This window comes from Neobacillus niacini (assembly GCF_023715785.1).
GTDB lineage: Bacteria > Bacillota > Bacilli > Bacillales > Cytobacillaceae > Neobacillus > Neobacillus niacini_E.
The window spans coordinates 1-57,671 of sequence record NZ_JAMBOX010000004.1 but is presented as its reverse complement, the minus strand read 5'-3'; the positions used below and the strand labels follow the sequence as shown (position 1 = coordinate 57,671).

62 protein-coding genes are annotated in these 57,671 nt (G+C 43.2%); 53 read left to right on the top strand and 9 right to left on the bottom strand.

Features of this window, described 5'->3' with window-relative positions; genetic code table 11:
* Positions 1 to 171: 171 nt before the first annotated feature.
* On the bottom strand, positions 172 to 333 hold the full coding sequence (locus M3234_RS09835; RefSeq protein ID WP_262304563.1) for a hypothetical protein: 162 nt from the start codon (positions 331 to 333) through the stop codon (positions 172 to 174).
* Between the two features lie 401 nt (positions 334 to 734).
* Between M3234_RS09835 and copZ the strand changes: the two genes are divergently transcribed.
* The 3 genes from copZ (at position 735) to M3234_RS09820 (ending at position 3,910) form a co-directional block, all read left to right on the top strand.
* Entirely contained in the window at positions 735 to 941 is a 207-nt protein-coding gene (gene copZ / locus M3234_RS09830) for a copper chaperone CopZ (protein ID WP_262304562.1), read from the top strand.
* Between the two features lie 63 nt (positions 942 to 1,004).
* Positions 1,005 to 3,419, top strand: a complete 2,415-nt coding sequence (locus M3234_RS09825) for a heavy metal translocating P-type ATPase (protein ID WP_262304561.1) — start codon at positions 1,005 to 1,007, stop codon at positions 3,417 to 3,419.
* 299 nt (positions 3,420 to 3,718) lie between these two features.
* On the top strand, positions 3,719 to 3,910 hold the full coding sequence (locus M3234_RS09820; protein WP_262304560.1) for a hypothetical protein: 192 nt from the start codon (positions 3,719 to 3,721) through the stop codon (positions 3,908 to 3,910).
* 129 nt (positions 3,911 to 4,039) lie between these two features.
* Here the strand turns inward: M3234_RS09820 and efp are convergent, their stop codons facing one another.
* The 3 genes from efp to M3234_RS09805 form a co-directional block, all read right to left on the bottom strand.
* A complete protein-coding gene (efp, locus tag M3234_RS09815) occupies positions 4,040 to 4,597 on the bottom strand; it encodes an elongation factor P (protein WP_066312342.1) in 558 nt (185 codons plus the stop codon).
* 22 nt (positions 4,598 to 4,619) lie between these two features.
* Positions 4,620 to 5,681 (bottom strand): M24 family metallopeptidase, encoded by a 1,062-nt coding sequence (locus tag M3234_RS09810; RefSeq protein WP_262304559.1) that lies wholly within the window; start codon positions 5,679 to 5,681, stop codon positions 4,620 to 4,622.
* Positions 5,682 to 5,759: 78 nt separating this feature from the next.
* Positions 5,760 to 6,257 carry a YqhR family membrane protein gene (locus tag M3234_RS09805; RefSeq protein WP_262304558.1) on the bottom strand — a complete coding sequence of 166 codons (498 nt, stop codon included), beginning with the start codon at positions 6,255 to 6,257 and terminating at the stop codon, positions 5,760 to 5,762.
* A 242-nt stretch (positions 6,258 to 6,499) separates the two neighbouring features.
* On the opposite strand from M3234_RS09805, the gene M3234_RS09800 reads away from it, so the two are divergent.
* A complete protein-coding gene (locus M3234_RS09800) occupies positions 6,500 to 7,444 on the top strand; it encodes a DUF1385 domain-containing protein (protein WP_262304557.1) in 945 nt (314 codons plus the stop codon).
* Positions 7,445 to 7,501: 57 nt separating this feature from the next.
* Positions 7,502 to 7,891 (top strand): SA1362 family protein, encoded by a 390-nt coding sequence (locus M3234_RS09795; RefSeq protein ID WP_311315637.1) that lies wholly within the window; start codon positions 7,502 to 7,504, stop codon positions 7,889 to 7,891.
* Between the two features lie 24 nt (positions 7,892 to 7,915).
* On the opposite strand, the gene M3234_RS09790 is transcribed toward M3234_RS09795, so the two are convergent.
* Complete coding sequence (locus M3234_RS09790; protein WP_262304555.1) at positions 7,916 to 8,800, bottom strand: patatin-like phospholipase family protein; 885 nt, start codon at positions 8,798 to 8,800, stop codon at positions 7,916 to 7,918.
* Positions 8,801 to 9,061: 261 nt separating this feature from the next.
* Between M3234_RS09790 and M3234_RS09785 the strand changes: the two genes are divergently transcribed.
* The 36 genes from M3234_RS09785 to spo0A all read left to right on the top strand — a co-directional run bounded on the left by M3234_RS09785 (position 9,062) and on the right by spo0A (position 38,695).
* Positions 9,062 to 9,331 carry a heavy-metal-associated domain-containing protein gene (locus tag M3234_RS09785; protein ID WP_262304554.1) on the top strand — a complete coding sequence of 90 codons (270 nt, stop codon included), beginning with the start codon at positions 9,062 to 9,064 and terminating at the stop codon, positions 9,329 to 9,331.
* A gap of 106 nt (positions 9,332 to 9,437) precedes the next feature.
* Positions 9,438 to 9,893 (top strand): PCYCGC motif-containing (lipo)protein, encoded by a 456-nt coding sequence (locus tag M3234_RS29245; protein WP_285858368.1) that lies wholly within the window; start codon positions 9,438 to 9,440, stop codon positions 9,891 to 9,893.
* Positions 9,894 to 9,896: 3 nt separating this feature from the next.
* Positions 9,897 to 10,580: a c-type cytochrome gene (locus M3234_RS09775; protein WP_262304553.1), complete on the top strand. Its 684-nt coding sequence runs from the start codon at positions 9,897 to 9,899 to the stop codon at positions 10,578 to 10,580.
* A 244-nt stretch (positions 10,581 to 10,824) separates the two neighbouring features.
* Entirely contained in the window at positions 10,825 to 11,886 is a 1,062-nt protein-coding gene (locus M3234_RS09770) for a hypothetical protein (RefSeq protein ID WP_262304552.1), read from the top strand.
* 13 nt (positions 11,887 to 11,899) lie between these two features.
* Positions 11,900 to 12,352, top strand: a complete 453-nt coding sequence (locus M3234_RS09765) for a cytochrome c maturation protein CcmE (RefSeq protein ID WP_066312375.1) — start codon at positions 11,900 to 11,902, stop codon at positions 12,350 to 12,352.
* A 25-nt stretch (positions 12,353 to 12,377) separates the two neighbouring features.
* Entirely contained in the window at positions 12,378 to 14,360 is a 1,983-nt protein-coding gene (locus M3234_RS09760) for a heme lyase CcmF/NrfE family subunit (protein WP_262304551.1), read from the top strand.
* Position 14,361: 1 nt separating this feature from the next.
* On the top strand, positions 14,362 to 14,865 hold the full coding sequence (locus M3234_RS09755) for a cytochrome c-type biogenesis protein CcmH (RefSeq protein ID WP_262304550.1): 504 nt from the start codon (positions 14,362 to 14,364) through the stop codon (positions 14,863 to 14,865).
* Positions 14,866 to 14,877: 12 nt separating this feature from the next.
* Positions 14,878 to 15,252: a hypothetical protein gene (locus tag M3234_RS09750; protein WP_262304549.1), complete on the top strand. Its 375-nt coding sequence runs from the start codon at positions 14,878 to 14,880 to the stop codon at positions 15,250 to 15,252.
* A complete protein-coding gene (locus tag M3234_RS09745) occupies positions 15,249 to 16,247 on the top strand; it encodes a hypothetical protein (protein WP_262304548.1) in 999 nt (332 codons plus the stop codon). Before M3234_RS09750 ends, M3234_RS09745 begins: the two co-directional genes overlap by 4 nt.
* 23 nt (positions 16,248 to 16,270) lie before the next feature.
* On the top strand, positions 16,271 to 16,975 hold the full coding sequence (gene ccmA / locus M3234_RS09740; RefSeq protein WP_262304547.1) for a heme ABC exporter ATP-binding protein CcmA: 705 nt from the start codon (positions 16,271 to 16,273) through the stop codon (positions 16,973 to 16,975).
* The gene (locus tag M3234_RS09735) at positions 16,972 to 17,652 is read left to right on the top strand and encodes a heme exporter protein CcmB (RefSeq protein ID WP_262304546.1); all 681 of its coding nucleotides are present in this window, start codon (positions 16,972 to 16,974) and stop codon (positions 17,650 to 17,652) included. The genes ccmA and M3234_RS09735 overlap by 4 nt, the downstream gene beginning before the upstream one ends.
* A gap of 3 nt (positions 17,653 to 17,655) precedes the next feature.
* A complete protein-coding gene (locus tag M3234_RS09730) occupies positions 17,656 to 18,417 on the top strand; it encodes a cytochrome c biogenesis protein (RefSeq protein WP_262304545.1) in 762 nt (253 codons plus the stop codon).
* A gap of 15 nt (positions 18,418 to 18,432) precedes the next feature.
* Positions 18,433 to 18,564 carry a CcmD family protein gene (locus M3234_RS09725; protein ID WP_082692951.1) on the top strand — a complete coding sequence of 44 codons (132 nt, stop codon included), beginning with the start codon at positions 18,433 to 18,435 and terminating at the stop codon, positions 18,562 to 18,564.
* Positions 18,565 to 18,582: 18 nt separating this feature from the next.
* Entirely contained in the window at positions 18,583 to 19,092 is a 510-nt protein-coding gene (locus M3234_RS09720; protein WP_262304544.1) for a TlpA family protein disulfide reductase, read from the top strand.
* 175 nt (positions 19,093 to 19,267) lie between these two features.
* Positions 19,268 to 20,185: a stage III sporulation protein AA gene (spoIIIAA, locus tag M3234_RS09715; RefSeq protein ID WP_262304543.1), complete on the top strand. Its 918-nt coding sequence runs from the start codon at positions 19,268 to 19,270 to the stop codon at positions 20,183 to 20,185.
* A complete protein-coding gene (spoIIIAB, locus tag M3234_RS09710; protein WP_262304542.1) occupies positions 20,186 to 20,701 on the top strand; it encodes a stage III sporulation protein SpoIIIAB in 516 nt (171 codons plus the stop codon).
* Between the two features lie 11 nt (positions 20,702 to 20,712).
* Positions 20,713 to 20,916 carry a stage III sporulation protein AC gene (gene spoIIIAC, locus M3234_RS09705; protein ID WP_007084610.1) on the top strand — a complete coding sequence of 68 codons (204 nt, stop codon included), beginning with the start codon at positions 20,713 to 20,715 and terminating at the stop codon, positions 20,914 to 20,916.
* A gap of 16 nt (positions 20,917 to 20,932) precedes the next feature.
* On the top strand, positions 20,933 to 21,322 hold the full coding sequence (gene spoIIIAD / locus M3234_RS09700; protein WP_301337170.1) for a stage III sporulation protein AD: 390 nt from the start codon (positions 20,933 to 20,935) through the stop codon (positions 21,320 to 21,322).
* Between the two features lie 38 nt (positions 21,323 to 21,360).
* Positions 21,361 to 22,560, top strand: a complete 1,200-nt coding sequence (spoIIIAE, locus tag M3234_RS09695) for a stage III sporulation protein AE (protein WP_262304541.1) — start codon at positions 21,361 to 21,363, stop codon at positions 22,558 to 22,560.
* An 18-nt stretch (positions 22,561 to 22,578) separates the two neighbouring features.
* Positions 22,579 to 23,208, top strand: coding sequence for a stage III sporulation protein AF (gene spoIIIAF, locus M3234_RS09690; protein WP_262304767.1), 630 nt, complete (start codon positions 22,579 to 22,581; stop codon positions 23,206 to 23,208).
* Positions 23,201 to 23,851 (top strand): stage III sporulation protein AG, encoded by a 651-nt coding sequence (gene spoIIIAG, locus M3234_RS09685; protein ID WP_262304540.1) that lies wholly within the window; start codon positions 23,201 to 23,203, stop codon positions 23,849 to 23,851. The genes spoIIIAF and spoIIIAG overlap by 8 nt, the downstream gene beginning before the upstream one ends.
* Before the next feature lie 17 nt (positions 23,852 to 23,868).
* The gene (locus M3234_RS09680) at positions 23,869 to 24,414 is read left to right on the top strand and encodes a SpoIIIAH-like family protein (protein WP_262304539.1); all 546 of its coding nucleotides are present in this window, start codon (positions 23,869 to 23,871) and stop codon (positions 24,412 to 24,414) included.
* Positions 24,415 to 24,631: 217 nt separating this feature from the next.
* On the top strand, positions 24,632 to 25,144 hold the full coding sequence (gene accB, locus M3234_RS09675) for an acetyl-CoA carboxylase biotin carboxyl carrier protein (RefSeq protein ID WP_262304538.1): 513 nt from the start codon (positions 24,632 to 24,634) through the stop codon (positions 25,142 to 25,144).
* Positions 25,145 to 25,156: 12 nt separating this feature from the next.
* Entirely contained in the window at positions 25,157 to 26,512 is a 1,356-nt protein-coding gene (accC, locus tag M3234_RS09670; RefSeq protein WP_262304537.1) for an acetyl-CoA carboxylase biotin carboxylase subunit, read from the top strand.
* A 26-nt stretch (positions 26,513 to 26,538) separates the two neighbouring features.
* Positions 26,539 to 26,946, top strand: coding sequence for an Asp23/Gls24 family envelope stress response protein (locus M3234_RS09665; RefSeq protein WP_262304536.1), 408 nt, complete (start codon positions 26,539 to 26,541; stop codon positions 26,944 to 26,946).
* Positions 26,947 to 27,107: 161 nt separating this feature from the next.
* A complete protein-coding gene (gene nusB / locus M3234_RS09660; protein ID WP_262304535.1) occupies positions 27,108 to 27,506 on the top strand; it encodes a transcription antitermination factor NusB in 399 nt (132 codons plus the stop codon).
* Between the two features lie 36 nt (positions 27,507 to 27,542).
* The gene (gene folD / locus M3234_RS09655; protein ID WP_262304534.1) at positions 27,543 to 28,397 is read left to right on the top strand and encodes a bifunctional methylenetetrahydrofolate dehydrogenase/methenyltetrahydrofolate cyclohydrolase FolD; all 855 of its coding nucleotides are present in this window, start codon (positions 27,543 to 27,545) and stop codon (positions 28,395 to 28,397) included.
* Between the two features lie 134 nt (positions 28,398 to 28,531).
* The gene (gene xseA / locus M3234_RS09650; protein WP_262304533.1) at positions 28,532 to 29,890 is read left to right on the top strand and encodes an exodeoxyribonuclease VII large subunit; all 1,359 of its coding nucleotides are present in this window, start codon (positions 28,532 to 28,534) and stop codon (positions 29,888 to 29,890) included.
* Entirely contained in the window at positions 29,880 to 30,113 is a 234-nt protein-coding gene (locus M3234_RS09645) for an exodeoxyribonuclease VII small subunit (protein WP_262304532.1), read from the top strand. The genes xseA and M3234_RS09645 overlap by 11 nt, the downstream gene beginning before the upstream one ends.
* Entirely contained in the window at positions 30,113 to 31,009 is an 897-nt protein-coding gene (locus M3234_RS09640; RefSeq protein ID WP_262304531.1) for a polyprenyl synthetase family protein, read from the top strand. The genes M3234_RS09645 and M3234_RS09640 overlap by 1 nt, the downstream gene beginning before the upstream one ends.
* Positions 31,010 to 31,195: 186 nt before the next feature.
* Positions 31,196 to 33,091, top strand: coding sequence for a 1-deoxy-D-xylulose-5-phosphate synthase (gene dxs / locus M3234_RS09635; protein WP_262304530.1), 1,896 nt, complete (start codon positions 31,196 to 31,198; stop codon positions 33,089 to 33,091).
* A 3-nt stretch (positions 33,092 to 33,094) separates the two neighbouring features.
* Complete coding sequence (locus tag M3234_RS09630) at positions 33,095 to 33,925, top strand: TlyA family RNA methyltransferase (RefSeq protein ID WP_262304529.1); 831 nt, start codon at positions 33,095 to 33,097, stop codon at positions 33,923 to 33,925.
* 140 nt (positions 33,926 to 34,065) lie between these two features.
* Positions 34,066 to 34,515: a transcriptional regulator AhrC/ArgR gene (ahrC, locus tag M3234_RS09625; RefSeq protein WP_066312460.1), complete on the top strand. Its 450-nt coding sequence runs from the start codon at positions 34,066 to 34,068 to the stop codon at positions 34,513 to 34,515.
* Positions 34,516 to 34,531: 16 nt separating this feature from the next.
* Positions 34,532 to 36,220, top strand: coding sequence for a DNA repair protein RecN (gene recN / locus M3234_RS09620; RefSeq protein WP_262304528.1), 1,689 nt, complete (start codon positions 34,532 to 34,534; stop codon positions 36,218 to 36,220).
* Between the two features lie 122 nt (positions 36,221 to 36,342).
* Complete coding sequence (gene spoIVB / locus M3234_RS09615; protein WP_262304527.1) at positions 36,343 to 37,629, top strand: SpoIVB peptidase; 1,287 nt, start codon at positions 36,343 to 36,345, stop codon at positions 37,627 to 37,629.
* Between the two features lie 271 nt (positions 37,630 to 37,900).
* On the top strand, positions 37,901 to 38,695 hold the full coding sequence (gene spo0A / locus M3234_RS09610; protein WP_262304526.1) for a sporulation transcription factor Spo0A: 795 nt from the start codon (positions 37,901 to 37,903) through the stop codon (positions 38,693 to 38,695).
* A 39-nt stretch (positions 38,696 to 38,734) separates the two neighbouring features.
* Here the strand turns inward: spo0A and M3234_RS09605 are convergent, their stop codons facing one another.
* A complete protein-coding gene (locus M3234_RS09605) occupies positions 38,735 to 38,875 on the bottom strand; it encodes a YycC family protein (RefSeq protein WP_262304525.1) in 141 nt (46 codons plus the stop codon).
* A 37-nt stretch (positions 38,876 to 38,912) separates the two neighbouring features.
* Here M3234_RS09605 and M3234_RS09600 point away from each other — a divergent pair, with 37 nt between their 5' ends.
* Positions 38,913 to 39,641: a glycerophosphodiester phosphodiesterase gene (locus M3234_RS09600; protein ID WP_262304524.1), complete on the top strand. Its 729-nt coding sequence runs from the start codon at positions 38,913 to 38,915 to the stop codon at positions 39,639 to 39,641.
* A 31-nt stretch (positions 39,642 to 39,672) separates the two neighbouring features.
* On the opposite strand, the gene M3234_RS09595 is transcribed toward M3234_RS09600, so the two are convergent.
* On the bottom strand, positions 39,673 to 39,906 hold the full coding sequence (locus tag M3234_RS09595; protein ID WP_262304523.1) for a DUF2627 domain-containing protein: 234 nt from the start codon (positions 39,904 to 39,906) through the stop codon (positions 39,673 to 39,675).
* A gap of 189 nt (positions 39,907 to 40,095) precedes the next feature.
* On the opposite strand from M3234_RS09595, the gene M3234_RS09590 reads away from it, so the two are divergent.
* The 8 genes from M3234_RS09590 (at position 40,096) to M3234_RS09555 (ending at position 50,470) form a co-directional block, all read left to right on the top strand.
* Entirely contained in the window at positions 40,096 to 42,171 is a 2,076-nt protein-coding gene (locus M3234_RS09590) for a sigma 54-interacting transcriptional regulator (RefSeq protein ID WP_262304766.1), read from the top strand.
* A 132-nt stretch (positions 42,172 to 42,303) separates the two neighbouring features.
* Positions 42,304 to 43,209, top strand: a complete 906-nt coding sequence (yqiS, locus tag M3234_RS09585; RefSeq protein ID WP_262304765.1) for a phosphate butyryltransferase — start codon at positions 42,304 to 42,306, stop codon at positions 43,207 to 43,209.
* Positions 43,210 to 43,239: 30 nt separating this feature from the next.
* A complete protein-coding gene (bcd, locus tag M3234_RS09580) occupies positions 43,240 to 44,343 on the top strand; it encodes a branched-chain amino acid dehydrogenase (protein WP_262304522.1) in 1,104 nt (367 codons plus the stop codon).
* A 141-nt stretch (positions 44,344 to 44,484) separates the two neighbouring features.
* The gene (gene buk, locus M3234_RS09575) at positions 44,485 to 45,588 is read left to right on the top strand and encodes a butyrate kinase (RefSeq protein ID WP_262304521.1); all 1,104 of its coding nucleotides are present in this window, start codon (positions 44,485 to 44,487) and stop codon (positions 45,586 to 45,588) included.
* Between the two features lie 22 nt (positions 45,589 to 45,610).
* Positions 45,611 to 47,032: a dihydrolipoyl dehydrogenase gene (gene lpdA / locus M3234_RS09570; protein ID WP_262304520.1), complete on the top strand. Its 1,422-nt coding sequence runs from the start codon at positions 45,611 to 45,613 to the stop codon at positions 47,030 to 47,032.
* A gap of 133 nt (positions 47,033 to 47,165) precedes the next feature.
* Positions 47,166 to 48,161, top strand: coding sequence for a thiamine pyrophosphate-dependent dehydrogenase E1 component subunit alpha (locus tag M3234_RS09565; RefSeq protein WP_262304519.1), 996 nt, complete (start codon positions 47,166 to 47,168; stop codon positions 48,159 to 48,161).
* Between the two features lie 12 nt (positions 48,162 to 48,173).
* Positions 48,174 to 49,157, top strand: coding sequence for an alpha-ketoacid dehydrogenase subunit beta (locus M3234_RS09560; protein ID WP_262304518.1), 984 nt, complete (start codon positions 48,174 to 48,176; stop codon positions 49,155 to 49,157).
* A gap of 11 nt (positions 49,158 to 49,168) precedes the next feature.
* Positions 49,169 to 50,470 carry a dihydrolipoamide acetyltransferase family protein gene (locus tag M3234_RS09555; RefSeq protein WP_262304517.1) on the top strand — a complete coding sequence of 434 codons (1,302 nt, stop codon included), beginning with the start codon at positions 49,169 to 49,171 and terminating at the stop codon, positions 50,468 to 50,470.
* Between the two features lie 517 nt (positions 50,471 to 50,987).
* Here M3234_RS09555 and M3234_RS09550 read toward each other — a convergent pair.
* Positions 50,988 to 51,656 (bottom strand): DUF1129 domain-containing protein, encoded by a 669-nt coding sequence (locus M3234_RS09550; protein ID WP_262304516.1) that lies wholly within the window; start codon positions 51,654 to 51,656, stop codon positions 50,988 to 50,990.
* Positions 51,653 to 51,985, bottom strand: coding sequence for a PadR family transcriptional regulator (locus M3234_RS09545; protein WP_262304515.1), 333 nt, complete (start codon positions 51,983 to 51,985; stop codon positions 51,653 to 51,655). The genes M3234_RS09550 and M3234_RS09545 overlap by 4 nt, the downstream gene beginning before the upstream one ends.
* A gap of 232 nt (positions 51,986 to 52,217) precedes the next feature.
* Here M3234_RS09545 and M3234_RS09540 point away from each other — a divergent pair, with 232 nt between their 5' ends.
* Genes M3234_RS09540 through meaB form a run of 3 tightly spaced genes read left to right on the top strand, consistent with a single transcriptional unit; the run spans position 52,218 to position 57,339 of the window.
* Positions 52,218 to 54,035: a methylmalonyl-CoA mutase subunit beta gene (locus tag M3234_RS09540; protein WP_262304514.1), complete on the top strand. Its 1,818-nt coding sequence runs from the start codon at positions 52,218 to 52,220 to the stop codon at positions 54,033 to 54,035.
* Positions 54,025 to 56,214, top strand: a complete 2,190-nt coding sequence (gene scpA, locus M3234_RS09535; RefSeq protein WP_262304513.1) for a methylmalonyl-CoA mutase — start codon at positions 54,025 to 54,027, stop codon at positions 56,212 to 56,214. Before M3234_RS09540 ends, scpA begins: the two co-directional genes overlap by 11 nt.
* Positions 56,215 to 57,339 carry a methylmalonyl Co-A mutase-associated GTPase MeaB gene (gene meaB, locus M3234_RS09530; RefSeq protein WP_262304512.1) on the top strand — a complete coding sequence of 375 codons (1,125 nt, stop codon included), beginning with the start codon at positions 56,215 to 56,217 and terminating at the stop codon, positions 57,337 to 57,339.
* Positions 57,340 to 57,671 lie beyond the last annotated feature (332 nt).

Here is a 57,671-nt window from a genome sequence, read left to right as displayed (position 1 = left end):
ACGAATGTTGTCTAATAGAACGGCTTTAAAAGACACTTTGCCTCTATTCAAGGTGTTTTTGTCTAATAGACTTTATCAAACGTGCATTTAGGCAGGGATCACTGCAGAATTGTAAAAGCCAAGAGCAATCGGTCTCCCGTTGTTCTTGGCTTTTTAACTTTGTTACCTTAATCAAAAACTATTCATCTTACTTTCACCTTCAACATTCACAGCGTTCGTTTCGCTCATCATCCCGCCTTCGCCATGGCAAGCCTTGTACATTTCATTTAATTCACTATTTGAGAAATCAGGATGCATTTTTTGCATAAATGGCAACATTTCCTCAAAGCTCAACCCATTCCCATTTTCCGCTGTTTCCTGCGGCAAAAACAGCTGTTCCCGCTCCCAGTATCATGGCGGCACTAAACAAACCAACTGCCAGCTTTTTCATATGTCATGACTTCTTTCTTTAAGATCTGATTTCAGCATACCGCTAAAATATGAAGACCATATGAAAATATTATTTTGTGTAAAAGAACTATCATAGAATTTGTCTAAAATATGAAAAGTCGGCAATCTTCAAACCGTCTTCATTTCGTTATGCTACGCTTCAAACAAACATACCCCTAAACATGTGAATATTTTTTGAAATAATGAAAAGCGGGAATTATTCCCTTTACATAGGATAGGGGGGTATAGTAGGATAAGAGTGTAACCAATATAAAACAAACTTCTACACGAAAGGAAAGATTGGAATGGAAAAGGTAACCTTAAACGTAAAAGGAATGTCTTGCGGCCATTGTGTGAAAGCGGTGGAGGGCAGTGTCGGCGTCCTTGAGGGAGTCAGTACTGTAAAAGTAAACCTGGATGCAGCAACAGTTGACGTGGAGTTTAACCCGCAGCAGGTCAGTCTCGATCGAATCAAAGAAACCATCGATGACCAAGGCTACGATGTTGTATAAATTCCGTTAAACTGCTGATTCCTTGGAAAAATAATATAACCAATCTATGAGGAGTTGGCTTGTATGAGTCAAACTTTGAAAGAAACGAGTTTGCAAATTTCTGGCATGACCTGTGCCGCTTGTGCCGCCCGGATTGAAAAAGGGCTAAACAAATTGTCTGGTGTTGAGTCGGCGACTGTCAATCTGGCCTTGGAGAAATCGGCCATTAAATATGACCCGGCCCAAATCAAAGTCGAAGATATTGAAAAAAAAATCAAGGACCTGGGCTATTATGTAGTAACTGAGAAAGCTGAGTTTGATATTACCGGGATGACTTGTGCGGCTTGTTCAGCCAGAATTGAAAAGGGGCTTAATAAACTCGATGGCGTGGTCAAGGCCAATGTCAACCTGGCATTGGAAAAAGCAACAGTTGAGTTTAACAGTTCTGCACTTTCAGCCGGTGATATTATCAAAAAAGTGGAAAACCTCGGTTATGGGGCACACCTTAAAGAAGAATCTAAGGATACGGCAGACCATCGCCAAAAAGAAATTGAAAAACAAACGAAAAAGTTTATTTTTGCCGCAATTCTTTCGTTCCCGTTGTTGTGGGCAATGGTCGGACACTTCTCACTTACTCAATTTATTTGGGTGCCGGATGCGTTCAAGAATCCATGGGTCCAGTTGGCTCTGGCAACCCCTGTTCAGTTCATCATCGGTGGACAATTTTATATCGGGGCCTTTAAAACATTGAAAAACAAAAGCGCCAATATGGACGTCCTTGTGGCCCTAGGCACTTCGGCAGCTTATTTTTACAGCTTATATTTATCAGTGATGTCGCTTGGCAAGAGTGCTCATATGGTCGAGCTATATTATGAGACAAGCGCCGTTTTGATTACATTGATTCTGTTAGGCAAACTGTTCGAAGCCAGAGCGAAAGGGCGGTCCTCGGAAGCGATTAAGAAACTCATGGGTTTGCAGGCCAAGACGGCCACCGTCAATCGCAACGGAATAGAAATGGAAGTCCCGATTGAAGAAGTCATTGTTGGCGATATTCTTTATATTAAACCAGGTGAAAAAATCCCTGTGGACGGGATGATCATCGAGGGACAATCCGCAATTGATGAATCGATGCTGACAGGGGAAAGTGTCCCGGTTGATAAAAAGATCGGTGACGAAGTCATTGGTGCAACACTTAATAAGAATGGGTTCCTAAAAGTCGAAGCCACAAAGGTCGGCAGAGATACAGCATTGGCACAAATCATTAAAGTCGTTGAGGAAGCGCAAGGCTCAAAAGCGCCGATTCAGCGTCTGGCTGACAAAATCTCCGGAGTTTTTGTCCCAATCGTTGTCGGCATTGCTGTTCTTACCTTTATTGTTTGGTATGTGTGGACTGAGCCTGGCAACTTCCCGGAAGCATTGGAAAAAATGATTGCCGTGCTTGTCATCGCCTGTCCTTGTGCCCTGGGGCTTGCAACGCCTACTTCAATTATGGCGGGTTCCGGCCGGTCGGCAGAATTCGGCATCTTGTTTAAAGGCGGCGAGCATCTTGAAATGACCCACCGAATTTCTACGGTTGTGTTGGATAAAACCGGTACCGTTACAAATGGAACACCGGTATTAACGGATGTGCTGACAAGCGAATCATTGACTGAGGAAGAATTCTTGACGTTAGTTGGTTCTGCTGAAAAGCAATCCGAGCATCCCCTGGCACAGGCAATTGTACAAGGGATAAAGGAAAAGGGGATATCTCTAAAGAAGCCGACTGAATTCGAAGCGATTCCTGGATTCGGGATTAGAGCCATTATTGATAAACAGGAAGTCCTTGTTGGGACTAGAAAATTAATGAATAAATATAATATTTCAATCGCGAATGCCTTTGGCAAAATGGATGAATTAGAGCGTGCAGGGAAAACCGCGATGCTGGCAGCCGTTAATGGGCAGTATGCCGGAACTGTCGCTGTCGCCGATACCATTAAAGAAACATCAAGAACCGCGATAGACCGCCTTAAAAAAATGGGGCTTGATGTCATCATGATTACCGGTGATAATGGGCAAACGGCCAAAGCAATTGCTGCCCAAGCCGGGATTGACCATGTCATTGTCGAAGTGCTGCCGGAGGGTAAGGCGGACGAAATCAAAAAGCTTCAAGCACAAGGCAAGAAGGTAGCGATGGTTGGGGATGGCATTAATGACGCCCCGGCGCTGGCGGTGGCCGATATCGGCATGGCAATCGGGACAGGGACCGATGTGGCGATGGAAGCGGCGGATATTACGCTAATCCGCGGCGATTTAGAAGCAATCGCCGATGCCATCTATATGAGCAAGAAAACCATCACCAATATTAAACAAAACCTGTTCTGGGCCCTGGGCTACAATTCGCTCGGTATTCCTATTGCATTCTTTGGATTCCTAGCTCCGTGGGTTGCCGGTGCAGCAATGGCCTTTAGCTCAGTTTCCGTTGTCCTCAATGCCCTTAGACTGCAAAAGGTAAAACTATAAAACATGTTTTGAAGGCTGACACATAATTGTCAGCCTTTTTTCGCTTTTACATTATCTTTACCTAGTATACTAATTTATAAATAACCTTGTAAAAGAACTGGGTGAGAGGTTTGAACCACCTTTTATTAATCTAAGATGAACAAAGTGTATCCGGTGTTATTACAGCATATTTGGAAAAGGAAAGCTATCAGGTTCATTGTGCCGGGACCGGTTTAAAGGGGATTCGAACTTTTTAAGAGGAATCCAATTTCCCTTGTAATCCTTGATTTAATGCTGCCTGACATCAGTGGCGAAGAAGTGTGCAAAATCCTTCGCAGGTCGATATTGGCCAATATAATTCTGTACTGCTTACCGAAGAGGACCAAAATTTTAAAACATCGATCAATAAAAGTATTATTGCCAGCGGGGTTTTGACACTTGTTATTATCGGTGCCTTAAGCCTCTACTTTTCAAGACAGTTCTCCATTCCGATTCTTGAAGTAGCCAAATGAAATCAAATAGCAGAAGTAACATTAAGGAACTCGAGGACCTGCGCAATAGCGTTAACATCCTGGCAGGTAAATGATTAATGTGAAAAAAAGCCTTATAACCGAGTTCAGTTATAAGGCTTTTTAAAATTATTACGCTCTGGATACGTAAGAACCTTCGGCCGTATTAATAATGAGTTTGTCCCCCTGGTTGATGAAGAATGGGACTTGAACGACAAGACCTGTCTCAAGAGTGGCTGGCTTGGAACCGCCGGATGCAGTATCCCCTTTTATCCCTGGTTCAGTTTCTGTCACTTCAAGTACAACTGTTGTTGGCAATTCAACACCAAGAGTTTCATGGCCAAACATCATAATATGGACTTCCATATTCTCTTTCAAGAATTTTAGTTCATATTCAATACTGCTTGCCGGAAGTTCAACCTGCTCGTAGGAATCCATATCCATAAAGACGTGTTGGTCGCCACTTGCATAAAGATATTGCATTTTCCGGTTATCAATTTGCGCTTTTTCCACTTTTTCACCGGCACGGAATGTTTTTTCCTGAATTGCTCCATTACGAAGGTTGCGCAGTTTGGAACGGACAAATGCCGCACCTTTACCCGGTTTTACGTGTTGGAAATCCATGACGCGCCAAATGCCGCCGTCGACTTCGATTGTTAACCCTGTACGAAAATCATTAACAGAAATCATGTAACATATCCTCCTAAGTTCTTTACAAAATAATGAGTTCCTTTGTTGAATGAGTCAGTGTTTCGTTATGGTCATTCGTAATCAGCAGATCATCCTCAATTCGAACACCACCAAGGCCCGGTATATAAATTCCCGGTTCACAAGTAACAACCATTCCTGGCTCCAACACCATATCTGATTTAAATGAAAGCGCTGGGCCCTCATGAACCTCTAACCCAATTCCATGCCCGGTTGAATGTCCGAAGAATTCACCGTACCCTTTTTCAGTTATGTAGTTTCTTGTTAGGGCATCGGCTTGCTTTCCTGTAAGGCCAGGTTTGATTCCGGCCACGCCGCGAAGCTGTGCTTCAAGGACAATATCATAAATGTCCTTCAGTTTTGCATCAGGAGTCCCGACGGCAACCGTTCTCGTGATATCGGAAACATATCCTTTATAATAAGCGCCATAATCTAGTGTAACGAAATCTCCTGCCTCAATGACCTTATCGCTTGCCACTCCATGAGGAAGGGCAGAGCGGTATCCGGAAGCAACGATCGTATCAAAGGATGAGGAAACAGCACCCGCTTTTCTCATAAAGAATTCCAGCTCATTGGAAACTTCAAGTTCTGTTTTTCCTGGGCGAATAAAATCCAAGATGTGCTTAAACGCAGCATCGGCAATATCCGCCGCTTCCTTTAATATCTTAATCTCTGCTTCAGTCTTTATCAAGCGTAACTTTTCAATTACTCCAGAAATCGGAACAAGTTCAGCTTCTGTTTCGTTATCATATACTGTAAAAGAAGAGTATGTGAGATGATCCTCTTCAAATCCCAGCTTTTGAATGCCCAGTTGTTTCGATAGTTCTGCTACTTCTTTCGGAATAGAATCGTTAAATTTAATGATTTCAAATCCTTCACACTGCTTTTTTGCTTGTTCAATATAACGGAAATCTGTAATAAACATTGCTTTTTCAGCGCTGATTAAAACAACTCCTGAACTGCCGGTAAAGTTTGATACGTATCGGCGGTTATATGGACTGGTGATTAGCAATCCATCAATTCCATTTTCAGTAAAACTATTACGCAACTTTTCCAACTTCGTCATCGTTTCAACTCTCCTTTTCTCCTCCATGCCTAGACAGAAATATTTTATCACAACCTTCTGCAGCCTACTAATAACAACTTAGGTCGCGGCCTCTTTTTCTTCCATTTTTTTATTTTGATATTCGTAGCTGATCGAGTAGCCAATGAAGATTCCATAGATGCTATAGAGACAAACGGAGGTAATGATGGTATTCCGGCTTAAATCAGCTATTGGTTTTATCCCCGGAAAAAGTGGATTGATTAAAAAGAACACGACCAAGAACAAGAGGATTCCATATCCGAGTCCGAACCACCAGCTGCTATACTTTTTTAATAATGCATAATATACAAACGCAACGGCAATCGACAGAATTCCGAGTATGAGTATCGAAACGAGTGTTCCTTGCCAGCCAAATTTCCACTTTCCAAGCAGCCATGGTTCAAGAAGAACGTTAGGCCGAATTTCAGTAAAATGAAAATAGTATGCCATAAAACCAATTGTACTCCAAAACAGGCCTCCAAATAGTCCTGTCCAGAAGACCATTAATGGCATGGGCATTGGTTTTGGATAGTTTCCCATTTCATGCTCTTTTGTCATAATGATGACCTCCTGCTGAATTTATTCTGTATGATTCCTGATGGTGCTGTTGAATAAATGCCACTCTTAGTATGTCCAAGTATTACCATTGCCTTGCATGTTAAAAAATTTCCTAAAATAAATGGAAATCTTAAGCCATCTTCTAGAGGTTTTTTCATTTTTCTAGTAGAATACAGATAAGTACATTCAGATGAATCATATTCTTTATTGTGCAACTATGTTATAGGTTGGTGTTATCCTACATGTCAAATTTAGAAAAACCGGTTTATGGCGGTCAAGCAGTAGTGGAAGGGGTAATGTTTGGCGGTAAGCATCATTATGTTACTGCGATTCGCAGAAAAGACCATTCTGTCGAATATTTCCATTTGCCGCGAAAAAGCAAGCCCTCGTTAACTATGTTGAAAAAAATCCCGTTTATTCGTGGAATCATCGCCATCATCGAAGCGAGTGCAAACGGATCCAAGCATCTGAACTTCTCCACTGAACGATTTGACCTCGACCCTAAAGAGGATGACACGCTTAAGAAGCAAGAAGTCTCCAAATTAACAATGTACCTTGGAGTCGCCGTAATCGGGGTCATTTCATTTCTTTTTGGGAAATTCGCTTTTACGTTAATACCTGTTTTTCTGGCAGAATTAACAAAACCGATTTTTCCGTCAGACTTTGCGCAGGTAATGGTAGAAAGTACCTTCAAGCTAATCTTGCTGCTTTCCTATATTTATTTTGTGTCATTGACACCTCTAATAAAAAGGGTGTTTCAATATCATGGCGCTGAGCATAAAGTAATTAATACCTATGAATCAGGTGCGGAGTTGACCGTAGCAAATGTGCAAGCCCATTCCCGGCTCCACTATCGATGCGGCAGCAGTTTCATTCTGTTTACTGTCATTGTAGGAATGTTTATCTATTTGCTTGTGCCGACAAGTCCGCTATGGTTACGAATCGTCGATCGGCTTTTGTTAATCCCAGTTGTGCTTGGAATTGCTTTTGAAATTCTGCAATTCACGAACAAATTAAGGGATATACCCATACTAAAATATTTGGGTATTCCAGGGCTTTGGCTTCAGTTGTTAACGACCAAGGAACCAAATGATGAACAGGTGGAGGTGGCGATTCTTTCCTTTAAAGAATTGCTTAGAAGAGAAGAGGAAACGTCTAGAATCATCAAAACAGAAGAAATTGTCTAAATCTTCCCTTTTAAGTGTTTAAAAGAAGAAAAAAATGCTTATGATGCTCTTAGGGAGGTGGCTTTCTTGAAATATCGAACATCCACAATTGTTGTTGCGGGACTGATTATTCTCGCGTTATTAGGCATTTTTACTAAATTTACAACTAATCCTGCTGAGTTTATACAGAATATCTTTGTCTTCGCCGTAATTGGCTTGATTATTTTTTTCGTTGTTCGGAAATTTTCAAATTCGAGCCCTCAAAAAAGAGAGCAGCGGGCATTTCTCAAAGCAGCCAAAAGGTCAAAGAAACGATTGCAGCATAAGGGTGGAGAAACGAATATAAAAGGTTCCGCTCTTGGTACATTGTCTACATTGAAGAAAACCAAAGCCAAAAAGAAGCCTCCTGCTCACCTGACGGTTATCGATGGAAAAAAAGGGAAAAAGAAAAATCGAGCGTCTTTCTAGCCGCTCGATTTTTTATGTTTAAGCTTAATATCCCCAGCGATCCAAAAACTTCTTGGCTTGGTTTCTGCCGAGCTCCAATAATGCCTTCTTCTTTTCCTCAGTCAAATTGAACTCAATCGGCATAATCCCTTCTGCGGGGATAAAAATAATGTTTTGTGCATGTTTTTTCGAAATATACCTTGAATCATGGGCGTCCTTCATTGTTTCGAATAGGGCACCAAAAAGTTCTATGGCATTATCGATTTTATGTTTTTCATGCTCATACTCACTGGAACTTAGCTTAATTCCAAGGATAGGCCTAAGCTTTTTAACGTTTTCCTGGTCAAACAGCCACATCGGGAAGTTGCTTAGTACTCCTCCATCCACCAAAATATTGGTACCATCCTGCGAGCGCATCTTCACAGGTTCAAAAAAATAAGGGATGCTGCAGCTGATTCGGATGGCCTTTGCAATCGAGAATGTTCCTGGCGTTATGCCGTATTTCACCAAATCATCAGGAAAAACCATCATTTGCCCATTAGAGAGGTCCGACCCAATTACACGTAAGGTGTTAGCCGGTAAATCGGAAAAGTTTCGCAGTCCCTTGTCTGCCAATTTGCCTCTTAGCCATTTTTCAAGTTCATTCCCCTTATAAAGGCCCAATCGCCAATACAACAGCAACCATTTTGCAAATTTAAAGGGAATGAAAGTCTTCCTTGAATCTAGCAGATCTTTTAAGTCTACCTCATCCATCATTTGATAAATTTCTTTGCTGGTATATCCGGCGACGATTAGTGCTGCAATGATGGAACCGGCACTCGTTCCAGCTAACCTGACAAACTGAAATCCTCTTTTTTCTATTTCCTCTAAAGCGCCTATGAGAGCAAACCCTTTGATGCCGCCACCCGAAAATACTCCATCTATATTCATACGCAGCCACTCCCAAAGATGTACTTATTGATACATCTTTAAGCGGAAACACACGGAAATAGTACGGGTGACAAGCAGAATTTTTTTCATCGAATAGTTAGGACACAGGAGCCTTAATAGTAAAAAACTCATTCATTTAATTGCAAAATTATGCCCACAAAATGTTCACTTCCTTACAATATTTCTTCATACCGTCAACATATGAAATCCTTATACTTTACTCATCAGAAAGGAACAAAAAGAGTAAAGGGAGGGTTCACTATGAGCATGAGACAGACAAAACTTAAGGTTTTTGATATGACCTGCACCTCCTGCGAAAAACGAATCGAACAAACAGTCAAAAAACTGGATGGGGTCCGTGATGTAAAGGCCGATTTCAGCGGACAATTTACGGAAATCGAGTATGACGATGAAATATGCAACCTGGGAGTAATTAAAGAGGCCATCAATCGGATTGGCTACAGCACAGAAAACTCAAGCCGGCATTGCTTTATAACCTTGGACGTGTGTTGGGCCAAGTATCTTAAATAGCATCACAATCTTAAAAACTTCACCAAATAGTAATAATTAGCACCCGTTACGATTCAATCTATTTGTTAAAATGAATTTGTAATACAGGAGAAAGGGGTGACAACTATTGAAACGAATTACTTCTCTTTTCGTTCTTTGCATTGCAATTGTTCTAATCGCAGCCGGCTGCGGTTCCAAAATTGAAGATCAAAAATGGACGCTTGATAAAAAGCATGCGCCGTTTCCTGATTATGTGTTAAATTCTTCCGATAAAATTCAAGAAACTTATGTAATGGCGGCAACTTACCCAGAGGTAGTGGCACAAGTCCCGTGTTATTGCGGCTGTTTTGCCCAGGATGGCCATGAAAGCAATTTAGACTGCTATATTGACCAGTTCGGGGATGACAAGGCTGTCAAGGAATGGGATTCCATGAGTATATCGTGAGATGTTTGTATAGATATCGCCCGGGAGGCGGTAGAACTGCATCTTAATGGTAAAAGCCCTAAAAAGATTTACGATCTAATTACCACGAAATATGGAAATTACGGGGAGCCAACTCCAACACCTGAACCTAAGGAGTAGCCCATGAAGAAAATATTAATTGGCAGTTATATGCTAATCATTATTGGCATCATTTTTGCAATCGGAAATACTCGGATCTTTGGAAGCGGCAATGCCGAAGCAATTGCTTCCGGAGAAAAGGTATACGAAAAAAATTGTTTCATTTGCCACGGGGAAACTGGAAAAGGTGAAGCTTCCCATGCTGGAACTGCAATAAATAATCAAAACTTTTTGAACTCCGTTTCTGATAAGGATATTTACCATTATGTGAAGTATGGGCGGGAAGGCACCGGGATGCCGGCCTATGGCCCAAGATTGTCTGAAAAAGAAATCAATAATTTGGTTGCTTTTATCAGGGATTGGCAGACAGAAAAAATCGAGTTTGATGTTCCGAAAACGATTTCGGGTGACCCTGAGAATGGAAAAAAACTTTATGGTTTGTATTGCCTTAACTGCCATGGCGAGTCTGGCGCAGGCAAAATAAAAATGGGGACTGTCCTTGCTCATCCGGAGTATTTAAAATATACAACGGACAAGCAGATATGGATTACCACCGCTTATGGCCGTGAAGAAACCAGAATGGGTCCCTCATTAAAAGGGCTTGAGGGGGCTCGCCAGCTTTCAGAGGAGCAAATCTCGGACATTATCAGTTATATACGTTCGATCAAGTATAATAACGTAAAGCCCAGTGATTATCTAAAACCTTGATTCCATCTATTTGGAGTCAAGGTTTTTTATTTTTGAGTATAAAAGATTTCTGACGTGACGCTTCCCTAAATATGAACATTTTGTGATGTTTTTATGTCAAAAACGTAACGATTTTTATCGTTTAACAAAATGTTCATAGGTATATCAACAATACGGAGTAGATAAAGATTATATTTATTTCGAAGAGGACTATAGTAGAAAACTATCAGATGAGAGAGAGCTTTTAAGGTCAAGGAGGATTAATATGCTTAAAAAAAGGTTAGTGGCATTAATAGTGATCGCTTCATTTCTAACAAGCTGGATACTGCCCAAAGCTTATGCGGAAGCAGACTTTCAGCCGGAAAAATTCCCTTATAAGGCGATGCAGATTCAGGTAATGCCAGAGTTTGACTACCCAGAGGATTGGGCTTCAAGAGAAGTTCCTTCGCTATTAGTGGGGATGTACGGGACGATTACAAATAAGACCGGACAGGACTATAACGGAAAAATTGAACTTGCGGTACCCGCAAAGGAAAAAGGTTTTGATGCCTTCCTGGTAGCCGAATTTCCCGAGGAAAACAAGCCTGAGGTTCAACGTCCATATGACGTAGACCTGGAGAAGGGGATCATCAGCTGGAAACCGGGAAAACCGATTAAAAATAATCAAGAATATCAGTTTGTCATTGAGTACTACACCCAATCGATTGATGTAAAAGATCAGAAAAGCTTTACCTATGAATTTACGAATAAAGCAGAAACAGAACAGCTTGATGTCATTTTTTATGCACCGATGAATGCAAAAGAAATCAAGCTTGAGCCAAAGGCGCAAGAAAATTCCAAAAATGAGTATGGCGAGGAGCTTTATTTCTACCAATATAAAAATGTCAAAGCTGGTGAACCGTTGAAGTATTCCTTCTCCTATAAAAAAGATGGGACGGAATCAACAATGGAGGCCATCTCCAAAGCCCAGCCGCCTAATGATAAAAACCATGAGGGTGTCAGCGGCAGTGCGACAGACCAAATTTTGGGAGACAACAGCAAGGATGGAGGCAAGAGTCCAATCATTGGAATCGGCGGGGCATCGATTATCGGGATTGCCATCATCATTGCTGGAGCCTTCGTTTACCTAGGATTAAAGGCCAATTCCCAAAGTCAGGCAAAAATGTCCAAACAAAATAAACAGCCCCAAAAAAGACAAGGGCCAACCACAACTCAAAAGGTGAATAAAGCAGTCAGCAACGAAGCCAAGAAAGAACTGCGCAAAAAACTATTAACCGGAAAAATTGACCAAGAAACGTACGATGAAGAAATGAAAAAATTAATCTAATGAGGTGATTTGGATGAAAAAGAATACACTCGTCATGCTTGGCGGATTTATTATTGCTGGTGCAATTGTTTTCCTCTTAATGGCCGCAACCCCTGGATCGAGTGGTGTTGAATTGACAATGAAAGAGCTGTTGGCAAATCAACAAGACTATAAAGACGATTTTGTTACCGTAGAAGGACTGCTGGTCGAAGATTCTATTAAATGGGACGCAGACAAAATAGAATTGAAATTTGATGTAAAAGATAACGACGGCAACATCATGCACGTGATTCATAATGGAACAAAGCCGGATAACTTCTCAGATGGCGTTATTACCATTCTTCAAGGTGCACCCACTCAAAAGAATACCTTTGTTGCAGAAACCGTCAAAACGCGCTGCCCTTCAAAATATGAAGGTGAAGATATGAAAAACTATGATCCTGAAACACATAAAGAAAAGCTAAATCAGCCACCGAAGGAACAATAATAGGCAAACTTAAGAAGGTGACGAAATGTACTTATTTGCTAATGCAACCATATATATCGGATTGGCAATCGCGATATATTCACTATTAATTATGACACTAGGAATAAGCGTAAAAAATCAAAAAATGGTAAACAGCGGTAAAGGCGGACTTATTGCACTTCTTGTTTGTACATCCCTGGCCATGCTGTCCATGTTCTACTTGCTTGCAACTTCACAATTCCAGTACGAATATGTATCTGATTATACGAGCAGCGAGCTCCCGGTTATCTACAAACTCACAGCCCTTTGGGCAGGCAACGCCGGCTCCCTGTTACTGTGGACATTCTTTCTAACACTATATATCGCAATGATTGCCTTCTCAAGAAAGATGAAAGGCAACCCGATGGTTCCTTACATTTCATCCATCTTGCTGGCAAACGCGGTTTTCTTCTTTTTCATTCTAGGGTTTGTTGCCAAACCATTTGTTTTGCTTGATCAGGTTCCGCTAGAAGGAAAAGGCTTAAACCCAATGCTACAAAATCCGGGAATGATTATTCACCCTGTAACACTTTACCTCGGATATGTAGGGCTTGCCATACCATTCGCGTTTGCAATGGCAGCGTTACTTTTGAAAAACGTTGATGATTTTTGGATTAAAATGACCAGACGCTGGACGATTATCGCCTGGTTATTCCTAAGCCTTGGCAACATTTTTGGCGGCCAGTGGGCCTATGTCGAACTAGGATGGGGCGGATACTGGGCATGGGATCCGGTTGAAAATGCCTCGTTTATGCCATGGTTGACCGCTACAGCCTTCCTGCACTCTGTCATGATTCAGGAACGGAAAAACATGTTGAAGATTTGGAATATCAGTTTAATTATCGTTTCATATGCCTTGACTCTATTTGGTACCTTCCTGGTTCGAAGCGGCGTGCTGACATCTGTCCATGCATTTGCCAATTCTAATCTAGGATTATATTTCCTAATTTTTATGGCAATTGCAACCATCTTGGCATTATACGTGCTGATGAGCCGTTACAACCTTTTAAAACGGAGTGCAGGTGAATTTCAATCATTTGTTTCAAAGGAAAGCAGTTTCCTTGTAAACAACTTGTTGCTTGTTGGTGCGGCATTCGCGGTGTTCTGGGGAACTGTATTCCCGCTCGTTTCCGAGGCTGTACGAGGCACGAAGGTTACAGTGGGACTTCCTTTCTTCAACAAGGTGGAAGCACCAATATTATTATCAATGATGTTCGTAATGGCAGTTTGTCCGCTGCTGGCATGGCAAAGGTCAACCGTTAAAAATCTCAAGAAAAACTTTATGATTCCTGCCATTCTTGCAGTAGTGGCGATGGTACTGATGGTAGTATTAGGCATCACAAAAGCCTGGGCCGTGATTGGTTATGGTGTTATTGCTCTATTGTTAGTTACTCACTTCTTGGAGTTTTATAGAGGTGTCAAAGCAAGAAGAAAGATGACAAAAGAATCACCGCTCGTCGCTTTATACCGATTAATGATCCGCAATCGCCGTCGCTACGGTGGATATATCGTTCACCTTGGCATCGCCTTTATCACTATGGGGATTATCGGTTCACAGAACTATGACGTGGAAACAATGAAAACCGTTCCGCTGGGCGGTTCGATAGAGTTGAAGGATTATAGATTAAACTACGAGCGTTTGGATCAAAAACGTGAAGGTATTAACGATATTGTCTATGCCGATGTAACAGTATTTAGAAATGGTAAAAGAATAGGGACCTTCCAGCCTGAAAAAGTCTTTTACGGCAACTGGGAGCAGCCTTCATCAGAAGTGGCGATTATTTCATCTATTAAAGAGGACCTCTACATTGTGCTAAGCGCCTGGGAAAATGACGGCAAAGCAACCTTTGTTGTCAAAATTAACCCTATGATGAACTGGATGTGGTTCGGTTCATTTATGATCGTCATCGGTGCCCTTTTCGCTGTATGGAACGGCAAATATGGAAACGTCACTCCAAGATACACTGGAGTACGTAAAGAGGTGTCTTAATATGAAGAACAAGTTTTATGTCGGGCTCCTCGTACTAGCGTTTATTTTTCAAGGTTCATTCCTAGGTGTGGAAGCAAAAGAGTTTGACTATAAATCTCCTGAATTTAAAGCAGTCGCTCAGCAGTTTGCCTGCACATGCGGCTGCGGGCAGGACCATTACGAATGCGACCCGAATACATGCAACTTAACCACTGAATTTAAAGCAGACCTGGTTGATATGATGAATAAAGGCTGGGATAAAGATAAAATTCGTGAGTATTATGTCAACATTTACGGCGAAGAAATTCTGACATCCCCCGAAAAAAAGGGTTTTAGTCTTACAGCATGGGTCCTTCCTTTTGCAGCATTAGGCGGGGCTGGAGCAGGCTTGTATTTCGTGATTCGCAAATGGGTAAAACGGAGAGGCCCAGAGGAAACTGACATGATCACCCAGAACCCTGAGGAGGAAGTGGAAAGCGAAATTCTTTCTTCCATCATTGACGAAGAACGCAAAAAGTATCTTTAGGATGTGAACAAAATGCAGGATATTTCCATCATTTCGATGATCTTTACAGCCGCATTGGCACTGACCTGTTTATTTCTAATATTGGCACCGTTATTTAAGTGGGATACGTATTTACATTTCGCCCCCAAAAATCAGGATTTGGCGTCAACAAAGGAAGCATTGTTGACAACATTAAATGAATTGGAATTTGAGTACAAGATGGATAAGATTTCCCACAATGATTACAAGCATTTGAAGAAGCAATACGAAATGGAAATTGCCAAGATTATGAAGGAAGAAGAGGACGTGGCCGTCACAAAAGTCGACCAGGATTTAATGGCTGAAGTCGAGAAAGAGATTGAGGCGCAAATGAAAAGCTATAAAAACAAAAAGGGGGAAGGAAAGTGATCAGAAAAATCACCGTTTTCCTCCTTGGACTGATGCTGTTCATTCCGATTCAAGGATTGGCAGCTTCAGATTCAAAGATTGTTGCGGATATGCAGTATATCGTAGTCGGTCCGGCTGAAGATGGTTCTTCTACGTATTTAAATAATCGAAGCTACTATGTCAACTCCAGTGCCGAGGAATACAAGGGTGACGGTCAAAGTGAGGCCGTCCTGACTGTAACACTTCCAGAAGGAGCGAAGGACTTAAATTTCTTGGATAGCAAAATTGCCGCAAAACAAATCGACAAAGGGTTTATTACAACAACTCCGGTTAGGCCTAATGAGCGGATTGAACTGGCATATAGCTACCGAATGGATAAGGGAAAAGACATAAAGTTAACCATCAATTATCCAACACAATCACTGATGATGCTTGTTGAAGAAGGAAATGGCCGCGTTGAATTTAACGGGGTGACTTCAACAGAACCGGAGCTTTTGAATATGGATGGCAAGAACTTTTGGCTTTATTCACTTGAAGATTTAAAAGCTGACCAGACTTTTACTATGGTATATAAGCAAGATGTTCAGCCTGCGGTTGATTCTTCAAAGCAGGAGCAGACAGCTAGTAACAGCGGGGCAGCGAGCAATGTTACCCATACGGCCCCTGCCTTCCATAACCCGGGCCATTTGCGGATGTGGGCGCAATCCCCATTGCGCAGCTTCGACCCGCATATCTTTTTGATTATTGTCGGAGTGATCGTCATTGCTGGAATCTCCTATTATGTCTACTTCAGACGAAAAGCGAGATTGGAGGAAGAGCGGCTAGGAGCAGATAAGGAAGAGAAAGCATTTAAACTGCTGATGACCAAGCAAAAAGCGATTATGGATAAAATCATTGAACTGGAAGAAACCTTTGGCGATGGAAAGCTTTCCGAGGAGGAGTACCAAGCCAAGCTGGATGCCTATAAACAGCATCTGGTACAGGTAAAATTGAACTTACGCAATTTCGTGGACTAGCAGCCGGAATGGGAGGGACCGCAATGATAGAAATTAAAAAGCTGACGAAGCAGGCTGATAACAAGCTGATCTTACGTGGCGTAGACCTCTCGGTAAAAAAAGGGGAAACAGTAGCCATCCTTGGCCCAAATGGAGCGGGGAAAAGCACGCTGTTAAAAGTTTTGGCCACCTTAATCAAACCCACATCGGGGTCAATTAAAATCAATGGCTTGGATTTAAAAAAGAACCAGATTGCCATAAAAAAAATGCTAGGTTATTTACCCCATTCCAGCTTGCTGTACGATCATTATTCACCATTGGAAAATTTGATTTTCTTTGGTGATTTATATGGAGTTAAGAATTCGGAACAGCGGGCGATTGAATTAGTTAAAGAAGTTGGCTTAGGCTTCTTTTTAAACGAGCCGGTGAAAAATTTTTCACGGGGGATGATTCAACGGATTGCCATTGCTCGTGCGATTATCCATGAGCCGGAAATCCTGCTTTTGGATGAACCACATACAGGGCTCGACCAGGGAGCAATCTCCATTTTGAATAATGTCATTCTTAACATGAAACAAAAAGGCACAACGACATTAATGGTTACACACGATTTCAAACAGGCAGCCGAGATTTGCGACAGAATCATCATTGTGAAAAACGGAAAAATTGTTGATGATTTCACAATCGAGCAGCCATCATTAAGCGTTGTCTCGGAAAAATACGAGCTTCAAGTGGAGGGAGTATCATGAATCTCTTTTCATCGGCCCTCTTACTGGCAAAAAAAGATTTACTTTCGGAATTAAAAACAAAGCAGATATTGGTTACTCAGATTATCTTTGCGGCCTTGGTCATTGTCGTGTTTAGCTTTGCGTTTGATCCGGCCAACAACACGACAAAAGCTGTGATTCCAGGAGTCATATGGGTTATTATTGTGTTTGCCGGAATCTTGGGCCTCAATCGGTCGTTCATATCTGAACAGCGAAATGACACGATGCAAGGTCTTCTAGTGGCACCGATGGAAGCAGCAAGCATCTTCTTGGGCAAGTTTTTTGCCAACTTTACGATGATTTTAATCGTCGAAATTGTTTCCATCCCATTCTTGTTCTTGTTATTTGATTTTAAAATGACCGGCAGCATTGCTTACTTTATACTCGTCATCTTTGTCGGAAGTTTTGGCTTCGTATCGATTGGCACTTTCTTGGCTGCATTGGCCGCCAATTCCAAAAGCAGTGAAATGCTCTTGCCATTATTGCTGTTTCCGATTACAAGCCCAATCTTGATCGGTGTTACCCAGGCAACAAGGATTATTTTATCCGACATGAGCAAATTATCGAGTGCTTTAGCCTGGACGCAGATGGTCACCGCTTATGATGTGATTTTCTTTGTTGTTGCTTTATTACTAATTGATTATGTGCTGGAGGTTTAACAAATGAGTATGAATCTCGAACGGGAAAAAACGTCCCTTCCTGCCGCGCAGCTGCCGAATGCAAAAAGCTCGAGCCTGCCGAAACTATTATTCTACGGAACCGTCATTTCAATGCTGGCCTCCTTGTATTTCATCTTCATTTTTGCAGAAGAAGAAAAAACGATGGGAGCGGCACAAAAAATCTTTTACTTCCATGTCAGCTCGGCATGGGTTGCATTTTTTGCCTTCTTTGTCACCTGTGTACTAAGTATTTTGTTCTTAATCAAACGGAAAAGAATTTTCGATACCTATGCCTACGTTTCCGCTGAAATTGGCGTTGTGTTTACGCTGATTGTCCTGACAACGGGCCCAATTTGGGCAAAATCCGCCTGGAATACATGGTGGGTTTGGGAACCGCGGTTAATTACAACTTTGATTCTGTTCTTCATTTATATTGCATACATTATGATTCGCCATATGGATGGTGTTTGGGATAAAAAAGCTAGACTCGCTGCAGTATTTGGCATTATTGGCTTTGTGGACGTACCGATCGTATTCTTCGCGATTCGCTGGTGGCAAACGAAACTTCACCCGATTGTATTCGGTGAAGGACAGAACCAATCAGGCGGCGGAATTGCCCCAACAATGTTGGTCGCCCTGCTTGTGTCGATTGCGGCCTTTACCGTCCTTTTCGCTTATTTGTTGAATAAGGGTGTTACCGTTGAAAATATGAAACTTAAAGTTGAACAGTACAAAGAAAAAATAAGGGAAAGTTTAGATAAATAATAGGAGGAATCACTGATGAATTACGAATTTATGTATGCTGCCTATTCCGTTGCCTGGGTGATTATTTTTGCGTATATATTTATCATTGATAAAAAACAAAGCAAGATCCAAAAGGAAATCGAATTCTTAAAACAGATTGAGAAATAAACTAGTGGAGGAAGTCCAATGAACCAGCGGATAATTAAGCCACTTGTGTTGATTCTTATCGTAGGCATGTTCGGCTTTTTCGGATACAGTCTGGTAACAAAAGGCGAACATACCGATGTTGGCGATAAGGCCTATAATTTTGAACTGCCCAATCTAGATGGCAGCACGACCAAACTCTCCGATTACAAAGGAAAGGTCGTCATCTTAAATTACTTCGCCAGCTGGTGCGCACCTTGTAAGGAAGAATTTCCGGAGCTTGCCGCCTTCCATAAAGACTATGGCGATAAATATCCATTAATCATGATGAACCGCGGTGAAACAATGGATAAAATAAAAAAGGCCACAAAGAACAATCAAGAGGGAATGATCTATTTATTTGACTATAACGCTAAGATTTCCAAGAGGTACAATGTTACCGGCCAGCCTGAAACGTTTGTCATCGATAAACAAGGCGTAATCAGGGAGCACTACAACGGGCCGGTTACAGAAATGATGTTATACAACTGGGCAAAAAAATACGATAAATGATACTAAAGGGTTGAGCCATAAACGGGGCTTAATCCTTTTTTTTTGCCTAATTCTAGCATTCTAATTAAATAGATTTAGCATCTTTTAAAAGAATTGGTCGATTTGAAAGTCATATTGTGGCTAAGCAGGCATACATTTTAAATAATGAGACAAGCAAATCAAGGAGGAAGCCTTTGTGGAAAGTATTCTTAACTTTTTGCCGAAAAAAATTGCCTGCCTAGTCGATCAAATCCCTCCTAATCAAAAAGAAGAATTGGAAGAAATTCGAATCCGGGTCGACCGCCCGATAGAAATCACTATGAAGGGAGCTCCTCGCTTCTTACCGTATATTATCCAGCCTGATGATGCTTCCCAGTTGATGAATAAAATTAGCCAGTTCTCTATTTATGCATTGGAAGAGGAACTTAAGCGCGGATATATTACCGTTTCGGGAGGACACAGAGTCGGCCTTGCAGGGAAAGTGATTCTCGAAAATGGCATAGTGAAGGCGATTAGAGATATCTCCTCCTTCAACATTCGTATCGCCAGAGAGAAAGTGGGAATTGCCGAACCAATTATCCCATATATTTATCAGGAAAATTGGATGAATACCATGATAATCGGGCCGCCGCAAACAGGAAAAACGACATTGCTGCGTGATATTGCCAGAATGATTTCTACCGGAACGGGGGCGATCCCGGCCTCCAAGGTTGGTATAGTCGATGAGCGCAGCGAGATTGCCGGATGTGTCAATGGTGTCCCCCAATTAACTTTTGGTTACCGCCTCGATGTACTTGATGCCTGCCCAAAAGCGGAGGGGATGATGATGTTGATTCGTTCCATGAGTCCAGAGGTAATCGTTGTCGATGAAATAGGCCGCAAGGAGGATGCAGACGCGATTCAGGAGGCTGTTCATGCCGGGATCAAACTGATCATGACGACACATGGGACAAGTATAGAGGAAATAAACAAACGGCCCTCTTTAAGGGAAATTCTCAGCCTGAAAATCTTTAAGCGGTTTGTGATTCTCAGCAGAAAGTCGGGACCCGGGACAATTACGAGAATAATCGACGACACGGGAAAAGAATTGTCTCGAAAAGTGAGCGTGACTTAAATGGTAAAAGTAATTGGCGCCATTTTTATTATTGTTGCTACGACAGTCGTTGGTTTTGAAGCGGCGAGGCATTTTAGTGAACGGCCAAGGCAGCTTAGGGCACTCCGTTCGGCGCTTCAATCGCTGGAGGCAGAGATTATGTATGGTCATACTCCGCTGCATGAGGCGGCAAGGCGGCTTTCAGCCCAACTGTCAAGGCCCCTGTCAGGATTTTTCGATACCTTTGCCAAGAAGCTGATGGATACCGAAACGACCGTTAAAGAGGCTTGGGAAACTAGTTTACGAGAGGTATGGAAATCAACTGCATTAAAACAGGGCGAATTTGAGATTATGAAGCAATTTGGCGAAACCCTTGGCCGCCATGACCGCTTTTCCCAGCAAAAGCATATTATGCTGGCTCTTTCCCATCTTGAGAGGGAGGAAGCTGACGCCGTTCAAGCGCAGGCGACTTATGAAAAAATGGTAAAGAGTCTCGGATTTTTATCAGGGTTACTGCTGATTATTTTATTATTTTAGGGGGAAAAGCAATGGGTTTAGAAGTCGATATCATTTTTAAAATAGCCGGTGTCGGCATTGTTGTCGCTTTTTTGCATACGGTATTGGATCAGGTGGGAAAAAAGGAATATGCGCAGTGGGTAACGCTATTTGGGTTTATCTATATCTTGTTTCAGGTAGCCTCGATTGTGGACGACCTGTTCCAGAAAATTAAATCCGTGTTTTTGTTCCAATAGAGGGGAGGGCTTTGCTATTGAAATCATAAAAATAGTCGGCGTAGCTCTTATTGCCACTTTCCTTGCCTTAATCATTAAGGAACAAAAGCCAAATATTGCGTTCCTGTTAATTGTCTTTGTCGGGAGTGCCATATTTATATTTTTGGTGGACAAGATTTATGAAATTATTCACATGCTCGAACGACTTGCCATCAATGCCAAAGTGAACTTGGTCTATATCGAAACGATTCTGAAGATAATCGGGATTGCCTATATTGCAGAGTTCGCCGTCCAAATCACCAAGGATGCTGGCCAGGGGGCGATTGCTTCCAAGATTGAACTGGCCGGTAAAATCATCATACTCGCGATGGCGATTCCGATTTTGACAGTTTTAATTGAAACAATCATCAAACTGATTCCGAGCTAGCGTCGCCATTTTTTTCCTAAAAGTAGAGGTGTCCTAAAATGAAGCAAAGGCTGCAGCTTATTCCGATTTTGACTCTGTTATTGTTTATTTTCTATGCGCCATCTGTCCAAGCTGCCGAAGAATCCACCCCGCCTTCAACCCCGACAGCGGCGCAGGACCTCGTAGATGCTCAGCTCGAAAACCTGGATTTGTCCCAACTAAAACAATTTTGGCAGGATATCACTGATAAATATGGAGGCTTTCTTCCCGAAAGCCAGAAAGGAAGTCTTTACGACTTCATTAAAGGCGAGAAACAATTTTCTTTTAAACAATGGGGAATGGGATTTTTAAAGTTTATCTTCCATGAATTTGTCGCAAACGGAAAGTTGCTTGGTTCGTTAATCCTGTTGGCTGTTTTCAGCATGTTTTTGCAAACGATGCAAAATGCATTTGAAAAAAGCAATATAAGTAAAGTGGCATATGCCATTGTTTATATGGTGCTGGTGATCCTGGCCCTTAACAGTTTTCATATCGCCATCACCTATACAAACGAAGCGATTGGCACGATGATATCCTTTGTTCTTGCCCTGGTTCCGCTGTTGCTGGCGTTAATTGCCGCCTCCGGAGGGCTGATATCTGCCGCGTTTTTCCATCCGGTCATTTTGTTCTTAATGAACATGAGCGGTCTGTTCATGCAATACATCATACTGCCGCTGTTGTTTTTGGCCACCTTGCTCAGCGTTGTCAGCACGATGTCAGATCAATATAAAGTAACCCAGCTGGCCGCATTACTCAGAAACTGGAGCATCGGTTTAATGGGATTATTTTTAACTGTATTCCTTGGGGTCATTTCCGTGCAGGGCGCATCGGCGGCGGTTACCGATGGAATTACGATTCGGACCGCCAAATTTATTACCGGCAACTTTATCCCGGTAATTGGCAGAATGTTTACCGATGCCACGGATACCGTCGTCAGTGCCTCTGTCCTGTTGAAAAATACTGTAGGCATTGCCGGTGTAGCCATCCTGCTGATTATCGTCGCCTTCCCGGCCCTGAAAATTTTAATGATATCGTTTATCTACAAGTTTGCTGCTGCTATCCTGCAGCCTCTTGGCGGCGGCCCAATCATTACCTGCCTGGATATTATCAGCAAGAGTGTGATTTATGTCTTTGCGGCGCTGGGAATTGTCTCGCTTATGTTTTTTTTGAGTATCACCGTCATCGTGGCGGCAGGAAATTTGACGATGATGATGCGATAGGGGTGCGTAGCTGAAATGATGGAGTTTATAACCGAATGGGTAACGAATATCATTCTCTTTGTCCTGTTGGCTGTTGTCATTGACATGCTTCTGCCCAATTCTAGCATGCAGAAGTATACAAAAATGGTGATGGGGTTATTGTTGATTGCAATCATTCTCACCCCGATCTTTAAAATCATATCGAAAGATTTTGAGGGTGCCATTGCGGCCATACCCGATTATCACGCACCTGGTGAAAAAAATATGAAAAATTTAATAGATTTGAAGAAAAAAGAAATACAAGCCTCCCAGCATGCATATATTTTAAAAGAAATGGCTGTCCAGCTAAAAAAGGATGCAGAGGGGGAATTGATGGAGCAATACGGATTGGAGATCGCGAACATTGAATTTGAAACAGACGAAGAAATGGACATGGCAAACCCTGAAAACCTCCAAAAGGTAATCGTTCTTTTAAAGCATCCGGACACGGGCAAAACGACAGTCGAAGCGATTAAACCGGTCGTCATTAATACGGAAACACCTCTTCCATCTAAAAAATCAACAGCGGAAGCAGAAAAGGTTGCAGCATTTTTATCGGAAAAATGGAATGTGACACAAGGAAAAGTAGAGGTTTCGATTGAAGGGGGGATCAAGAACAAGGATGGATAAACGATCAGGACCACTATCATGGTTGAAAAAGTGGCTCAAATTGGACGAGAATGCTGAAAAAAAACCGGGAAGAATCCAGTATATGCTGTTGGTGCTTTGCATTGGCGCCGCTTTTATGCTGGCAGGTAATATTCTTTTTAAACCTGAAAATAACTCTTCTGTCGCTCCGGCGGCAGCGGGTAAAGAGGCTGACACGGAAGACGTCGAAGCCTTCGGCATGAAAAAAAGTGCCGGAAATAAGACGATTGCCGAATATGAAGAAAAATATGAGGAGCGGCTAAAACAGACCCTTGAAGAAATGCTCGGGGTAAATGATGTGACTGTCGTTGTTAATATTGATTCAACCGACCGAAAGGTTTTTGAAAAGAACAGCAGCGTAAAATCCCAAACAACTGAGGAAGGAGACCGCGAAGGCGGTCAACGGAAAGTGCAGGAAACCTCCGAAGACGAACAACTTGTGATTATCAGAAATGGGGAAAAGGAAGTACCGATTGTGGTGGAGACCAAAAAGCCGAATATTCGCGGGGTTCTGGTTGTAGCCAAGGGTGCTGATAATATTCAAGTAAAAAAATGGATTGTCGAGGCAGTGACGAAGGCTTTGGATGTACCAAGCCACAGGGTAGCTGTCTTGCCTAAAAAATAAAAAGGGGGAAGTTTTGAATGCTATTGAAAAAACAAACAGTTTGGTTACTAACAATGTTAAGTTTAGTGGTTGTCTTATCAGTCTATTACATTACCTCACCGGAACAAAAAGCAAATGACCTCACTGTAATGGAACAAAAGGGACAAAAACAGGCCAAAACGAAACCGGAAGCGAAAGATGGCAAAACCGTTGTATCGACTGTTGCCGGTGACGTTGCATTTGAAGAACTGAGAATGGAGCTTGAGGAATCCAGGAGCAAGCAAAGGGAAGAATTAACAGAAACGATGGGGACAACGAGCTTGCCTGCTGATGACCGGTTAAAGGCAAAGGATGAGATTGATCGATTAAGGGATATTTCCCAAAAGGAAGAGTATCTTGAGACGATGATTAAAGCAATGGGCTATGAGGATGCCCTTGTTAGAGCAGATGGAGAAAAGGTCAGCGTCACCGTTAAATCAAAGAAGAAGCATACGAAGGCTGAAGCAAATAAAATTATTCTGGAAGTAAAAAAAGAAATCAGCGACAGTAATTTCGTTGCCGTAACTTTTCAGCCGGCTAAATAATGATTTTAAAAGGGAAGCTAACGATGCTTCCTTTTTTTTGCCCTGGTTTCCTACAGTCAAATTTCACTTTTTAATTAAAAAATATTAAGATAAAAAGTGAGGGCCTGGGTGAAATTGTTTTCATGGTTGAAGTAAGGTTATTGAACTTTTACAAAGTATTAAGGTATAGTATTAGTATCTAGTCTTAAAAAGATATTCCGAGGAGTGTTACCTAATTATGTTAAAGGTACAAGAAATCAGAGAATTAATTAAATTAGTAGACCAATCAAGCATTGATGAATTTGTATATGAAAATGACGGTTCAAAAATCAAAATGAAGAAAAATGGCGGAGTAACCGTTACAGCAGTACAACCGGCACCACAGCCTGTTGTTCAAGCGGCTCCCGCACCAATTCAGCCAGTTTCCTCCCCGCAAGCGGCGCCAATTGCTGCTGTCCAGGAAACAATCCAGGAATCGCCAAAAGCAGAAGCAGCAGATGAACAGGCTAACCTTCAAAAGATCACATCCCCGATGGTTGGTACCTTCTACGCAAGCCCGAGCCCGGATGCAGATGCATATGTCAAGGCCGGGTCAAAGGTTTCAAAGGATTCCATCGTCTGTATCGTCGAGGCGATGAAGTTATTTAATGAAATCGAAGCGGAAGTAGACGGCGAAATTGTAGAAGTTCTCGCTAAAAATGGACAGTTAGTTGAATACGGACAGCCGTTGTTTTTAGTGAAGCCTGAATAAGGAGCGTAACAAATGATTAAAAAACTGTTAATTGCAAACAGAGGGGAAATTGCAGTGCGGATTATTCGTGCCTGCCGGGAAATGGGGATTGAGTCTGTTGCTGTCTATTCTGAAGCAGACCGTGAAGCCCTTCATGTTCAACTGGCCGATGAAGCTTACTGTATTGGTCCCACTTCATCAAAGGATAGCTATTTGAATGTCACCAATATTATTAGTGTCGCAAAACTGACCGGTTGTAACGCGATACATCCCGGCTATGGATTCCTCGCAGAAAATGCCGATTTTGCCGAGCTATGCCGTGAGTGTAACATAACCTTTGTCGGGCCAAGTCCTGAGGCAATAACCAAGATGGGTACAAAGGACATTGCCAGGGAAACAATGCGCGAGGCAGGCGTACCGATCGTTCCTGGTTCAACCGGGATTATCAATGATATTGATGAGGCACTTGAACTTGTAGAAAAAATTGAATATCCAGTCATCATAAAAGCAACAGCAGGCGGCGGCGGTAAAGGAATCCGCGTTGCCCGAGATGAACAGGAATTAGTAAAAGGGATTAATATTACCCAGCAGGAAGCATTGACCGCCTTTGGAAACCCAGGAGTTTATATTGAAAAATATATTGAGGATTTCCGCCATGTTGAAATTCAGGTCCTTGGTGACAATTACGGAAACACGATTCACCTAGGGGAGCGGGATTGCTCCATCCAACGCCGGCTTCAGAAATTGCTGGAAGAAACTCCTTCACCTGCCTTGGACGGAGAAATTCGTGCCGAAATGGGAAATGCCGCAGTAAAAGCTGCAAAAGCAGTTGATTATTCAGGGGCAGGAACGGTAGAATTTATATATGACTACCGCAATCGCAAGTTCTATTTCATGGAAATGAATACCAGGATTCAGGTCGAACATCCTGTAACCGAAATGGTTACCGGAGTTGATCTCATTAAGGAACAAATTCGTGTGGCAAACAATGAAAAATTAACATTGACCCAGGCTGATGTCACGTTTAACGGCTGGGCAATCGAGTGCCGCATCAATGCTGAAAATCCTGAAAAGAACTTTCTTCCTTCAGCCGGAAAAATTAAGATGTACCTGCCTCCCGGAGGACTTGGTGTACGTGTTGATTCAGCCGCTTATCCCGGCTATTCAATACCTCCATATTATGACTCGATGATTGCAAAGGTCATCACCTATGGAAGTACAAGGGATGAGGCGATTGCCCGTATGAAACGCGCTTTGGGCGAATTTGTTGTCGAGGGGATTCATACCACGATTCCGTTTCATTTAAAGCTGCTTGATCATGAAAAATTCGTTGAGGGCGGATTCAATACGAAATTCCTCGAGTTATATGATGTTATGAAATCAGTTTAGCCAAAAAAGAACTGGAGGTGTTTTTGATGAGTGAATTCAGTATTTTGGAAATGGATCAGGGAAGTAACAGTCTTGGCAAAATTGAAATTGCTCCTGAAGTAATTGAGGTGATTGCTGGGATAGCCGCATCTGAAGTGGAAGGTGTTTCCGGTATGCGCGGAAACTTCGCAGCTGGTGTTGTGGAGCGGCTTGGCAAAAAAAATCATGGTAAGGGTGTTAAAGTCGAATTAACTGAGTCCGGAATCAAAATTGATGTGTATTGTGTCATGAAGTTCGGCATTTCGATTCCAACGGTGGCCGGAAAGATTCAAGAAAATATCCGCCAAGCCTTATTGAATATGACCGCTTTGGAGGCGGAAGAAGTTAACATTCATATTGTCGGCGTTCAATTTGAAACGCCAAAACAGGAACCGGTAATCGAAGAAGAAGTATAAAAAAACCAAAGGACCCTCTCCTTTGGTTTTCTTTTTTACTGACGCTTGTATGCGAATCCTGCTTACTTATGCTATTATTTTTATGCGTATAGTTAAATACTATATTTATGTATGAAAATATTCATAAAATAGCTAATTTCTCTAAAGGAGTTAAAGGTATAATGAAAAGAAGAATAGCAAGGGAAAAGGCATTACAGGCACTTTTTCAAATTGATATCAGCAAAACAGAACCAGCAGAAGCCATTGAGCATGTATTGGAAGGCAAGGCAGGTGACGACTACCTTTCAAAGCTTGTCTTAGGAGTGACAGAGCAGCGGGAGGAAATTGACAAGCTGATTAGTGACAATCTTGAAAAATGGTCGATTGAACGATTAGCAGCGGTGGATCGCAACATTTTAAGGATTGCGGTTTACGAATTGAGGTTTTTTCAGCCGGAGATTCCGGAAAATGTAATTTTGGATGAAGCCATTGAAATTGCAAAAATATACGGAGATGACCAATCAAGCAAATTTATCAATGCAGTGCTTTCAAAGGTAAAACAAACGCTTATTCAAGAATAATTGATTGGGTCTTCTTAACTTAAGGGAGAGAAGAAAATGACTGCTGTTATTATTAATGGTAAAGACATTGCCGCGAAAAAAAAGCTTGAAATTGCCAAAGAGGTTGAAAAATTAAAAAGTCAGGGCGTAACGCCGGGATTGGCGGTAATTTTGGTCGGAAACAATCATGCCTCACGTACATATGTGACGAATAAACAAAAGACATGTCAGGAACTGGGTATGCATTCGCTGTTAATCGAAATGGCTGAAGAGGTGTCGGAGCAAGAGTTGCTCTCAAGGATTAATGAACTAAATGACGACCCGAAAATCCACGGGATTTTGGTTCAGCTCCCTCTTCCAAAACATATTGATGAAACAAAGGTCATTGAAGCCATTTCTCCTTTCAAGGATGTCGATGGGTTTCATCCAATTAATATCGGAAGGATGATGACAGGCCAAAATGCCTTCCTGCCCTGTACTCCCTATGGAATTATGGTGCTTCTTGAAGAGACGGGAATTTCTGTTGCCGGCAAGCATGCCGTTGTTGTCGGCAGAAGCAATATTGTCGGCAAGCCGGTAGGACAACTGCTCTTGAATCAACATGCAACGGTAACGTATTGCCACTCCAAAACAAAAGATTTAGTGAAACATACAAGCCAGGCAGATATCCTGATTGCTGCCGTCGGCATACCGAACTTTATTAAGGCCGAACATGTCAAAGAGGGCGCTGTTGTCATCGATGTCGGTATTAACCGCAATGAAGCCGGGAAGCTCTGCGGGGATGTTGCATTTGATGAAGTTAGCCAAAAATGCGGTTACATCACTCCTGTTCCTAAAGGTGTGGGTCCGATGACCATCACAATGCTAATGTACAATACCTTAAAATCTGCAGTTGAAAGCCTGAATCACTAATAAACAGATTGTCCTTATCCGATTATGATTGGTTTCTTCTTGGCTGACATAAGGAAGAACTGACTATATAATGGATAAGGACAGTTTTATTCTTAACAGTTTAAACAATGGGTTCCAAAAGGAGTAACATCTTTATGCAGGAGCAACGATATTTATCTGTGCATGCTTTAACAAAATACATAAAAAGAAAATTTGATGCCGACCCACATTTGCAGGATCTTCATGTCCGAGGGGAAATATCAAATTTTAAACAGCATTCGAGCGGCCATATGTATTTTACTTTAAAGGACGATAAGGCCCGAATTCTTGCGGTCATGTTCTCGAGTCATTCCCGGGCGATGAAGTTTGTTCCGGAAAATGGGATGAAGGTTATCGTTAGAGGTGATATCACCGTTTATGAATCGAGCGGACAATACCAACTCTATATTAAAGAAATGCAACCGGATGGTATCGGGGAACTGTTTCTGGCATTTGAACAATTAAAACAAAAGCTGGGAACGGAAGGATTATTTGCTGCCGAGACAAAAAAACCATTGCCGGCTTTTCCAAAAACAGTCGGAGTCATCACATCCCCTACTGGTGCAGCCATTAGGGATATCATTACAACAATCAAAAGACGGTATCCGATTGCCACAATTATTGTCTTTCCAGCTTTGGTTCAAGGCGAAAATGCCGCCCCTTCGATTGCTGGAGCTATTGATAAAGCCAATAGAATGAGCGAAATAGATGTATTGATTGTCGGCCGCGGCGGCGGCTCCATTGAGGAACTGTGGGCTTTTAATGAAGAACTGGTAGCCAGGGCGATTTATGCCTCAAGGATCCCGATTATTTCTGCAGTTGGGCATGAAACGGATTTTACCATTGCTGATTTTGTCGCTGATCTTCGGGCGCCAACACCAACTGGGGCCGCCGAATTGGCAGTTCCCCATATTGATGAACTGATGGACCGAGTGCTGCAGCGGCAAACAAGGCTCATTAGAGCAATGAAGGAAAAACTGCGCTTCGAAAGTGAACGGCTGGCCCGTATGGAAAGGTCGTACGCATTTCGATATCCAGAGCGGCTTTACGAACAGAAAATGGAACAGGTAGATAAACTGACAGAACTTCTTGTTCGCGGAACCACCCGAATGTTTTCGGAAAAATCGGAACAACATGAAGTGCTTTATAAACGTCTGCAGCGCAATCATCCTAGTGAAGCGTTAACTGAAGCAAAAAAGCAACTTGAACGGACACAAAAAGATATGAACAGGGCAATGCAACAAACCCTTGGAAAAAAACAAACAGATTTTGACCGGATCATTTCCACCTTGCAGGCTCTAAGTCCTTTGAAAATTATGGAACGTGGATACAGCGTAGCGTATACCAGCAATAACGGGTTAATTAAAAGTGTCAATCAAGTAAAGGTATCTGATCAGGTGCAGATTCAGCTGTCAGATGGAAGCCTTTTTTGTAAAGTGGAGAATATAAAGGAGAGCGAAAACAATGGCAAATGAGCAAACCATCTCGTTTGAAGCGGCAATGTCAAAGCTTGAGAAAATTGTTGATAAGCTTGAGGCGGGAGATGTCCCTCTTGAGGAAGCAATCACTTACTATAAGGAAGGCATGGAACTTTCAAAGCTTTGTCATGACAAGCTGAAAAATGTTGAGGAACAAATTACGAAAATCATAACGGAGGATGGACGTACAGATAATTTTTCCATTAACGAGGAGGAGTAATGTTGGAAACCAGGCAATTAGATCAATTCGCACATGAATATAAGCTTCTTTTGGATCATGAGCTTCGTACATTGGTTGAAACGCTAAATGCTCCTTCCATATTAAAAGATTCAATGGTCTATTCGCTTAAGGCCGGCGGCAAAAGAATCCGTCCGCTTTTGTTATTTGCAACCCTGGAAGCATTTGGAGAGGATCCGCGCAAGGGCTTATTTCCCGCTTGTGCGATTGAGATGATTCATACCTACTCACTGATTCATGACGACCTTCCAAGCATGGATAATGACGATCTTAGAAGAGGCAAGCCGACCAATCATAAGGTTTTCGGGGATGCTGTTGCCACGCTGGCAGGGGATGCTTTATTAACTTACAGCTTTGAAGTAATCGGAAAGCTTCCAAATGAATCGGTACCTCCAGAAACAAAAATAAAGCTTGTTGTCGAAATGGCTAAAGCAGCCGGAGCAGAAGGAATGGTTGGCGGTCAGGTGGCCGATATGGAAGGGGAAGACAAGTTTCTATCCCTTCAGGAGCTGGAATATATCCATACTCATAAAACCGGTAAACTATTGAGCTATAGTGTCTTGGCCGGGGCCATCATTGCAGGGGCAAATCAAAACCAAATGGAATCCCTGTCAGCTTTTGCCCACCATCTAGGTCTTGCCTTTCAAATTCAGGACGATATTCTGGATGTAACTGGCAGCCAGCAATTGATTGGAAAAAAAGTAGGAAGTGACACGGCCAACTTGAAGAGCACCTATCCGAAACTGTTAACATTGGAAGGGGCTAAAGCCGAATTAACCAAGCAAATCACTGCGGCAAAGGTAAATCTGCAGAAAACGGGATTAAATATAAACCTTCTGGTGGAGCTAGCCGAACTGGTGGCATCCCGGGATCATTAAGCATCCAGGCATTTGAGGCAGGAAATTAACTGTGTTATAATTGGTTTCAATGTAGAAACCGTTGTCAATGCCGTTATCACAGTTGTGTTAGCGGCTATTTTTTAAGAGCCCGGGTTTTTAAATCAAACCGTCTTTTAGATTAACTGCCTGGGACGAAGAAAAAGTATGAAAGTGAGTGGTCCGTAAATGGATCTATTAAACATAAAAGACCCGGCATTTTTAAAAAGTATGAGCAACAAAGAATTGGAGTCTTTAAGTCAGGACATACGCCAATTTTTAATTGAAAAGCTTTCTGTTACCGGCGGCCATATTGGCCCAAATCTTGGTGTGGTTGAACTGACAATCGCTTTACATAAATGCTTTGATAGCCCGCGTGACAAAATTATTTGGGATGTCGGACACCAATCCTATGTCCATAAGATTTTAACGGGAAGGGCCTGTGAATTTGATACATTAAGACAGTTTAAGGGACTTTGCGGCTTTCCTAAACGGGTTGAAAGCGAGCATGATGTCTGGGAGACCGGCCACAGCTCCACTTCTCTTTCCGCGGCGATGGGAATGGCGATTGCCCGGGATTTAAAAAAGGAAAAACACTTTGTTGTTCCTGTCATCGGCGACGGTGCTTTAACCGGGGGGATGGCTCTAGAAGCACTAAACCATATCGGGCATGAGAAAAAAGACATGATTGTTATTTTGAACGATAACGAAATGTCAATCGCCCCTAACGTTGGAGCCTTGCACAATATTCTTGGGCAATTACGGACCGCCGGCAAATATAATTGGGTCAAAGACGAGCTGGAAATGTTGTTGAAGAAAGTTCCTGCTGTCGGCGGGAAGCTGGCTGCCACTGCGGAACGGATTAAGGACAGCCTGAAATATTTATTAGTATCCGGGATGTTTTTTGAAGAATTGGGCTTTACGTATCTTGGCCCGATTGATGGCCATAACTATGATGATTTATTTGAGAACTTCACCTACGCGAAAAAAACGGAAGGTCCCGTGCTCATTCATGTCATCACCAAGAAAGGAAAAGGTTTCCAACCTGCCGAGACCGATAAGAAAGGAACATGGCATGGAACCGGACCGTACAAAATGGATACGGGGGATTTTGTTAAGCCAAATACGAAGCAGCCTCCAGCCTGGAGCAGCCTTGTAAGTGAAACAGTGCGCCGCCTTGCCCGGGAGGATGATCGGATTGTGGCGATCACGCCTGCCATGCCGGTAGGTTCAAAGCTTGAGGGCTTTGCAAGTGAATTTCCTGATCGAATGTTTGATGTCGGGATTGCCGAACAGCATGCTGCTACGGTTGCCGCAGGACTTGCCACACAGAATATGAAGCCATTTTTGGCGATATATTCCACTTTTTTGCAGCGAGCTTATGACCAGGTTGTGCATGATATTTGCCGGCAAAACCTGAATGTATTTATTGGAATTGACCGTGCCGGATTGGTCGGCGCTGACGGTGAAACCCATCAGGGCGTATTTGATATTGCCTTTCTAAGACATGTTCCGAATATTGTGCTGATGATGCCAAAGGATGAAAATGAAGGACAACATATGGTTTATACGGCCTTGAATTATGATGACGGCCCAATCGCCATGAGGTTCCCGCGCGGTAATGGAGTCGGTGTTCCAATGGATGAAAAGCTAAAAAGCATACCGATCGGGACCTGGGAGGTTTTAAAACAGGGGGACGATGCTGCGATTTTAACCTTTGGAACGACGATTCCGATGGCAATGAAAGCGGCAATGATTCTTGAAAAGCAAGGGATCTCTGTGAGAGTTGTCAATGCCCGGTTTATCAAGCCGATGGACGAAAAAATGCTTGCGGAACTGTTCGCGGACAATATGCCGATCCTTACAATTGAGGAAGCCATTTTACAAGGGGGCTTCGGCAGTGCCGTGCTTGAGTCCGCCCAGACGCTGGGGTATTGCCACGCCCAAATTGATCGCATGGGGATACCAGATCAATTCATCGAACACGGTGATGTTAATTCTCTTCTTGAAGAAATTGGCTTAACGACTGAAGAGGCAGTCAATAGAATCTCAATCCTCGCACGAAAAAAACAGCAAAGGGCATAACCAATGAATACAAAAGAACGTTTAGATGTTTTGCTAGTGGAACGGGGCTTATTTGAGACTAGGGAAAAAGCGAAACGCGCCGTCATGGCAGGCCTTGTTTATTCAAACCAAGAACGGATGGATAAACCTGGGGAAAAAGTCAAAACGGATATTCCATTGACCGTGAAGGGGAATGTTCTTCCCTATGTCAGCCGTGGCGGCTTAAAGCTTGAAAAAGCTTTAAAAGTCTTCGATGTCAGCATGGCAGAAAAGGTATTGCTGGATATTGGTTCCTCAACGGGGGGGTTTACTGATTGTGCCCTGCAAAATGGCGCTAAAATGTCCTACGCACTCGATGTCGGCTATAATCAGCTGGCATGGAAATTGCGCCAGGATCCTCGGGTTATTGTCATGGAGCGAACCAATTTCCGCTATGTCACTCCTGCTGATTTAGCCGGGGAAATGCCGAATTTTGCTACTATTGATGTTTCGTTTATATCTTTGACCTTAATACTGCCAGTGTTAAAAACACTGCTTGTCCCTGGAGGCGACGTCGTTGCCCTAATAAAACCTCAGTTTGAAGCCGGAAGAGAACAGGTTGGGAAGAAAGGCATTGTCCGTGACCAAAAGGTGCACCTTCAGGTAATAGATAAAATCATTGATTTTTCAGTTGGGGAGGGTTATGTCATCTCCAATTTATCCTATTCGCCAATTACCGGCGGCGATGGGAATATCGAATTCCTGCTCCATCTCAAGTGGGAAGGCGCGCGCGAAACGGGTATTAATCAACTTCCTATAAAGCCAGTAGAGATCGTTACAGAAGCGCATAAAGAATTTAATTCAAAGCAAGATTAGGGGTAGGCGTTTTTTGCCTACTCCTTTTAAATTTTTTTGTATACCGCTGTATTTTTATAAATAAAAAATGTACAAGTTTGCCAAAATGGGCTAACATATGATTAGGTGAAATATAGTCCAAAATGCGTAGGAGTGGAACCATGAACAAGGGTCAACGTCATATCAAAATAAGAGAGATCATTGCCAGCAATGATATTGAAACTCAGGACGAATTGGTCGATGAATTAAAAAATGCCGGATATAATGTAACCCAGGCCACCGTGTCTCGAGATATAAAAGAATTGCATCTAGTGAAAGTACCGTTAAGTGATGGGCGCTACAAATACAGTCTGCCTGCCGACCAGCGTTTTAACCCGCTGCAAAAACTAAAAAGGGCACTGGTCGATGCCTTCGTACGGATTGACTCCGCCGGTAATTTGCTCGTCATGAAGAGTCTTCCAGGAAATGCCATGGCGATAGGGGCTTTAATCGATAATTTGGATTGGGATGAAATAGTCGGAACGATTTGCGGAGATGATACGATTCTCATTATTTGTCGGACGCAGGAAGATACAGAAACCATCACAAACCGATTCCTAGAAATGCTCTAATCTGGGGGAATGTTTCATGTTAGCAGAATTATCCATTAAAAATTTCGCCATTATTGAAAAAATTTCTATCTCTTTTAATAAAGGCTTAACAGTATTAACTGGAGAAACGGGTGCAGGAAAATCCATAATCATTGATGCCGTTCATTTACTGACTGGTGCCCGGGGGTCAGCGGAATTTGTCCGTCACGGTGAAGAAAAGGCAGAACTGGAGGGTCTGTTTCAAATTGACGATACCGAGCATCCCGTTTGTAAAAAAGCATTGGAATTTGGCATTGATATGGAAGAAGGCACAATTATTTTGCGCCGTGATATTTCCAAGACGGGAAAAAGCATATGCCGGGTCAATGGTAAACTAGTCACCATTTCCACTCTTAGAGAAATTGGCGCCGCTCTTGTTGACATCCATGGACAGCATGAACATCAGGAATTGATGGATGAAACAAGGCATTTGCCGCTTCTCGACCAATTTGGGGCTGAGGAAATCTTCCCAGCGATTAATGAATATCAAGAAGTTTTTCGACGCTTCGAACAGACGAGGCAAAGACTGAAGGCCTTAAGTGAGAATGACCAGAAAATGGCTCATCGCTTGGATTTGATCATGTTTCAATTAAATGAAATTCAAAAAGCCAATCTAAAGCTCAATGAAGATGAGGAATTGTTGGAAGAGAAACGAAGGCTGGCGAATTTTGAAAAACTATATGAAGCCTTCCAGTTGAGCCATAATGCCTTAAATGGTGATCAAAAGGGTTTGGACTGGATTGGCATGGCGATGGGTCACCTCGAAGCTGCTGCTGCCCTGGACTCTGGCTATAAAGAAATGTTTGAAAATGTTTCAAACAGCTTCTATCAGTTGGAAGACGCCGCTCGGTCATTAAGGAATGAACTTGACCTGTTGGAATTTGATCCAGAACGGTTACATGAAATTGAAGACCGATTGAATGAAATCAATCAGTTGAAACGAAAATATGGAAAGACGATACAGGAAATTCTCGAATATGCCGCGAAAATTGAAGAAGAAATCGAAACACTGCAAAATAAGGAAACACGGATTGATGAACTGCAGAAAGAATTAGCTTCTGTAAAGAAGGACTTAAGCCTTGAGGCTAAGTTTTTAACTGAGCTTCGACAAAAGTGGGCAAAAAAACTGACAGGGTTAATCCATAAAGAATTAAAAGAACTGTACATGGAAAAAACAATCTTTGAAATCCGTTTTGAAACGGAAACCGACCACTTTTCCAAAACCGGTGCAGATCATGCGGAGTTTTTTATTTCAACCAATCCCGGGGAACCGTTAAAGCCATTATCCAAGGTGGCATCGGGCGGGGAATTGTCACGAATTATGCTTGGTCTCAAAAGTATTTTTTCGAAGCATCAGGGCGTTACCTCGATTATTTTCGATGAAGTGGATACTGGTGTTAGCGGCCGGGTGGCCCAGGCAATAGCTGAGAAGATTTATAAAGTGGCCATCAATTCCCAAGTTTTATGCATTTCTCATTTACCGCAGGTAGCTGCGATGGCAGATACTCATTTGTTCATTTCCAAGGTTGTTAAGGGGGGCAGGACAACGACTTCTGTCAAGCCATTAAATGAGCAAGAAAAGATTAAAGAGGTTGGCCGGATGATTTCGGGTGCCGAAATAACCGATTTAACCAAACAACATGCAGAGGAATTACTGCAAATAGCTGTAAAAAATAAAAAAAATTGAAATGCTATCCATCTTGGGTAGCTTTTTTATATTGAACAAAGTTATAAATGATTGTCAAGGAGGCAAAATTAAAGATGTAGCCATTTTCAACTGCAGAAAAAGAAGCGAGGAGAGTGAAAAGTTTGAAATTAGAAATATTAAGAAAAACTATTGGTGGAATTCTCCTTGTTTCATTAATAAGCCTAATTTTTTTTCAGCCAATGCGTGAGTTTTTAAGCATTCCCAAAAGCATTACCGTATTTGAAGGACAGGATTATACCTTTAAAAAGGCTGCACCGGTTACAGCCTCTTTAGTTTCTCACAATTTGAATACCCTTGACCAGGAAAAACATTCTGTTTCTTTTCAGGCAGCGGAACAGGGCAAAGATGAAATGATTCTGGAATTTGCCGGCATTCCGGTTAAGAAAGTCGATGTAAATGTCTTAAAGGATTTTCGTGTCATTCCTGGGGGACAATCAATCGGCGTAAAATTGAATACAGTCGGTGTTTTAGTTGTAGGCCACCACTTGGTGAACACCGCTGATGGAAAAAAATCTCCGGGTGAAATCGCAGGAATTAAGGTCGGAGATATTATTACCGAAATCAATGGAAATAAAATAGAAAAAATGACAGATGTCGCACCATATGTCCAGGCAGCAGGGCAAGAAGAAAAACCATTAGATATGGTCATCAGCCGGGAGTCCGGCAAATTTACAACAAAACTAACTCCGTTAAAAGACAAAGGGGAAAACACCTATAAACTTGGCTTATATATTAGGGATTCCGCAGCAGGAATCGGGACGATGACATTCATTCACCCGCAAACGAAAAAATACGGTGCACTTGGCCATGTCATTTCCGACATGGATACAAAACAGCCGATTGTGGTCGAAGATGGACAAATTGTCCGCTCAACCGTCACTTCCATTGAAAAAGGCAGCAACGGCGATCCAGGAGAAAAACTCGCCCGATTTTCATCAGATCGTGAAGTGGTCGGAAATATTAAGAAGAACAGCCCATTTGGGATATTCGGCGAATTAAATAAGGATTTAAAGAATGGCGTCTTGGATAAGCCGCTTCCGATTGCCTTGTCACATCAGGTAAAAGAGGGGCCAGCCAAGATCTTGACAGTAGTAAATGATGACAAGGTCGAAGAATTTAATGTTGAAATTGTCAGTACAATTCCGCAAAAGTTTCCGGCTACCAAAGGGATGGTTATTAAAGTAACCGATCCTAAGCTTTTGGAAAAGACAGGGGGAATTGTTCAAGGAATGAGCGGCAGCCCAATAATCCAAAATGGCAAGCTCATCGGAGCAGTCACCCATGTTTTTGTCAATGATCCGACCTCTGGTTATGGAGTTCACATTGAATGGATGCTAAATGAAGCCGGAATTAACATATATGAAATGCCTAAGAATAAGGCAAGTTAATCAGGAAGCAAAATAGGGATAATTGCCTATTTTGCTTCTTTTTTCATCAGTATTTTTCGACAAAACGCAGTATAAAAATGGAAAAAGGGCGATTTTCGTCGAATGTGTAAGAAAAATGAAGAAAAGATAAGATTTTATCACTAATTTAAGAAATATTAAAAAAAACAGAGGAATTTTTATTGCATTGTCGAATTTCTAATTTAGAATAGAGTTAGACGAATATGCTTGGAACTAAAATAGAGAAATTGAACTGAGTTGAGGAGGAACCGAGTTGAAAAAGATTAAAGTTTGTGTCGTGGATGACAATAGAGAACTTGTAGGTTTATTGGAGGATTATATTTCATCCCAAGATGATATGGAAGTGGCTGGAGTAGCTCATAACGGCCAAGAATGTTTGGAAATGTTAAGCACGGTTGAACCAGATGTACTGGTCCTTGATATTATTATGCCGCACTTGGACGGTCTGGCAGTTCTTGAGAGACTTCGTGAACTAAAAAAAGGTGTGCTCCCTAACGTTATTATGCTGACTGCATTCGGCCAGGAAGACGTGACAAAAAAGGCAGTTGAATTGGGGGCATCTTACTTTATCCTGAAGCCATTTGATATGGATAACCTTGGCAGCCACATTCGCCAGGTAAGCGGCTCAAGAAGCGCATTCGCAGGCCGAAAGGCACCGGTTGCCAGCTATCGCTCTCAGTCTGAAGCAAAGCCGAAGAACCTAGATGCAAGCATTACGAGCATCATTCATGAGATTGGCGTTCCGGCACACATCAAAGGCTACTTATATTTGCGAGAAGCCATCTCCATGGTATTCAATGACATTGAATTATTGGGTTCGATTACAAAAGTTTTATATCCCGATATTGCCAAAAAATACAACACGACCGCCAGTAGGGTGGAACGTGCCATCCGCCATGCGATTGAAGTGGCCTGGAGCCGCGGGAATATCGATTCAATCTCTTCTTTGTTCGGCTATACCGTAAGCATGTCAAAAGCGAAGCCAACCAATTCTGAGTTTATTGCGATGGTCGCAGATAAACTGCGTTTGGAGCATAAAGCTTCTTGAAAGGACCAGTAAAAAAAAGCCTCTTTTGCGAGGCTTTTTTTACTTAGTTTTTTCATTTTCAAGTTCCATCAGTTTATGGATTAGAATATGCTGTGGCATGTGCATAATCTGTTCTAGTGGGACCTTTAATTTCTTCGAAAGCATTACTGCTGTTTCAGGTGATATAGGCAATGGTTTCAACTTTTTTACCCCCAATTTTTAATAAGGATGTGACTACATGACACAAATTTTTGCTCACCGCGGCTACTCCGCTGCTTATGCAGAGAATACAATGAGTGCGTTTTTGGCTGCTGAAAAAGCAGGTGCAGACGGGTTGGAGCTCGATGTTCAATTAACAAGGGACGGGGAGGCAGTGGTCATTCATGACGAGAAATTAGACCGGACCACGTCGGGGTCAGGTTTTGTGAAAGACCATTCTTATAAAGAAATTCGTTTATTCAATGCCAATAAAAAAAGCACAAAGAAGGAACCGATCCCTTCGTTGACAGAAGTGCTGGAATGGCTGAAAACAACCAAATTGATTTGTAATATTGAATTAAAAAATGGCATTTTTCCTTATGAAGGCATGGAGGAAAAAGTAATCGGTCTCGTCCAAAAGTATGACTTAAGTGATCGGATCATCATCTCTTCGTTTAATCATTATAGCATTGTGAATTGTGTTCGGATGGCTCCAGAAATTGAAACGGCTCCGCTGTTCCTGGAGAGCATTTATATGCCGTGGATTTATTCGCAATCGATTCGAGCAAAAGGGATTCATCCAAAGCATTCCACGATAACAGACGATCTTATCACGGCAACGATGGAAAATGGGATTGCCGTCCGCCCTTATACGGTCAATCGCGAGGTGGATATGCGGCGGCTGTTCAAAATAAATTGCAGCGCTTTCATAACCGATGACCCGGCCAAAGCTGTGAAAATTAAAAAAAAGTATGAAAAGAGACCATAATTATGGCCTCTTTTTTTAATGGAAACGAAATTTATTTCTTAAATCTCGTTTGAACTTTATTTCTTTTTCGGTCACGGTGCAGAATAAATCCGGCGACAAATCCGAGTCCGCCTAGAAACAAAATCAATCCAACAAGAAATTGCAGCCAATACCATGGAAAGGGGGCAATCAAGATCCCGAAGGTCATGTCCCGCATCAGTTTAATCCCCCATCCGGCCAAGAAACCGGGAATTACTAAAATAATAAGTGCAATAATCCGTTTCATAGAAAGTCCTTCCACAAAATAATAAGGCACAGTGCAAAAACAATAAGCCTTCAAAAAAATAATAGTACATAGAAGAAATTTGTCAAGATGAGCACTTATAGATAAAATAGATATTGAAAAAAGTTGCATTATTTTTTTGAGAACCTTGAAAAATTCTTCCTGCGTAAAGGTGAAAAAATGGGAAAAAACATGCAAAACGTAATGATTGTAGGTGCTGGTAAAGGCGGAACGGCGTTATTAAAGATTCTAAAGGAATCAGAAGTCCTGAATGTGTATGCCGTAATTGACCGACATGAGGATGCCCCTGGAATTTTAATGGCAAAAAGAGAAGGAATCAAAACGGGAACAGATTGGAACATGTTTTTATCGGACCAAATCGATATTGTAATCGAGCTAACGGGAAGCGAAAGAGTATTTCAAGAGATAAGAAGCAAGAAACATAAGAAAACAATCCTAATCCCCGGCAGTGTGGCCTTTCTTGTCTCGAAATTAATGGAGGAAAAAGAAGAACTACTTCAAAAGCATCAATATGAATCCTATCTTCAGGAACTGATTTTTAACGCTACCAATGACGGGATGGTGGTCATCAACCGGCAGGGCGATGTTATCTTATTTAACCGCCGGGCCGAGGAAATGATGGACCTGAAAAAAGAGCGGGCGATAGGAAAATATATTGCCGAGGTCATTCCGCACACGAGGCTTCCAATTATTCTGGAAACACGCAGAATCGAAACAAACCAGGAAATGGTCTTGGGCAATGGCCGTAAAATCATTACCACCAGGATCCCAATCATAGAGGAAAACGGAACACTGATCGGGGCGCTGGCCGTGTTTAAGGATATTACAGAGGTCGTTAACCTTGCCGAAGAAATAACCAACTTGAAAGAAATACAAACAATGTTGCAGGCCATCATCGATTCTAGTGATGACGCGATTTCAGTTGTTGATGAGTCGGGCCGCGGGATCATGATCAACCCTGCATATACACGGATTACCGGTCTGTCGCAAGCGGAAGTCATTGGCCAGCCTGCCACAACAGATATTTCTGAAGGCGAAAGCATGCACATGAAAGTCCTGCAAACGAGAAGGGCTGTGCGGGGGGCACATATGCGAGTGGGCCCCAATAAACGGGAGGTCATCGTTAATGTTGCCCCGATTATCGTAAGCGGAAAACTAAAAGGCAGTGTCGGGGTTATTCACGACATGTCAGAAATGAAATCACTCAGCAGGGAATTGAACCAGGCACGGCAATTGATTCGCAAGCTAGAAGCAAAATATACATTTGAAGATATCATCGGCAAATCGGATGAAATGATGCTGGCGATTGAACAAGCGAAGCTTGGAGCAAAAACGCCTGCAACTGTCCTGCTTCGCGGGGAATCGGGAACGGGGAAGGAATTATTTGCCCACGCCATCCATAATGCCAGTGACCGGAAATATAACAAATTTATCCGCGTGAATTGCGCGGCCATTTCCGAATCATTGCTTGAAAGTGAGTTGTTCGGCTATGAAGCGGGGGCTTTTTCCGGAGCGTTAAGGGGGGGGAAGACGGGTCTTTTTGAGGAAGCGAATAATGGCAGCATTTTTCTTGATGAAATCGGGGAACTGTCAGCCAATACACAAGCCAAGCTGCTTCGCGTCCTTCAGGAAAGTGAAATTCTTCGTGTCGGCGGGACCAAACCGATAGCCATTAATGTAAGAATAATAGCCGCCACCAATGTCAATTTGGAAAAGGGGATTGCTAAAGGAACCTTTAGGGAAGACTTATATTACCGTTTAAACCGGATGCCAATACATATACCGCCATTAAGGAAACGCAAGGAAGAAATTCCTGCTTTATGTGAGCGGCTGATTTTAAAAATAAACCGTGATTATGGGCGAAATGTCGAAGGAATCACATCTGCGGCGATAACCAAATTTATGGAGTATGATTGGCCGGGTAACGTCAGGGAACTGGAGAATATTCTCGGCAGAGCGATCATTTTTATGAATTATTACGAAACATTCATTGATGTCCGGCACTTGCCCGAATTGAAAAATCGACTAACGGAAAGCGAAGTTTTCGACATGAGGGGCCACAATCCAATTACCTCTGGCCGCACTTTAACGAAATTAATGGAAGAATACGAAGCGGGGATCATTCAACAGACTCTTAGCAGGTTTAAGGGAAACAAGACGCTGACAGCAAAAACACTTGGCTTGTCTGTAAGGAATTTATATTATAAGCTCGAAAAATACAAATTTGAAAACAATAGCATGCAATAAATTTCACACATTGAAAAAATTTGCAGACTCGGGTATCGGAGAAATAAAGCGTTTTCATAAAAATATTTTGGCACGGTTCTTGCATAGTATCTAAATGGAGTTGCAGTATGGATGGAAAGGGTTGATGACAACTTGTTACTGGAGTCACTGATTGACAAAGCAACCCAATCAAATAGAAAAACAGTTGCAGTTGCTGCGGCAGAAGATGAAGAAGTGATGGAAGCGGTATTGGATGCTTTGGAACGTGACCTAGCCGATTTCCTGTTAATTGGTGATGAGGAAAAAATCAACACCATTCTCAACCTGAAAAAGTATGACTGGAAAAACGGCAAACAGGTAAGGATTGTTCAGGCGGGCTCTCAGGCGGATGCCGCCGAATTAGCTGTCAAAGCTATTTTTAACAAAGAAGCGGAAGTCGTCATGAAAGGGAATCTTCCGACCAATATCATTTTAAAAGCAGTTTTAAATAAAGAATACGGATTACGGACCGGAAATGTTTTATCCCACACCGCTGTCTTTGAAGTCCCAGGATATGACCGATTCATTCTTGTCACCGACGCCGCAATGAATATTGCTCCGGATTTGGAGCAAAAGGTGCAAATCATAAAAAATGCGGTGTCAATTGCGAATTCCATCGGGATTCAGAATCCAAAAGTTGCACCGATTGCGGCTGTAGAAGTCGTTAATCCGGCAATGCAGGCCACATTGGATGCGGCAGCTTTGACGATGATGAATAAGCGTGGGCAACTATCAGGCTGCATTATTGATGGGCCGCTTGCTCTTGATAATGCCGTCTCCAGTTTGGCTGCGGAACATAAAGGGATTCAAAGTGATGTGGCGGGGCAGGCAGACATTTTATTGGTACCTGCGATTGAAACCGGAAATGTCTTGTATAAATCTTTGATTTATTTTGCAGGAGCGAAAGTCGGCGCTGTTATTGCCGGGGCCAAAGCTCCGATTGTGTTAACTTCACGGGCGGATTCAGCTGAAAGTAAGCTTTACTCATTAGCATTAGCATTGTGTTCTGTGCAAAAATAGATTGCTTCAAAAATCGAGGAGGAATAGAAAATGGAAATCTTCAAGTACTTGGAAAATTATGATTATGAGCAAGTGGTATTCTGCCAGGATAAACAATCAGGATTAAAAGCCATTATTGCGATTCATGATACAACTCTGGGACCAGCATTGGGCGGAACCCGGATGTGGACATATGAGACCGAGGAAGCGGCGATCGAAGACGCGTTAAGATTGGCCAAGGGCATGACATATAAAAATGCAGCAGCCGGGTTAAATCTTGGCGGCGGTAAAACAGTCATTATCGGAGACCCGCGAAAAGACAAGAATGAAGAAATGTTCCGTGCTTTCGGCCGTTATGTCCAGGGCTTAAACGGACGCTACATTACTGCGGAAGATGTAGGTACAACAGTGGCCGATATGGATTTAATCCATGAAGAAACCGACTATGTAACTGGCATTTCTCCTGCCTTCGGTTCATCAGGGAATCCTTCTCCAGTTACGGCCTATGGTGTGTATCGTGGAATGAAAGCAGCAGCAAAGGAAGCCTTTGGTTCTGATTCGCTTGAAGGCAAAATAATTGCTATCCAAGGTGTCGGTAACGTTGCTTACACTCTGTGTCGCCACCTGCATGAAGAAGGTGCACAACTCATCGTAACAGATATTAATAAGGAAGCTGTTATGAGAGCAGTCGAAGAGTTCGGCGCCCGGGCGGTCGATCCAAATGAAATTTACAGCGTCGAATGTGATATTTATGCTCCTTGTGCTCTAGGTGCCACCATCAATGACGACACAATACCTCAATTAAAGGCGAAAGTCATTGCTGGTTCTGCCAATAATCAATTAAAGGAAACGCGTCATGGCGACCTTATTCACGAATTGGGAATCGTGTACGCACCTGACTATGTCATCAATGCCGGCGGGGTCATTAACGTTGCCGATGAGCTATACGGATACAATAGCGAACGTGCGTTGAAAAAGGTTGAAACGATTTACAACAGCATTGAAAAGGTTATTGAAATTTCCAAGCGTGATGGAATCCCAACCTATGTGGCAGCAGACCGAATGGCTGAAGAAAGAATTGAAAGAATGCGCAATTCGAGAAGCCAATTCCTGCAAAATGGCCACCACATTTTAAGCAGAAGAAGAACAAGATAAACAGCTTCACTGGTGAAATATGTTCCGGCAAAACGCTGAATGAGAAATTCAGCGTCTTTGCCTTTAAAGAATCAGCAGTTATTTCCCCAGATATAGGACTCTCTTTTACTCTATATATGAAGCAAAACGGAGGGCTAAACGTTGCCAAATAAAGACTATCGAATTCTCGTCATCAACCCGGGCTCGACATCCACTAAAATCGGAGTTTTCGATAATGAAATTTCCATTCTGGAGAAAACCATTCGCCATGATTCAGATTCCATCAGTTCTTTTCCTACAATCATTGATCAATATGAATTTCGAAAAAATATGATTTTGGAAACACTCGACAGGGAAGGAATCAATATTTCCAAGTTAAGTGCAGTTTGCGGGCGCGGAGGATTGCTGCGGCCAATCGAAGGCGGGACCTACGGTGTTAACGAAACGATGCTCCGTGACTTGCGGATTGGTTTCTCAGGTCAGCATGCTTCTAACCTTGGCGGAATCATCGCGTTTGAAATTGCCTCTGGCCTGAATATCCCCGCTTATATCGTTGACCCTGTTGTTGTCGATGAATTAGATCCAATCGCACGGATTTCAGGGTTTTCCCTAATTGAACGAAAGAGCATATTCCATGCCTTGAATCAAAAAGCAGTGGCCAGAAGAGTGGCAAAGGAATTAGGAAAAAAATACAATGAGCTGAATTTAATTGTCACCCATCTGGGCGGCGGCATCACCGTCGGTGTCCATAAAAAAGGCAGAGTGGTTGACGTCAACAACGGCCTCCATGGGGATGGGCCATTTAGCCCTGAACGTGCCGGTACAGTTCCGGCCGGTGACCTGATTGCCTTATGCTTTTCGGGAGAACATTATCGAGATGAGATTATGAAACGGCTTGTGGGCCAAGGCGGGCTTGTCGGCTACCTAGGAACAAACGATGCCGTGAAGGTGGAACAGCGGATTGCCGCCGGTGATAAAAAAGCGGAACTGGTGTATGAGGCGATGGCCTATCAGGTCGCTAAAGAAATCGGAGCGGCAAGCGCCGTACTTTCCGGAAAAGTGGATGCCATCGTGTTAACAGGCGGGCTTGCCTATGGGAAGGATTTTGTCCGAACAATCAGCGAGCGCATTAATTGGATTGCCGATGTGATTGTCCATCCGGGGGAAAATGAATTGCAAGCCTTAGCGGAAGGAGCACTCCGGGTCTTGCGTGGCGAGGAAGAAGTGAAAGAATATCCCGGCAAATTTGAAACGGTTAAAATATAGGGGTTTTTAGGAGGAAGAAAACGTGGCACAAGAATATGATTTAGTGATACTAGGCGGGGGAACCGGCGGTTATGTTGCTGCCATTCGAGCGTCACAGCTAGGCTTAAAAACAGCCATCGTTGAAAAAGGTAAACTGGGGGGCACCTGCCTTCATAAAGGCTGTATTCCGAGCAAAGCGCTCCTTAGAAGTGCGGAAGTATACGCCACCACGAAACGCGGTGAAGAATTTGGGGTTATCACTGGTGATGTATCGGTTAATTTTAACAAAGTTCAAGAACGGAAAAATAAAATTGTCGACCAGCTTCATAAAGGTGTTCAGCATTTAATGAAGCAAGGAAAAATTGATGTTTACGAAGGAATCGGCCGAATTCTTGGTCCATCCATATTTTCGCCGATGCCGGGAACGATATCAGTCGAAATGAACAACGGTTCGGAAAATGAAATGCTCCTTCCAAAGAATGTGATAATCGCGACTGGTTCCAGACCGCGGACATTGCCGGGATTGGAAATCGATGGAGAGTACGTGATGTCCTCTGATGAAGCGTTGCAGCTGCAATCTTTGCCAAGCTCAATCATCATTGTTGGCGGTGGTGTGATCGGGATTGAATGGGCTTCGATGCTGTCCGATTTCGGAGTTGAAGTTACCGTAATAGAATATGCCGACCGGGTAATCCCGACCGAGGATAAAGATATCTCCAAAGAAATGCAGCGATTAATGAAGAAAAAAGGCCTCAAGCTCATAACTGGTGCGAAAGTCCTTGCTGAAACACTTGTTAAGGATAATGGCGTTTCCATTTCCGCCGAGGTAAAAGGCGAAATAAGGGAATTTAAAGCGGAAAAATTGCTCGTTTCTGTGGGCCGGCAGGCAAATACAGAAGGAATCGGACTTGAAAATACCGAGATTCAAATTGAAAAAGGATATATTGTGACCAATGAATTTTTTCAAACCAAAGAATCCCATATATATGCGATTGGCGATGTGATTGGCGGCCTCCAGCTTGCCCATGTTGCATCACATGAAGGAATCGTGGCAGTCGAGCATATTGCCGGGGAAGATCCGACACCAATAGATTATAATCTGGTATCGCGCTGTATTTATTCAAGCCCTGAGGTTTCCAGTGTCGGCATTACAGAGGAGCAGGCCAAGGAAAAAGGCCATAAAGTAAAGGTGGGCAAGTTTTCCTTCCGGGCTATCGGTAAAGCGCTTGTGTTCGGTGAGGCGGATGGATTTGTCAAAATTATCGCAGATGAGGAGACGGAAGATCTACTCGGTGTCCATATGATTGGCCCGCACGTTACCGATATGATTTCAGAGGCAGGTCTGGCAATGGTATTGGATGCTGTGCCATGGGAAATTGCCCATACGATTCATCCGCATCCAACTTTGTCAGAGGCTATTGGGGAAGCCGCGCTGGCAGTGGATGGGAAAGCGATACATGGTTAATTTTTAGATTAAGAGTGGACTTTAGGAGAAAAAAGGTTGCTGGTATTCAGCATCTTTTTTTCCGGCTTTAGTTTCCAATATTGGAATTGTGGAAAAATGAATAACAAGCGAACAATTGGGAGGAATGAATGCAATGGTGGAAAAGCGTCATGCAGCGTTAGGGTTATCTGACGAAAAAGTGCTGGAAATGTATGAAACGATGCTCCTTGCCCGCCGGATTGATGAACGGATGTGGCTATTGAACCGTGCCGGAAAAATACCTTTTGTGATTTCATGTCAAGGACAGGAGGCCGCCCAGGTTGGCGCCGCTTTTGCCCTTGACCGTGAAAAAGACTACGTATGCCCGTATTATCGTGATTTGGGAGTGGTCCTCGCTTTTGGGATGACAACTCAAGAACTGATGCTGTCCGGATTTGCCAAAGCGGAGGATCCGAACTCCGGTGGACGGCAAATGCCTGGGCACTTTGGACAAAAGAAAAACCGAATTGTAACGGGCTCGTCTCCGGTTACTACTCAGGTGCCGCACGCAGTCGGTGTCGCGCTTGCTGGAAAAATGGAAAGAAAGGGTTTTGTCACCTATGTCAGCTTTGGTGAAGGCTCCTCAAACCAAGGAGATTTCCATGAAGGGGCAAATTTTGCCGGTGTCCATAAGCTTCCGGTGATTTTTATGTGCGAAAATAACAAATATGCGATCTCAGTACCGATTGAGAAGCAATTGGCCTGTGAAAACGTTTCTGACCGTGCGATTGGGTACGGTATGCCTGGATTTACCGTAGATGGAAATGACCCGCTTGAAGTATACAAAGTGGTAAAAGAAGCGGCAGACCGAGGGCGCCGCGGAGAAGGCCCAACTTTGGTTGAAACGGTTTCCTACCGCCTGACTCCACACTCTTCTGATGATGATGACCGGACTTACCGAGCTCCGGATGAAGTGGCAAAGGCGAAAACAAAAGACCCTATTATTACCTTTGGCGCCTATTTAAAAGAAACAGGCGTTATGAACGACGATCTGGAAAAGGAAATCAATGACCGTGTCATGAAATTGGTGAACGAAGCAACTGATTATGCAGAAAATGCACCGTATGCAGCGCCGGAGCACGCGTTGAAATATGTTTATGCTGACAGGTAAGGGGGAAGGAAAATGGCGATAATTTCATATATCGATGCCGTAACAATGGCGATTCGTGAGGAAATGGAACGGGATCCAAAGGTTTTTGTCCTTGGAGAGGATGTTGGGGTAAAAGGCGGTGTGTTTAAGGCAACGCAGGGCTTGTACGAACAATTTGGCGAAGAGCGGGTCATCGATACGCCGCTGGCAGAATCGGCAATTGCCGGTGTTGGCATCGGGGCGGCGATGTACGGGATGCGCCCGATTGCGGAAATGCAATTTGCCGACTTTATCATGCCGGCAGTAAACCAAATTATTTCCGAGGCTGCAAGAATTCGCTATCGTTCCAACAATGACTGGAACTGCCCGATTGTGATTCGTGCTCCTTATGGAGGCGGCGTTCACGGCGCCCTTTATCACTCGCAGTCGGTGGAAGCGGTGTTTGCCAATCAGCCAGGTTTAAAGATTGTTATGCCTTCTACGCCGTATGACGTAAAGGGGCTGTTGAAAGCGGCCATTCGCGATAATGATCCGGTGTTATTTTTCGAGCATAAACGGGCTTACCGCTTAATTAAAGGGGAAGTCCCAACGGATGATTATACGCTGCCAATCGGAAAAGCCGATGTAAAGCGCGAAGGCGATGATATAACTGTAATCACCTATGGACTTTGTGTTCATTTTGCGTTGCAGGCTGCTGAAAAACTGGCCAAGGATGGTATTTCAGCGCATATTCTGGATTTGCGGACAGTTTATCCGCTTGATAAAGAAGCGATTATCGAAGCGGCATCCAAGACAGGCAAGGTATTGCTTGTTACCGAAGACAATAAAGAGGGCAGCATCATGGGCGAGGTGGCTGCCATTATTGCTGAACATTGCCTGTTTGAATTGGATGCGCCAATCAAGCGCCTGGCCGGTCCGGACGTTCCGGCAATGCCCTATGCGCCAACAATGGAAAAATTCTTTATGATCAATCCAGATAAAGTGGAAAAAGCAATGCGCGAGCTTGCGGAGTTCTAGGAGGTTTAGACATGGCACTTGAATTGATTAAAATGCCGCAGTTAGGCGAGAGTGTTACGGAAGGTACAATTAGCAAATGGCTTGTCTCAGTTGGTGATAAGGTAAACAAATACGACCCGCTTGCTGAGGTCATGACCGATAAGGTAAATGCCGAAGTGCCGTCATCCTTTACTGGAATCATTAAAGAACTGATTGCTGGGGAAGGCGACACACTAGCGGTTGGCGAAATTATTTGTAAGATTGAAACGGAAGGCGGCGGTGTTGCCGCGGAAGCTTCTGCGCCGCAGGCTGGCGTTGCAGCTGCTGATGCTGGCGCAGTCGCTGCAGCAGACAGTGAAGACCAAGGCAACAAAGCCCGCTACTCGCCTGCTGTTCTAAAACTGTCTCAAGAGCATGGCATCGATTTAAGTCAGGTATCAGGCTCCGGAGCAGGCGGACGGATCACCCGTAAGGATCTTTTGCAGATTATTGATTCCGGTAATATTCCTGTTGCGAGGCAAAAGGCAGTGGCAGTTGAACAGCCTGTTAAACAAGCTGAGCCGGTTCAGCAGGCAGTTTCTTCCCAGCCTGCAGCGGCAATGGCACCTGCACCTTCGATTCCGGTAGGTGCCGGAGACATTGAAATTCCCGTTACTGGTGTACGCAAAGCGATTGCTGCCAATATGCTCCGCAGCAAGCACGAAGTGCCGCATGCCTGGACAATGGTCGAAGTCGATGCTACCAATCTTGTGGAGTACAGAAACTCGCTTAAAGATGAGTTCAGGAAAAAAGAAGGCTTTAATTTAACGTTCTTTGCTTTCTTTGTGAAGGCGGTCGCCCAGGCACTGAAAGAATACCCGCAAATTAACTCGATGTGGGCCGGGGACAAAATCATTCAAAAGAAAGATATCAACATTTCAATTGCAGTAGCGACAGATGATGCCTTATTTGTTCCAGTCATTAAAAATGCTGATGAAAAGACAATCAAGGGAATAGCACGGGAAATTTCTGATTTGGCTGTAAAGGTCCGTTCCGGAAAGCTGCGTCCTGAAGATATGCAGGGCGGAACCATTACAGTGAATAATACCGGTTCATTTGGCTCGGTACAATCGATGGGTATTATTAATTACCCGCAGGCGGCAATACTCCAGGTTGAATCAATTGTCAAACGCCCAGTTGTCATGAATAACGGCATGATTGCGGTCCGTGACATGGTCAATCTGTGCATGTCACTTGATCACCGCGTATTGGATGGCCTCGTATGCGGCCGATTCCTTGCCCGTGTTAAAGAAATCATCGAAAACATGTCAAAATCGACAACTTCCATTTACTAATGTTAAAAATGGCCGCCTTTGTAGGCGGCCTGATTTGTTATAAAAGACAAAATTGCTGGTTGATGGGGTGAAAGTGTCTAATAGAGGACTTCTAAAAGACAAAATTGCCGGTTGATAGGTTGAAAGTGTCTAATAGAGGGCTTCTAAAAGACAAAATTGCCGGTTGATAGGTTGAAGGGTCTAATAGATTGCTTCTATAAGACAAAATTGCTGGTTGATAAGGTGAAAGTGTCTATTAGAACGTCTCTAAAAGGCACAATTCCCCCGGTAAGATTAAAATGTCTTATATATTTCTCTATGAAGGAAAAACTAGCCCACGCCCTCCACCGAAATGACTTTCATCAAGCGTACCAAGGATAAAATCTATTGATGCCCCCAGCTAAATGTCTTTCATTACAGCGAATGAAGGTCAATATCCACTAAGTAACCCCAAAAATTGTCTTTGATTAAGCGGATGAAGTACAAAATCCAGCTTATTATATTAAAAAATGTCCTTCGTGAATTTAAATGCTTTTTGTTACCAATTTTTCAAAAACCTTGATGCACCCCAAACCAAAAATCCTATAACCAAAGAAAAATACCACGAAAAATCAAAATTCGGTCCAACGTTCGGCAAAAAGTGGCTCGAAGAAAAAATAACGCCAAATGCCGTCATTCCAACAACAGCGGCTTTCACTGTATCTGCGGCACTATTTTTCTTCTCCAAGAAGAGTGAACCGCCAATGATTTTGAAAATGGCCCAGGCACTAAACAAACTCACTCCCAAAATGATAAAAAACAATAGTACTGATTTTGCCGGGTAGACAGTAATGTCCACATCTTTAAAGAAGGAAATGATATAAATAATCGCACCGCGTATCATCAAAAGGTAGCCCAGCATATTTAAGGAAAGGCTCGAAATAAATCTGGCAAGATTGCGTTTATTTTCTTTTGGTATTTGGGCTATGAGCTCATCCGCAAATGCTTTTGGATCATTTCCGAAAATTTCCAAAGCTGTTTTCCCTTCTTTTTGTCCCTCAATGATATGATCCAATATTTCCATTAATATTTCCTCTGATTGTTGCTCAGAAAGAAAAAACTGGAGTCGGATATAAATCAGAAAATCAGAATAATATTTTTCGTTTTCAGGTGTTAGCTCTGTCCGCCGCCGGTTATTCATTTCAATCAACTGCTTCGCTTCCATCATTTTGAATCCCCCATTTTTAATAAAAAATTTGCTGGAATTACGATTTCTTCCCATTCCATAGCTATTTCCCTAAGCGCCTCACGCCCCGTGTCCGTTAAATAATAATACTTTCGATTCGGCCCTGATTCAGAGGGCTGCATCTCGCCGCGTATGTAGCTGTTCTTTTGCAGGCGCAATAGCACGGGGTAAATCGTTCCTTCACTTACGTCCTTTAAACCGGCATTCTGCAATTTTTTTGAAAGTTCGTAACCGTACACCGGCTCCTTTTCAATAACAGCAAGTATGCATCCATCCAGTATCCCCTTTAAAAGTTGGCTTCGTAATGACATGGTTTGTATCCTTTCAATCGGTATATTGTATTGCAAGATAGCTGATGAATAATTAACTACCTTGCAATACAAAGTAGTTAATTTAAAAATAGACTATTTGAATGGAACCGTCAATAGCCATTTTTAAAATCGGTCCTATTTTGTCCGTTATCATTGCCTCAATGGGCTTTGTATTCTAAAATAAAATTAATTGAATTTTATTTCAATTAAGCCTTGAAAGGGGGACGGGGACTTGGAAACGATAAAGAATCAAACCTTTCCAGCCAATTCTTTGGAGGATTGGAAAGCAAAAGCAGAGGAATCTCTTAGGGGAAGAAACGTTGAGACTTTGCAAAGTGCTACATATGAAAATATTATTTTGAAACCGCTTTATACCTCCCATGATGAACAGCCTGTGCCGGATTACCCTGGCGGCAGCGACTTTCGAAGGGGAACCAGCCCGCTTGGCTATATAACTCGTGACTGGAAGGTAGCGCAACGTCTCACTGCGCAACCCCCGGAACAACTAAAGCAGAAGCTTCACCATGTTGTTGAAAAGGGGCAAACAGCCATTTCGTTTGAAGTCTCCAAAGACATAGCCGAAAATTTTTCGGATATCATTGGGGAGTTAGTCACCCAATATCCATTTGTCATCAACGCGAAATGGGAAAGAGTAAAATTATTGAATCAACTGAAAAACGATGCTACAGGATATATCGCAAATGACCCGATTTCTCTTTTTGCAAAAGAAGGGGTAATCGAATCAGAGTATCTCCATAATTGGTATGATGAGGTCCTCCAGGCGGCCGAAAAATTCCCAAATTTGCGTACTGTCCTGGTTGATACAACCCCATATCATAACGGAGGGGCGAACGCTGTTCAAGAACTTGCCATTGCCGCGGCTGCAGGGGTATTTTATATTCAGCAATTGACTGAAGCAGGCATGCCGCTCGAACAAGCTTTGTCTAAAATGGTGTTCCAATTCTCGATAGGCAGCAATTTCTTTATGGAACTGGCCAAACTGAGAGCGGCCCGCATCGTTTGGAATAACATAACTGAACTCTTTGGTGCCGAAACAAATGCAAGAAAAATGCATATCGCCGCCGAGACGTCTTATTTTACAAAAACAATCCATGATCACCATGTCAATTTACTGCGCTCTGCAAACGAGGCATTTGCCGCGGTGCTGGGCGGGGTCCATTATTTGCATGTGGATCCGTTCGATAAACTTACTGGGGCTAACGACTTTTCAGAGCGGATTGCCCGCAATATCCAGCTAATTTTAAAGGAAGAGGCTCATTTGAAAAAAGTGGTTGACCCTGCCGGCGGTTCCTGGTATATCGAAGCATTAACAACAGAACTGGCCGAAAAAGCATGGGAATTCTTCCAGCAAATTGACGCAAACGGAGGATTGTTAGAAGCTTTAAAAACCAACTGGCTGCAGCAGCAAATTGCCGCAACCTATGAAAAAAAGAACCTCGACATACAAACAAGAAAGCAAAGCATCATTGGAACCAATGTCTATGCAAAATTGGATGAACAGGTTCGACAGCATAAACAGGAGACCATCACTGAAAGACAATTCGCCGCAATCCGGCAGCGGAGACTGGCAGAACCATACGAGGAACTACGCCAACAGGCCCGACAATTTGCCGAAAAAGCTGGTTCGGTACCATCGGTAGCCATGCTTTGTCTCGGGGAACTAAAACAACATAAGCCGAGACTAGATTTTATGAAAGGCTTCTTTGCGGCTGGTGGAATCCACACGATTGAAAGTAAGCCCATTTTAACGGTTGAGGATGCCCAACAATATTTTGCAAGCCTAAAGACAAATTATGTCTGCTTCTGCGGCACAAATGAACAATATGCACAAATGGGCCATGAAATTCTAAAGGCCTTAAAATCCGAGTTTCCTAACTTAAACGTTTTGCTAGCCGGACTGCCGGAAACGGAGCAGCAAGCACAATGGGAAGAGGAAGGCATTAGCCAGTTTATTCACGTGAAGAGCAATTGCTATGAAGCACTGAGAAACATCCTTTCAGTAATCGAGGTGACCGTAAATGAAGCCTGATTTTCAAAACGCGAAATTATTCAACGAGCGGGAATTTTTGACGGAAGCAGAATGGAAGAAACAAGTCGACAATGAAATTGACGGGGCGATTGACGATTTGCTGTTCGAAACCAATGAACAAATCAGCTTAAAACCGCTCTATTCAAAGAAAGACCGTGATGACCTGGATCATCTCGACCACCTGCCGGGACTGCCGCCGTATACACGCGGACCCTATCCGACAATGTACGTTAACCGTCCTTGGACGGTCAGGCAGTATGCCGGCTTTTCTACTGCAGAAGAAAGTAATGCCTTTTATCGACGCAATTTGGCAATGGGGCAAAAGGGACTGTCGGTCGCCTTTGACCTGGCCACCCACCGCGGCTATGACTCCGACCATCCACGGGTAATGGGGGACGTTGGCAAAGCGGGTGTGGCGATTGATTCGGTACTTGATATGAAAACCCTTTTTGACGGGATTCCATTGGACCAAATGTCCGTCTCGATGACGATGAATGGGGCTGTGCTTCCAGTTCTTGCCTTTTTTATCGTTACAGCGGAGGAACAGGGAGTCAGCCAGGATAAGCTGGCCGGGACGATTCAAAATGATATTTTGAAAGAATACATGGTTCGCAATACCTATATCTACCCTCCGGAAATGTCGATGAAAATCATTGCTGATATTTTTGAATATACGTCTAAATATATGCCAAAGTTCAATAGCATCAGTATCTCCGGCTACCATATGCAGGAGGCTGGTGCACCGGCTGATATCGAATTGGCCTACACTTTGGCGGACGGTCTTGAATACGTCAGAACTGGTTTAAAAGCTGGGATTGATATTGATTCATTTGCGCCACGCCTATCGTTCTTCTGGGCAATCGGCATGAACTATTTCATGGAAGTGGCAAAAATGCGGGCTGCCCGCTTCATATGGGCCAAGATGATGAAATCGTTTCAGCCGAAAAATGAAAAGTCAATGGCGCTTCGAACCCATTCCCAGACCTCCGGCTGGAGCCTGACTGAGCAGGACCCGTTTAACAACGTTACCCGGACGCTGATTGAAGCGCATGCCGCCGCAATGGGCCATACCCAATCGCTTCACACCAATGCCTTGGACGAAGCGATTGCCCTGCCGACTGATTTTTCGGCGCGGATCGCCCGTAACACCCAGTTATTTTTACAAGAAGAAACCGGAATCACTAAGGTCATCGATCCATGGGCGGGTTCCTATTATGTGGAGAAATTGACACATGAATTAATTAACCGGGCGTGGACCCATATCGAGGAAATTGAGAACCTTGGCGGAATGGCAAAAGCAATTGAAACCGGATTGCCAAAGATGAGAATTGAAGAGGCAGCTGCAAAACGGCAGGCACAAATCGACTCCGGAAAGGAAACGATTATTGGCGTCAACCGCTATCGTCTCGAAACAGAAGAACCAATCGACATTCTCGATATTGACAATACCGCAGTCCGTTTAAAGCAAATTGAAAAATTGAATCAGCTTAAGGCAGCCCGTGACCCGCAAAAAGTAGAAGAGGCATTGAACGTCCTGACGAATGCAGCCATATCCGGTGATGGAAATCTGTTAGAGCTTGCCGTAAAAGCCGCTCGTGTCAGAGCGACATTAGGCGAAATTTCCGACGCGATTGAAAAAGCAGCCGGAAGACATAAAGCGATTATCCGCTCAATCAGCGGCGTCTACAGCACCGCATTTACAAATGAAGAAGAAATCGCCGAAGTGCAACGGATGACGGACGAGTTCCTTGAAAATGAAGGCCGCAGACCTCGTATCCTGATTGCAAAGATGGGCCAGGACGGTCATGACCGCGGCGCCAAAGTTATTGCTACCGCCTTCGCTGACCTTGGCTTTGATGTCGATATCGGTCCGTTGTTCCAAACCCCAGGGGAAACAGCGACCCAAGCGGTTGAAAATGATGTCCATGTCATCGGGATGAGCTCGCTTGCCGCCGGCCATAAGACTCTGTTGCCGCAGCTTATTGATGAATTGAAACAGCTCGGACGGGAGGATATTCTTGTCGTAGTCGGTGGCGTTATACCAGCCCAGGACTATGAGTTCTTATATGACAACGGGGCAGCTGCCATTTTCGGTCCTGGCACGATTATCCCCGTTGCCGCGCAAAAGGTCATCAAGGAGATTTATAAACAGCTTGGGTACGAGGAAGTGGCAAATTAAATGACGGGGGAGCAAAGACCGGAATGGTCAAACCCGAATGAACCGGACAAATTTTCAACCGTCATCCGCAAAGGTCAGGAGCAGGCAGGGCAAGCGGCATCGATTCAAAAAAACATCCGCTTCCAGAAACGCCGCTCCTCGGATCCTTCTGTTGAGGAACTCTATCAGGGGGTATTAAAGGGAGACAGGAGTTTGCTGGCAAGGGCGATTACCCTGGCAGAAAGCAATGCCGAGAAGCATTTTCAAAAAGCGCAGGTGCTTCTGCAAAAGCTGTTAGCCCATACAGGAAATTCAATCCGCATCGGAATTACCGGGGTGCCGGGTGCCGGGAAAAGCACCTTTATCGAGGCATTTGGAACCTATCTTTGTGAACTCGGATTAAAGGTCGCTGTCCTCGCGATTGACCCAAGCTCGAAAATCAGCGGCGGCAGCATACTTGGCGATAAAACCAGGATGGAACAACTGTCACGCAACCCAAGAGCGTTTATCCGTCCATCACCAACGGCCGGCAAGCTTGGCGGGGTGCACCGGAAAACGCGGGAAGCCATGCTGATTTGCGAAGCGGCTGGCTTTGATGTGATATTGATTGAGACAGTTGGTGTTGGCCAAAGTGAAGTCATCATTCGTGATATGGTGGACTTTTTCATGCTGCTCGTCCTGACAGGTGCCGGAGATGAACTGCAGGGGATGAAAAAAGGCATTATGGAACTGGCCGACGGTATTATTGTCCATAAAGCGGATGGATCGAACAAGCCCATTGCCGAAAAAACACGAAAAGAATATAACCGGATCCTCCATTTCCTCCAGCCAGCGACAAAGGGATGGCAAACGAAAGCCTATACATGCTCATCGATGACGCATGAAGGGATCGGTGATATTTGGAGGGTGATTCAATCCTTTGAACAAAAGACAAAGGAATCGGGGGTTTTTGGTGATAGAAGGAAGGGGCAATTAAAAGAATGGCTTTATTCCATGATCACTGATCAGCTCCATTATGAATTTTTTGGCAGTAAAGAGGTTAAAAATCTGCTGCCAAAATACGAGAATGAAGTGATTGCCGGAGAAACAACTGTAGCGACAGCTGTGGAGCAGCTGTTTCAAACGTTTTTAGCCCATAAAGACTAAGACTGCCGTTCCCCGGCAGTCAGATTGTCGAGAAAGGGTATATTTCTCGGCAATTTTTTATTTTAATGGAAATTGAATGGCCGATTTTATTAAAATTGCCCCTGCTAGGGGGCCTGTTGATTTCCGTTCCAGGTGCTTGCGCCGAGTTATCATGAACGAAACTAGCTCCTACTCGTAAATACGTAGGTTAATTTGGTTAGAATGTTTACTGGAAAAACAAACCAAATCAGAGCTGCAATACGAAAGGAGCTAGTTATTATGAAGGATACCATAAAATATGTAGGTTTAGACGTATCAAAGGAAAAAATAGCTGTTGCGATTGCCGATGAAGG

Excerpts from the sequence above, each read along its gene's own strand:
- M3234_RS09800 (WP_262304557.1), top strand. The coding sequence starts at position 6,500 with ATGTCAAATTTAGAAAAACCGGTTTATGGCGGTCAAGCAGTAGTGGAA.
- M3234_RS09770 (WP_262304552.1), top strand. The coding sequence starts at position 10,825 with ATGCTTAAAAAAAGGTTAGTGGCATTAATAGTGATCGCTTCATTTCTA.
- M3234_RS09665 (WP_262304536.1), top strand. The coding sequence starts at position 26,539 with ATGAGTGAATTCAGTATTTTGGAAATGGATCAGGGAAGTAACAGTCTT.
- M3234_RS09805 (WP_262304558.1), bottom strand. The coding sequence starts at position 6,257 with ATGACAAAAGAGCATGAAATGGGAAACTATCCAAAACCAATGCCCATG.
- M3234_RS09775 (WP_262304553.1), top strand. The coding sequence starts at position 9,897 with ATGAAGAAAATATTAATTGGCAGTTATATGCTAATCATTATTGGCATC.
- M3234_RS09735 (WP_262304546.1), top strand. The coding sequence starts at position 16,972 with ATGAATCTCTTTTCATCGGCCCTCTTACTGGCAAAAAAAGATTTACTT.
- M3234_RS09760 (WP_262304551.1), top strand. The coding sequence starts at position 12,378 with ATGTACTTATTTGCTAATGCAACCATATATATCGGATTGGCAATCGCG.
- accC (WP_262304537.1), top strand. The coding sequence starts at position 25,157 with ATGATTAAAAAACTGTTAATTGCAAACAGAGGGGAAATTGCAGTGCGG.
- spoIIIAE (WP_262304541.1), top strand. The coding sequence starts at position 21,361 with ATGAAGCAAAGGCTGCAGCTTATTCCGATTTTGACTCTGTTATTGTTT.
- M3234_RS09680 (WP_262304539.1), top strand. The coding sequence starts at position 23,869 with ATGCTATTGAAAAAACAAACAGTTTGGTTACTAACAATGTTAAGTTTA.
- M3234_RS09790 (WP_262304555.1), bottom strand. The coding sequence starts at position 8,800 with ATGAATATAGATGGAGTATTTTCGGGTGGCGGCATCAAAGGGTTTGCT.
- M3234_RS09810 (WP_262304559.1), bottom strand. The coding sequence starts at position 5,681 with ATGACGAAGTTGGAAAAGTTGCGTAATAGTTTTACTGAAAATGGAATT.
- M3234_RS09640 (WP_262304531.1), top strand. The coding sequence starts at position 30,113 with ATGTTGGAAACCAGGCAATTAGATCAATTCGCACATGAATATAAGCTT.
- M3234_RS09765 (WP_066312375.1), top strand. The coding sequence starts at position 11,900 with ATGAAAAAGAATACACTCGTCATGCTTGGCGGATTTATTATTGCTGGT.
- folD (WP_262304534.1), top strand. The coding sequence starts at position 27,543 with ATGACTGCTGTTATTATTAATGGTAAAGACATTGCCGCGAAAAAAAAG.
- M3234_RS09560 (WP_262304518.1), top strand. The coding sequence starts at position 48,174 with ATGGCGATAATTTCATATATCGATGCCGTAACAATGGCGATTCGTGAG.
- M3234_RS09755 (WP_262304550.1), top strand. The coding sequence starts at position 14,362 with ATGAAGAACAAGTTTTATGTCGGGCTCCTCGTACTAGCGTTTATTTTT.
- meaB (WP_262304512.1), top strand. The coding sequence starts at position 56,215 with ATGACGGGGGAGCAAAGACCGGAATGGTCAAACCCGAATGAACCGGAC.
- scpA (WP_262304513.1), top strand. The coding sequence starts at position 54,025 with ATGAAGCCTGATTTTCAAAACGCGAAATTATTCAACGAGCGGGAATTT.
- spoIIIAF (WP_262304767.1), top strand. The coding sequence starts at position 22,579 with ATGGAGTTTATAACCGAATGGGTAACGAATATCATTCTCTTTGTCCTG.
- M3234_RS09720 (WP_262304544.1), top strand. The coding sequence starts at position 18,583 with ATGAACCAGCGGATAATTAAGCCACTTGTGTTGATTCTTATCGTAGGC.
- M3234_RS09550 (WP_262304516.1), bottom strand. The coding sequence starts at position 51,656 with ATGATGGAAGCGAAGCAGTTGATTGAAATGAATAACCGGCGGCGGACA.
- M3234_RS09730 (WP_262304545.1), top strand. The coding sequence starts at position 17,656 with ATGAGTATGAATCTCGAACGGGAAAAAACGTCCCTTCCTGCCGCGCAG.
- M3234_RS09600 (WP_262304524.1), top strand. The coding sequence starts at position 38,913 with ATGACACAAATTTTTGCTCACCGCGGCTACTCCGCTGCTTATGCAGAG.
- M3234_RS09825 (WP_262304561.1), top strand. The coding sequence starts at position 1,005 with ATGAGTCAAACTTTGAAAGAAACGAGTTTGCAAATTTCTGGCATGACC.
- spoIIIAB (WP_262304542.1), top strand. The coding sequence starts at position 20,186 with ATGGTAAAAGTAATTGGCGCCATTTTTATTATTGTTGCTACGACAGTC.
- dxs (WP_262304530.1), top strand. The coding sequence starts at position 31,196 with ATGGATCTATTAAACATAAAAGACCCGGCATTTTTAAAAAGTATGAGC.
- M3234_RS09565 (WP_262304519.1), top strand. The coding sequence starts at position 47,166 with ATGGTGGAAAAGCGTCATGCAGCGTTAGGGTTATCTGACGAAAAAGTG.
- M3234_RS09785 (WP_262304554.1), top strand. The coding sequence starts at position 9,062 with ATGAGCATGAGACAGACAAAACTTAAGGTTTTTGATATGACCTGCACC.
- spoIIIAC (WP_007084610.1), top strand. The coding sequence starts at position 20,713 with ATGGGTTTAGAAGTCGATATCATTTTTAAAATAGCCGGTGTCGGCATT.
- efp (WP_066312342.1), bottom strand. The coding sequence starts at position 4,597 with ATGATTTCTGTTAATGATTTTCGTACAGGGTTAACAATCGAAGTCGAC.
- spoIIIAG (WP_262304540.1), top strand. The coding sequence starts at position 23,201 with ATGGATAAACGATCAGGACCACTATCATGGTTGAAAAAGTGGCTCAAA.
- xseA (WP_262304533.1), top strand. The coding sequence starts at position 28,532 with ATGCAGGAGCAACGATATTTATCTGTGCATGCTTTAACAAAATACATA.
- recN (WP_262304528.1), top strand. The coding sequence starts at position 34,532 with ATGTTAGCAGAATTATCCATTAAAAATTTCGCCATTATTGAAAAAATT.
- M3234_RS09595 (WP_262304523.1), bottom strand. The coding sequence starts at position 39,906 with ATGAAACGGATTATTGCACTTATTATTTTAGTAATTCCCGGTTTCTTG.
- M3234_RS09545 (WP_262304515.1), bottom strand. The coding sequence starts at position 51,985 with ATGTCATTACGAAGCCAACTTTTAAAGGGGATACTGGATGGATGCATA.
- M3234_RS09725 (WP_082692951.1), top strand. The coding sequence starts at position 18,433 with ATGAATTACGAATTTATGTATGCTGCCTATTCCGTTGCCTGGGTGATT.
- ccmA (WP_262304547.1), top strand. The coding sequence starts at position 16,271 with ATGATAGAAATTAAAAAGCTGACGAAGCAGGCTGATAACAAGCTGATC.
- nusB (WP_262304535.1), top strand. The coding sequence starts at position 27,108 with ATGAAAAGAAGAATAGCAAGGGAAAAGGCATTACAGGCACTTTTTCAA.
- M3234_RS09645 (WP_262304532.1), top strand. The coding sequence starts at position 29,880 with ATGGCAAATGAGCAAACCATCTCGTTTGAAGCGGCAATGTCAAAGCTT.
- M3234_RS09590 (WP_262304766.1), top strand. The coding sequence starts at position 40,096 with ATGCAAAACGTAATGATTGTAGGTGCTGGTAAAGGCGGAACGGCGTTA.
- accB (WP_262304538.1), top strand. The coding sequence starts at position 24,632 with ATGTTAAAGGTACAAGAAATCAGAGAATTAATTAAATTAGTAGACCAA.
- M3234_RS09555 (WP_262304517.1), top strand. The coding sequence starts at position 49,169 with ATGGCACTTGAATTGATTAAAATGCCGCAGTTAGGCGAGAGTGTTACG.
- bcd (WP_262304522.1), top strand. The coding sequence starts at position 43,240 with ATGGAAATCTTCAAGTACTTGGAAAATTATGATTATGAGCAAGTGGTA.
- ahrC (WP_066312460.1), top strand. The coding sequence starts at position 34,066 with ATGAACAAGGGTCAACGTCATATCAAAATAAGAGAGATCATTGCCAGC.
- copZ (WP_262304562.1), top strand. The coding sequence starts at position 735 with ATGGAAAAGGTAACCTTAAACGTAAAAGGAATGTCTTGCGGCCATTGT.
- M3234_RS09750 (WP_262304549.1), top strand. The coding sequence starts at position 14,878 with ATGCAGGATATTTCCATCATTTCGATGATCTTTACAGCCGCATTGGCA.
- M3234_RS09630 (WP_262304529.1), top strand. The coding sequence starts at position 33,095 with ATGAATACAAAAGAACGTTTAGATGTTTTGCTAGTGGAACGGGGCTTA.